The sequence below is a fragment of the Litorivivens lipolytica genome (assembly GCF_014191715.1).
In the GTDB taxonomy this organism is placed as follows: Bacteria; Pseudomonadota; Gammaproteobacteria; order Pseudomonadales; family Spongiibacteraceae; genus Litorivivens; species Litorivivens lipolytica.
This window is the reverse complement of sequence record NZ_JACHWY010000003.1, coordinates 514,535-572,205: the sequence shown is the minus strand read 5'-3', so window position 1 is coordinate 572,205 and position 57,671 is coordinate 514,535. Positions and strand designations below refer to the sequence as shown.

General features: G+C 54.6%; 51 protein-coding genes (2 of these 51 running past the window's edge). 13 read left to right on the top strand and 38 right to left on the bottom strand.

What is annotated here, in order from left to right; genetic code table 11:
* Positions 1-252 carry the 5' end (the start) of an LLM class flavin-dependent oxidoreductase gene (locus FHR99_RS14830; RefSeq protein WP_183411487.1) on the bottom strand. Its footprint begins 723 nt before the window's first position, so the window shows 252 of its 975 coding nt (coding positions 1-252); it begins with the start codon at positions 250-252; the stop codon falls past the left edge of the window.
* A gap of 138 nt (positions 253-390) precedes the next feature.
* Here FHR99_RS14830 and FHR99_RS14825 point away from each other — a divergent pair, with 138 nt between their 5' ends.
* Positions 391-2,673, top strand: coding sequence for a TonB-dependent receptor (locus tag FHR99_RS14825; protein ID WP_183411486.1), 2,283 nt, complete (start codon positions 391-393; stop codon positions 2,671-2,673).
* Positions 2,674-2,774: 101 nt separating this feature from the next.
* Here FHR99_RS14825 and FHR99_RS14820 read toward each other — a convergent pair whose 3' ends face one another.
* From FHR99_RS14820 to pilV, 4 genes are read right to left on the bottom strand one after another with little or no spacing between them, the layout of a single operon-like run.
* Positions 2,775-6,302, bottom strand: coding sequence for a pilus assembly protein (locus FHR99_RS14820; RefSeq protein WP_183411485.1), 3,528 nt, complete (start codon positions 6,300-6,302; stop codon positions 2,775-2,777).
* Between the two features lie 22 nt (positions 6,303-6,324).
* Positions 6,325-6,831, bottom strand: a complete 507-nt coding sequence (locus FHR99_RS14815; protein WP_183411484.1) for a pilus assembly PilX family protein — start codon at positions 6,829-6,831, stop codon at positions 6,325-6,327.
* A 10-nt stretch (positions 6,832-6,841) separates the two neighbouring features.
* Positions 6,842-7,855 (bottom strand): PilW family protein, encoded by a 1,014-nt coding sequence (locus FHR99_RS14810; protein WP_183411483.1) that lies wholly within the window; start codon positions 7,853-7,855, stop codon positions 6,842-6,844.
* Between the two features lie 3 nt (positions 7,856-7,858).
* Entirely contained in the window at positions 7,859-8,305 is a 447-nt protein-coding gene (gene pilV / locus FHR99_RS14805) for a type IV pilus modification protein PilV (protein ID WP_183411482.1), read from the bottom strand.
* Between the two features lie 144 nt (positions 8,306-8,449).
* Between pilV and FHR99_RS14800 the strand changes: the two genes are divergently transcribed.
* From FHR99_RS14800 to FHR99_RS14790, 3 genes are all read left to right on the top strand, one after another.
* The gene (locus tag FHR99_RS14800) at positions 8,450-8,962 is read left to right on the top strand and encodes a GspH/FimT family pseudopilin (RefSeq protein ID WP_183411648.1); all 513 of its coding nucleotides are present in this window, start codon (positions 8,450-8,452) and stop codon (positions 8,960-8,962) included.
* Positions 8,963-9,036: 74 nt separating this feature from the next.
* Positions 9,037-11,892 (top strand): RNA polymerase-associated protein RapA, encoded by a 2,856-nt coding sequence (rapA, locus tag FHR99_RS14795; protein WP_183411481.1) that lies wholly within the window; start codon positions 9,037-9,039, stop codon positions 11,890-11,892.
* Between the two features lie 10 nt (positions 11,893-11,902).
* Positions 11,903-12,172 (top strand): hypothetical protein, encoded by a 270-nt coding sequence (locus FHR99_RS14790; RefSeq protein WP_183411480.1) that lies wholly within the window; start codon positions 11,903-11,905, stop codon positions 12,170-12,172.
* Here FHR99_RS14790 and FHR99_RS14785 read toward each other — a convergent pair.
* Positions 12,166-12,495 (bottom strand): helix-turn-helix domain-containing protein, encoded by a 330-nt coding sequence (locus FHR99_RS14785; RefSeq protein WP_246386959.1) that lies wholly within the window; start codon positions 12,493-12,495, stop codon positions 12,166-12,168. The genes FHR99_RS14790 and FHR99_RS14785 overlap by 7 nt on opposite strands.
* 112 nt (positions 12,496-12,607) lie before the next feature.
* Between FHR99_RS14785 and FHR99_RS14780 the strand changes: the two genes are divergently transcribed.
* Positions 12,608-12,880: a hypothetical protein gene (locus FHR99_RS14780; protein ID WP_183411478.1), complete on the top strand. Its 273-nt coding sequence runs from the start codon at positions 12,608-12,610 to the stop codon at positions 12,878-12,880.
* Here FHR99_RS14780 and FHR99_RS14775 read toward each other — a convergent pair.
* From FHR99_RS14775 to FHR99_RS14695, 17 genes are all read right to left on the bottom strand, one after another.
* Entirely contained in the window at positions 12,877-14,073 is a 1,197-nt protein-coding gene (locus FHR99_RS14775; RefSeq protein ID WP_183411477.1) for an aminoacetone oxidase family FAD-binding enzyme, read from the bottom strand. The two genes, FHR99_RS14780 and FHR99_RS14775, sit on opposite strands and share 4 nt — an antisense overlap.
* A 51-nt stretch (positions 14,074-14,124) precedes the next feature.
* Complete coding sequence (locus FHR99_RS14770; RefSeq protein WP_183411476.1) at positions 14,125-15,051, bottom strand: GGDEF domain-containing response regulator; 927 nt, start codon at positions 15,049-15,051, stop codon at positions 14,125-14,127.
* 27 nt (positions 15,052-15,078) lie between these two features.
* The gene (locus tag FHR99_RS14765; RefSeq protein ID WP_183411475.1) at positions 15,079-18,216 is read right to left on the bottom strand and encodes a response regulator; all 3,138 of its coding nucleotides are present in this window, start codon (positions 18,214-18,216) and stop codon (positions 15,079-15,081) included.
* Positions 18,217-18,269: 53 nt separating this feature from the next.
* On the bottom strand, positions 18,270-19,352 hold the full coding sequence (locus FHR99_RS14760; protein WP_183411474.1) for an ABC transporter substrate-binding protein: 1,083 nt from the start codon (positions 19,350-19,352) through the stop codon (positions 18,270-18,272).
* A 180-nt stretch (positions 19,353-19,532) separates the two neighbouring features.
* On the bottom strand, positions 19,533-19,895 hold the full coding sequence (locus tag FHR99_RS14755; protein WP_183411473.1) for an Hpt domain-containing protein: 363 nt from the start codon (positions 19,893-19,895) through the stop codon (positions 19,533-19,535).
* Positions 19,896-19,913: 18 nt separating this feature from the next.
* On the bottom strand, positions 19,914-21,617 hold the full coding sequence (locus FHR99_RS14750) for an EAL domain-containing protein (RefSeq protein WP_183411472.1): 1,704 nt from the start codon (positions 21,615-21,617) through the stop codon (positions 19,914-19,916).
* 419 nt (positions 21,618-22,036) lie between these two features.
* Complete coding sequence (glmS, locus tag FHR99_RS14745; protein ID WP_183411471.1) at positions 22,037-23,863, bottom strand: glutamine--fructose-6-phosphate transaminase (isomerizing); 1,827 nt, start codon at positions 23,861-23,863, stop codon at positions 22,037-22,039.
* Positions 23,864-23,872: 9 nt separating this feature from the next.
* A complete protein-coding gene (glmU, locus tag FHR99_RS14740) occupies positions 23,873-25,228 on the bottom strand; it encodes a bifunctional UDP-N-acetylglucosamine diphosphorylase/glucosamine-1-phosphate N-acetyltransferase GlmU (protein ID WP_183411470.1) in 1,356 nt (451 codons plus the stop codon).
* Between the two features lie 121 nt (positions 25,229-25,349).
* Complete coding sequence (locus FHR99_RS14735) at positions 25,350-25,775, bottom strand: F0F1 ATP synthase subunit epsilon (RefSeq protein ID WP_183411469.1); 426 nt, start codon at positions 25,773-25,775, stop codon at positions 25,350-25,352.
* Between the two features lie 60 nt (positions 25,776-25,835).
* On the bottom strand, positions 25,836-27,233 hold the full coding sequence (gene atpD, locus FHR99_RS14730) for a F0F1 ATP synthase subunit beta (RefSeq protein WP_183411468.1): 1,398 nt from the start codon (positions 27,231-27,233) through the stop codon (positions 25,836-25,838).
* Positions 27,234-27,286: 53 nt separating this feature from the next.
* Positions 27,287-28,153, bottom strand: coding sequence for a F0F1 ATP synthase subunit gamma (gene atpG / locus FHR99_RS14725; RefSeq protein ID WP_183411467.1), 867 nt, complete (start codon positions 28,151-28,153; stop codon positions 27,287-27,289).
* Between the two features lie 49 nt (positions 28,154-28,202).
* Complete coding sequence (gene atpA / locus FHR99_RS14720; RefSeq protein ID WP_183411466.1) at positions 28,203-29,747, bottom strand: F0F1 ATP synthase subunit alpha; 1,545 nt, start codon at positions 29,745-29,747, stop codon at positions 28,203-28,205.
* 30 nt (positions 29,748-29,777) lie between these two features.
* On the bottom strand, positions 29,778-30,314 hold the full coding sequence (locus FHR99_RS14715) for a F0F1 ATP synthase subunit delta (protein ID WP_183411465.1): 537 nt from the start codon (positions 30,312-30,314) through the stop codon (positions 29,778-29,780).
* A gap of 12 nt (positions 30,315-30,326) precedes the next feature.
* On the bottom strand, positions 30,327-30,797 hold the full coding sequence (locus tag FHR99_RS14710) for a F0F1 ATP synthase subunit B (RefSeq protein ID WP_183411464.1): 471 nt from the start codon (positions 30,795-30,797) through the stop codon (positions 30,327-30,329).
* Between the two features lie 51 nt (positions 30,798-30,848).
* A complete protein-coding gene (atpE, locus tag FHR99_RS14705; RefSeq protein WP_183411463.1) occupies positions 30,849-31,085 on the bottom strand; it encodes a F0F1 ATP synthase subunit C in 237 nt (78 codons plus the stop codon).
* A 54-nt stretch (positions 31,086-31,139) separates the two neighbouring features.
* Positions 31,140-32,075: a F0F1 ATP synthase subunit A gene (atpB, locus tag FHR99_RS14700; protein ID WP_183411462.1), complete on the bottom strand. Its 936-nt coding sequence runs from the start codon at positions 32,073-32,075 to the stop codon at positions 31,140-31,142.
* 96 nt (positions 32,076-32,171) lie between these two features.
* Positions 32,172-32,588, bottom strand: a complete 417-nt coding sequence (locus tag FHR99_RS14695; RefSeq protein ID WP_183411461.1) for an ATP synthase subunit I — start codon at positions 32,586-32,588, stop codon at positions 32,172-32,174.
* A 417-nt stretch (positions 32,589-33,005) separates the two neighbouring features.
* Here FHR99_RS14695 and FHR99_RS14690 point away from each other — a divergent pair, with 417 nt between their 5' ends.
* Positions 33,006-34,424, top strand: coding sequence for a WS/DGAT/MGAT family O-acyltransferase (locus tag FHR99_RS14690; protein ID WP_183411460.1), 1,419 nt, complete (start codon positions 33,006-33,008; stop codon positions 34,422-34,424).
* Positions 34,425-34,481: 57 nt separating this feature from the next.
* Here the strand turns inward: FHR99_RS14690 and FHR99_RS14685 are convergent, their stop codons facing one another.
* From FHR99_RS14685 to mnmG, 8 genes are all read right to left on the bottom strand, one after another.
* A complete protein-coding gene (locus FHR99_RS14685; RefSeq protein WP_183411459.1) occupies positions 34,482-36,089 on the bottom strand; it encodes a diguanylate cyclase domain-containing protein in 1,608 nt (535 codons plus the stop codon).
* Entirely contained in the window at positions 36,086-36,676 is a 591-nt protein-coding gene (locus tag FHR99_RS14680) for a cytochrome P460 family protein (RefSeq protein ID WP_183411458.1), read from the bottom strand. Before FHR99_RS14680 ends, FHR99_RS14685 begins: the two co-directional genes overlap by 4 nt.
* Positions 36,677-36,679: 3 nt before the next feature.
* On the bottom strand, positions 36,680-37,309 hold the full coding sequence (locus FHR99_RS14675; RefSeq protein ID WP_183411457.1) for a cupredoxin domain-containing protein: 630 nt from the start codon (positions 37,307-37,309) through the stop codon (positions 36,680-36,682).
* A gap of 20 nt (positions 37,310-37,329) precedes the next feature.
* Entirely contained in the window at positions 37,330-38,322 is a 993-nt protein-coding gene (locus FHR99_RS14670) for a cytochrome-c peroxidase (RefSeq protein ID WP_183411456.1), read from the bottom strand.
* A gap of 128 nt (positions 38,323-38,450) precedes the next feature.
* On the bottom strand, positions 38,451-39,377 hold the full coding sequence (locus FHR99_RS14665; protein WP_183411455.1) for a ParB/RepB/Spo0J family partition protein: 927 nt from the start codon (positions 39,375-39,377) through the stop codon (positions 38,451-38,453).
* Positions 39,377-40,192, bottom strand: a complete 816-nt coding sequence (locus FHR99_RS14660; RefSeq protein WP_183411454.1) for a ParA family protein — start codon at positions 40,190-40,192, stop codon at positions 39,377-39,379. The genes FHR99_RS14665 and FHR99_RS14660 overlap by 1 nt, the downstream gene beginning before the upstream one ends.
* A 46-nt stretch (positions 40,193-40,238) precedes the next feature.
* Complete coding sequence (gene rsmG, locus FHR99_RS14655; protein WP_183411453.1) at positions 40,239-40,865, bottom strand: 16S rRNA (guanine(527)-N(7))-methyltransferase RsmG; 627 nt, start codon at positions 40,863-40,865, stop codon at positions 40,239-40,241.
* Positions 40,865-42,757 (bottom strand): tRNA uridine-5-carboxymethylaminomethyl(34) synthesis enzyme MnmG, encoded by a 1,893-nt coding sequence (gene mnmG / locus FHR99_RS14650; protein ID WP_183411452.1) that lies wholly within the window; start codon positions 42,755-42,757, stop codon positions 40,865-40,867. Before mnmG ends, rsmG begins: the two co-directional genes overlap by 1 nt.
* Positions 42,758-43,232: 475 nt before the next feature.
* Between mnmG and FHR99_RS14645 the strand changes: the two genes are divergently transcribed.
* A complete protein-coding gene (locus FHR99_RS14645; RefSeq protein ID WP_183411451.1) occupies positions 43,233-43,385 on the top strand; it encodes a hypothetical protein in 153 nt (50 codons plus the stop codon).
* Positions 43,386-43,387: 2 nt separating this feature from the next.
* Here FHR99_RS14645 and mnmE read toward each other — a convergent pair whose 3' ends face one another.
* From mnmE to rpmH, 5 genes are read right to left on the bottom strand one after another with little or no spacing between them, the layout of a single operon-like run.
* A complete protein-coding gene (gene mnmE / locus FHR99_RS14640) occupies positions 43,388-44,743 on the bottom strand; it encodes a tRNA uridine-5-carboxymethylaminomethyl(34) synthesis GTPase MnmE (RefSeq protein ID WP_183411450.1) in 1,356 nt (451 codons plus the stop codon).
* Positions 44,744-46,414: a membrane protein insertase YidC gene (gene yidC / locus FHR99_RS14635; RefSeq protein ID WP_183411449.1), complete on the bottom strand. Its 1,671-nt coding sequence runs from the start codon at positions 46,412-46,414 to the stop codon at positions 44,744-44,746.
* Positions 46,414-46,668: a membrane protein insertion efficiency factor YidD gene (gene yidD, locus FHR99_RS14630; protein ID WP_183411448.1), complete on the bottom strand. Its 255-nt coding sequence runs from the start codon at positions 46,666-46,668 to the stop codon at positions 46,414-46,416. Before yidD ends, yidC begins: the two co-directional genes overlap by 1 nt.
* Positions 46,659-47,060 carry a ribonuclease P protein component gene (gene rnpA / locus FHR99_RS14625; RefSeq protein ID WP_183411447.1) on the bottom strand — a complete coding sequence of 134 codons (402 nt, stop codon included), beginning with the start codon at positions 47,058-47,060 and terminating at the stop codon, positions 46,659-46,661. The genes yidD and rnpA overlap by 10 nt, the downstream gene beginning before the upstream one ends.
* A 29-nt stretch (positions 47,061-47,089) precedes the next feature.
* Entirely contained in the window at positions 47,090-47,224 is a 135-nt protein-coding gene (rpmH, locus tag FHR99_RS14620) for a 50S ribosomal protein L34 (RefSeq protein WP_183411446.1), read from the bottom strand.
* Between the two features lie 525 nt (positions 47,225-47,749).
* On the opposite strand from rpmH, the gene dnaA reads away from it, so the two are divergent.
* From dnaA to gyrB, 4 genes are all read left to right on the top strand, one after another.
* Positions 47,750-49,210 carry a chromosomal replication initiator protein DnaA gene (dnaA, locus tag FHR99_RS14615; protein WP_183411445.1) on the top strand — a complete coding sequence of 487 codons (1,461 nt, stop codon included), beginning with the start codon at positions 47,750-47,752 and terminating at the stop codon, positions 49,208-49,210.
* A gap of 123 nt (positions 49,211-49,333) precedes the next feature.
* Positions 49,334-50,440, top strand: a complete 1,107-nt coding sequence (dnaN, locus tag FHR99_RS14610) for a DNA polymerase III subunit beta (RefSeq protein WP_183411444.1) — start codon at positions 49,334-49,336, stop codon at positions 50,438-50,440.
* A gap of 78 nt (positions 50,441-50,518) precedes the next feature.
* The gene (gene recF, locus FHR99_RS14605; RefSeq protein ID WP_183411443.1) at positions 50,519-51,622 is read left to right on the top strand and encodes a DNA replication/repair protein RecF; all 1,104 of its coding nucleotides are present in this window, start codon (positions 50,519-50,521) and stop codon (positions 51,620-51,622) included.
* Between the two features lie 32 nt (positions 51,623-51,654).
* Complete coding sequence (gene gyrB, locus FHR99_RS14600; RefSeq protein WP_183411442.1) at positions 51,655-54,072, top strand: DNA topoisomerase (ATP-hydrolyzing) subunit B; 2,418 nt, start codon at positions 51,655-51,657, stop codon at positions 54,070-54,072.
* A 48-nt stretch (positions 54,073-54,120) separates the two neighbouring features.
* Here the strand turns inward: gyrB and ahpF are convergent, their stop codons facing one another.
* Both ahpF and ahpC read right to left on the bottom strand, forming a co-directional pair.
* Positions 54,121-55,689, bottom strand: a complete 1,569-nt coding sequence (gene ahpF, locus FHR99_RS14595; RefSeq protein WP_183411441.1) for an alkyl hydroperoxide reductase subunit F — start codon at positions 55,687-55,689, stop codon at positions 54,121-54,123.
* Between the two features lie 66 nt (positions 55,690-55,755).
* Positions 55,756-56,319, bottom strand: a complete 564-nt coding sequence (gene ahpC, locus FHR99_RS14590; RefSeq protein ID WP_183411440.1) for an alkyl hydroperoxide reductase subunit C — start codon at positions 56,317-56,319, stop codon at positions 55,756-55,758.
* 148 nt (positions 56,320-56,467) lie between these two features.
* On the opposite strand from ahpC, the gene FHR99_RS14585 reads away from it, so the two are divergent.
* A complete protein-coding gene (locus tag FHR99_RS14585; protein ID WP_183411439.1) occupies positions 56,468-57,388 on the top strand; it encodes a LysR substrate-binding domain-containing protein in 921 nt (306 codons plus the stop codon).
* Between the two features lie 90 nt (positions 57,389-57,478).
* Positions 57,479-57,671, top strand: partial view of an acetyltransferase gene (locus tag FHR99_RS14580; protein WP_183411438.1) — the 5' end (the start) only. It continues 704 nt past the right edge of the window; 193 of the gene's 897 nt are visible here — the first part of the coding sequence; the start codon lies at positions 57,479-57,481; its stop codon lies off the right edge, out of view.

The following is a 57,671-nucleotide window of genomic DNA, read 5'->3' as shown; positions in this document are numbered from 1 at the left end:
GTCGTAGAGTGAGACCAGCAAGGCCATGATGCCGATGCCAGCGTTTTGGGTACGAGCGGCAATGGCAGAGGCCATGGTCAGTGGTGAGGGTAGCCAACCGTTCTGGGCGCAGTGGTGCTCTTCCACATTGATGTAGTTAAAACCGTGTTTGTCGGCGTATTCGGCCATCTCGATGGCGGCCTGATAGCGGGCAGAGCGTTGGGTGGGATCGGTCTCGGCACCGGTCATATTGAGTCGTAAAGAGCTGGGCATCGCGTTTTCCTTAGCTGTGTCTTTTCACTTTACGCACTAACAGCGGCGCTATGCGTGGACAATCTGTAAGAATCAGGGTAAAAATTAACCAAAGGCTCAGGATGAGCAAGCCCAATAATAACAATGTAAGGATTGATCATGCGTAAGCGTACCCTTCGCTGGCCACAGCTGATGGCCTATTCCCTTGCCGGTTCCACCCTCGCGGGCGTCGCCACGGCCAAACCCGTGCTGGAGGAAGTGGTGGTGACCGCCCAGAAGCGGGCCGAATCCCTCAGTGATGTTCCCGTGTCGGTGTCGGCGGTCAGCGGCGACAAGCTGAACAAGGCCGGCATCAGCAATATGGCGGATCTGTCGGAGTACACCCCCAACTTCAAGTTGGTACCGGGCGGCTTGATCCCCAACGTGTATATGCGCGGCGTGGGTTCGGGCTCGAATCAGGGCTTTGAGCTGTCGGTGGGCATCTTCGCGGATGGTATTCACCTCGGCCGCCCCCACCAAACCCGGGCGGCGTTTATGGATATTGAACGGGTGGAAGTACTTCGTGGGCCGCAGTCGATTCTGTTTGGCAAGAACGCCATTGCCGGGGCGCTGAATATTGTGTCCGGGCGACCGGGGCAGGAATTTGAAGGCATGGTCAGTGGTTTGGTGGGCGTGCCCAGTGGCCGCGACAACGACCGCGATGAAGTGTCGGCCATGGTCTCGGTGCCGGTAACCGACAACTTCGGCTTTCGCTTGGCTGGCCGGATGCGTAACGAGGAAGGCTACCTCGAAAATGAAAACCTGAAACGCGATGAGCCTGCCGTAGATGAAAAGGCCATGCGCCTGACCCTCGGCTGGTATCCGCTGGACTGGGCCGAAGCCTACCTGAAGCTGGAGCACTCCAATCGCGAGCAGCGCGGGCGTACCTTTGAATTTACCCACGCCAGCGCCCTGACCGGCTGTAGCGGCGAAGATATTGAATTGAACCGGGTGAAGAACACCGATGCGAAGGAATTCGCAGAGATCGATACCTATAACTACACCCTTAACGTGGATATGAACTTCGAGCCGGGCACCTTAACCTCGACCAGCGGCTGGTCCGGCTTTGAATCGGAAGATCTGTTCGACGCTGACTCGAGCAGTTTTGATACAGTGCCGCTGCTGGGCCTCGAGGAATACGACCAGTTCAGCCAGGAGTTCCGCTTTGCGTCTGCGACCGGCGGTTTTCTGGATTACATCGTCGGCGCCTATTACCAGACCAGCGAGCTACAGTTTGATGAATCCTCGCCGCTGAATATCCGCAACGGTGCAGTACAGGATTTTGGCAATTGCGCCATCAACACCGCCGAGAACGTAAAAGCGGATCTGGCGCGTGATTTTAGCATCGACAGTGACGCCTGGTCGGCCTTTGTGCAGGTAACGCTTAACTGGACGTCTTCCCTGCGCACTACCCTCGGTGTTCGCCACGTAGTGGAAGAAAAAACCGGTTATCGCAAGTTTGATGTTTACGAGCCCGGTACCCAGAACGATGCCAATCCGGTGACCGCGACCGTGCTGAATGCCCTGCTCATTAACAAGCACACCTTGAGCGGTGAGCGTGACGTTTCTGTGACCCTGCCCTCGGTGAATCTGCAGTGGGATGTGACCGAAGACATCATGACCTACGTGGGCTTTACCCGTGGCGCGAAGTCGGGCAGTTACGATGCGCGGAACAACAACGATAGCACTGGCCCCAATGGCGGCGCCACCAACTTTGAATTTGAAGACGAGTTGGCCGATGCCTGGGAAGTCGGCGCAAAAATGCGTTTGGCCGATGGCGCGGCCGAGTTGAATGTGGCTGTATATCGGGTTGAATACGAAGACATGCAGGTGAGCGTGTTCGACGGCGTGGCGGGCTTTACCGTAACCAACGCCGGTAGCGCCTTGACGCAGGGCATTGAGTTGGATGGCCGCTGGCTGCTCACCGAGAAGTTTATGCTTAGCGGTTCACTGGCCTATCTCGACTTTGAGTGGCTGGATTATAAGGATGGCCCCTGCTATACCGGCGCGCCCAACGAAGATCCCAACACCGGCACCTGTGATCTCACCGGCCGCGAAAACCAGCACACGCCCGAATGGACGGCGACCCTCTCCGGGACTTACACCCAACCCATCGGCGACAGCCTGGCGCTGGAGCTCGGCGTGGATGTCAGCCACAAGGGCGAGCATTTTACTTCAGGCGATCTTGACCCGCGCGGTTTGCAGGAAGACGTTGAGAAAGTGAATGCCCGAATTGCGCTGGGTGATGTGGCCGAGAATTGGAACGTGGCTTTGGTGGGTCGCAACCTCACCGATGAGACCACCATTGGTATCGGCTCACCGTCCGCCCTCGATGCGGGCGGTTACCGGGCGACGATTGAACCGACCAAGGTGATTTATGTTGAGGGGCGGTATCGGTTTTGATATCCCTCGTCGTTGCAAGCGTAGCGAAGCAATCTTCATGCACGCCGTGCTGAACTCGACGAGATTGCCGCGTCGCTTCGCTCCTCGCAATGACGGATAATTTAGCGTAACTGCCACCACGACTGACGACCGAGTTCGGTGCCCGCACCGCGCTCGGTGGTCATCCCCAGACTCCCCCGCGACCCCGACGTATATTTATATTCCTTCTCCCCTGCACCAATAATCCCCGGCCGGGAAATCATTTCATCGAAGTGTTTGCCACTTGGTGCGATCAGGGTGTTGTTCGACGAAATCATATCCGCTGAATTAATCACCCCATCGTCGTTGGCATCAAATACGGCTTCATCCAATCGCCCGCCGGTCATCGCATTCAACTCCATCAGCCAACTGGTACCCCCAAAATTACAGGGGTCAGCCGAGGGCGCCATGGTGGCGAAGATAATTCGGTCGTAGCGCAGAATGGCCTGATCAATCACTCGCTCGCCGCTGCCGTGGCTGGCACTGCTGAGTTTTAGATCGAGGTACCAGCCCTTTTTGCTGCTGTAATCCACATTGCTGCTGGAGACCACGCGAAGATCTGCATTGGCGCGGTTGTTGGTGCCGTTCAAAGCGCGACTGCCCTGTGCGCTTATGGTTTGTTCCTGCAGATCGCTGCGACTATCGATGACTGCGCCTTTATCCTGCAGGCCGTAGAAGGTTTGCACCTGCGGCGAATCGCCCACGGTGGAATCACTGCTCTCCAGATATTTGCCGGTGCCGACGTAGACCATCACACCCTCTTCGGGATGGCGACCCACGGCAATGCGCGAGGTAATGGGCTGGGCAACATTACTGGTATCGCGCGCGACAAATAAGGGGGCCGGGGTAGTGTTCGTACCGTAAGCCACGCCCCAACCATTGCGGTTACTGCTGGTGAGATCAAATTTCCAGATATTGCCTGCCAAGTCACCCGCGTACACCGTATCCGTGATGCGGTCACCGTCCTCATCCACCGGCACCACGCTGCTCAGACCGTTATCAGTGCCACTGACTTTAGTGTCGATGGCTTTCAGCAGGCTGCCATCTGAAAGATTCACAATAAACAGTTTTACTGTGTCGCCGCTGTTGTAGCCATTTCCGAATATTGCCACCCAGTCACCGCTTTCTAATCGCGCTATGACCGGTTCGCTCATGGCGACGCCGAGTTTGTCTGTACTGCTTGTCGTGGTTGAGAATTCCCAGAGCACATCGTCTGCATCAAAATTCTCGGGGTCGGACACATCCAGGGCGAAGATACTGCGCCCGCCTGCGCCAGTGGCGCCAATCAGTATCGAGCGCCAGGCATTGTTGATATAGGCGTCGAGCACGCGGGGTGAGCCATCGACAAAATAGCGATGGCTGTAGTCGGGTTTGGTGAGTGTATATAAGGCGTTGAATACACCGGCCGGCACATAGCCAAACTGTTCTTCACCGGTATTTGCTTTAAAGGCATGCAGCATACCGTCGTTGGCGCCCACGTAAATCATTGCGGATTTACTTGCCTTGCTCTCCAGCCACCCGGAATAACTTGGGCCTTCGGTACCGCCTAATTTCGAAAATCCGTAATCCTGCTTCCAGTGAAAATAGGGATTGGAATTGATCACATCCCCCAGCACTTTGCTGCGAATTCTAAAAGCGGTATTCGAGCCTTCCTGACGGCGATCTCCACGCAACCATTGCAGACGCTGTGGACCGAGCACAGAGGCTACCGCGGTATCTGTTATATCAGCGGTCAGCACAGATTGCTGGCTACTGTCCAGCGTGTTCCAGGTAAACGCGGCGCCATCGCTATTGGCGGGTGACCATGTAAAAAGTTTGCGGACATCATAGGCCGGGATTTTACCACTGCTGTCGGTTGACCATTCCAGTGAATCCAGCTTGCCGTCGCTAGCAACTTTGTAGGCCAGAATCTGACCCGACCAGTCCCGGCTATCGTAGCGCGCCTGAAACACCAGGGTGTCGGTGTCGAGGCGCGTGGAGTTTGTTGCAACCGCCGAGGCCGAGCCCACCGATTGCAGAATTCGGGTCACCGCTGCTTTGAGTTTAGTGGCAATCTCAACGGGCTTGCTCGCATTCAACAGCTGACCGCGACCATTAATCGTGGCGTGCCAGAGATCATCCACCGCCGTGGGGCTGCGCACGGGAAAGTCCGTTGGCCAGGCCGGCGGATTAGCATAGGGGTCGATGGGATTGTCCGGATCAAACAAAAAGCCGCGCGAACCCAAGGTGACTGCGTAGGTCAGCATATGCAGGTTGCTGTTACAGTCCAGTGCCGGACTGCGATCGTTGCGACTGCAGGCTTCTGGTAGAGGCACCTTGCCGGTGTCAAGGTCATCGCGCAAATGATTGGCGTAATACTTCATCGCGATATCCGCCATGGTGCCTGACTCACTGTCGGCGTAGGGCGCGCCTTTATCGCCATCTTCATTGCCGATACCGACATCGTCCGGATTACTGTAGCCATCGGTAAACAGAATAGCGGCGTTGGATTGGCAGGCGTGGGTAATGGGTGCGCTGCTGCCGGTGCGCTTTAGTTGATCCCCTGCGTGTTTCAGAGCAGGTCTATTTGGCGTTCCGCCACTGTTGCCGCCACGGCTATACACCGTATTGAAAAAACTATTGCGCTCGCTGCTATCCGACAGCGCATGCATGGTCACGTCACTACGATTATTAATCGTAAACTCACCGACCCGCGCATTGCGCACATCAAAAAAGGAGTGGGCAACACCAGCCCGCGTTGCCAAGTGGCGCTTGCGATAATAGGAAAACCAGTTTGCGAAATTGCGGATCATTGCGTTGTAGTGATCGGTGGTTTGAAAGTTTGCGGATTTAATTTCATAACCGATCAAGTTACTGCCATCTGGCGCCTTGCCGGTGAGCGTCGCACCGGTATAACCAAGATCTGGGTGGAGTGCTTCTTTCAGATAAAAGGTGGCCGGGTAGTAACTCACTTCCATGTTGGTTTTTTCATCGACGGTTGAGCCATCTGGTAGTTTCATGCCACGGAAAAACGTAAAAACGTTGTTGGTTGAATCGGATGAAATGCTTTGCGTTAGATTAAAGCTAGCATCGCCACGCGCCGGGTCGCTGGGTGCCGATGTGGGGTCTATTCTGACCCATGCGGTGTCACCTGCACTTGGCCAGGGCGCGTAGATATCGGCAGGGTTAAAGTAGGCGCGATTGAAATCAGGGGAGCGCGCGAAGGCGAATTCTGCGGTTGGCGGGACGGCAAAGTGATCGTTGTCAGAATCACCGTATATGCGTTTTCCCGTCCCCGTACCATTCGGAAAAAGGTAAACATATTTTTTCCAGGTACCGTTGGCGCTACCGGCGGCGTTGACATTCAGTACGCCGCTTTCTTCTTCGTCATTCGCGTTTAAGCCCACAAAACCTTGAGTATCGGTATTCCACCACAGTGCGCCGTCATTGGTCGGCAGTAGGACTTCGGAATCCATGCTGCCGGAATCATCTATCGCCAACAAAATATTGGGCGGTGCACCGGTAGCCTGCGAAAGCGGTGTTTGTGCTATATCCACCGCCGAATTGGCACTGGCGGTTATCAGGCCGAAGATCATTGTCAGTATCGTTTTATCGTGTGTTGCTGTTTTCATCCCTGAACCTTTTTATATTTACTTACTGGCGCCGATAAATACTGCGCAAAACCACCATCGCGTTGCTGCTAACACCAAAGCCCCGTGCGGTAATGCGATAAACCTTGTAGGGCATAACCGCCGTATCAGCGTCCAGTGACACAGCGGGGCTTCCCTGCACAGTAAGCTCTTCAATAATGTATTGCGGGTCGCGATTTACGCCGCCGCCAAACTGGTTAACGCTGGCCCAGGTAGTGGAGTTGCGATCAGACCAATCCGGAGCGGCGCAGGCTGCAGCGGTACCACTGCAATCCTGATACAAGCCATTGCTACCGTTAAAGGCAGCGAGAGACGCGCTGGATAACACCGCTTCTGCTTCACGCAAGGCGGCTTCGGCGGCCTGAAAGGCGGAATTAGTATCGCGGGTATTGCCGGCCATACGCTCCTGTAGCGTTGTAGACTGCAGCGCGCTGGCGCTGATCACGGTCATGATCAATAAAAAGATCAGACAGACAATCAGTACCGCACCCCGCTGTTTGTGAATAAACATAGCTGCTACCTCAAGGTAAGCGATTGCGCACAGCAACGGTGGTTGTATAGACCTTGCGCAGGCGGCCGTCCTGCGCCACAGCGGCGCCGTTATAGGTCAGCAACTGGCCACCACTGACGACATTGTCTTCAAGACTGTGCAACAGAAGCTCGATTCGGACACTCAACACCTTCGACCAATCACTAATCGCGCTCGCAGTTTTGTAGCTGTCGACGGCGCGATCACCATTGCCGTCTTCGCCATAGGTAAGCTGCATATCCTGAACGCCTTCTACCAATTCCTGAGCCACCCGTGGTGTCGCGCTGTCGAACTGGCGCTCGCGCACATAGAGGGAATGAATCGGGCGCCCACCTGCGGTGGTTCTGCCAGTGTTGCGCACAAAATATTCCACCGATTGAAAGCCCAGCAAAAAGGCGTCCTCGCCGTAAGTCTTGCTGAGCTTGTTATTGTCGTTGGCGTTATTGGCGTGGGTGACCGTGAAGCGCTGATTGCCCGCGTTCTGATTGTTCGAGACGGTCGTGGCCTCGAAAAGATCGGCATGGGTGCAGTCGGTGATCAATACAAAATCCCCGGGACCTAAACCCGCGTCGTTATTGTCGATCTGGATATTGGCGTTATTGGGATCGAGATTGCCGGTGAGTCCTGCCATCCTCGGGTCCGCTCGCTGTATTACCACGACATCGCTACCCGTAACGGCGGAATACGCATTGCCCGACGCAACATTGTCATAGCCTTTCAACACGCCTCCGGGGGTAAAATTGAGATCGTCCGGCGGTTCCTTGGCAATCACATTCAACGGCACGCGAGCGAGATTCGGGCAACCCATAAACCCGGCGGTTCGCAAATCCTTGCTGAGGTAGCCCAGTGCAAAGCGGCCGTTTTCCTGAATCCGCGCCGCTGCATCCAGCAGTTGCCGACTCTGCACACTGGCCAAGGTGACTTGCATGATCGCGGTGCTCAGCGCGAGACCGAGGGCCAGCGCGATCAGCAGTTCAACCAGCGTAAAGCCCTTATTAGCGCCCATGATTCAAAGCTCCGTCACAAAGACAAAGCGCTCGAGATAATCGCCACCGGCATTGGCCGCTCGCGATTCTGAAATGCGCGCCTCATCCCACTGCACCGTCACGGTAAAGCTGCGGCCATTGCGAGCAATGCTGCCATCGCCGCTGGTCAACTGATTGCTCAGGGCGTTAAGCCAGTCGCGTACATCGCTCTGATGGATGGCGTTGCCGGTGGGCGCGGGAGCCGTCAGCGCGATATCGTAATGGCCCGCCAGCGCGGCTTCCCGGTTGGCGCGCATGCGATCGACAATGTCGTAGGCCAGCAGGGTGGCATGGGAGCGCACATCGGCGGTCTGGTTAAATTTGAGGGCATTGAGGTTGGCGGCGCTCAGGCCGAGGATGCCGAGCGCGGTGATCAGCAGGGCAACCAATACCTCGATCAGGCTGAAACCTGAGGCGGTGTGTTTCCACATAACGCAGTCCTTTGCATGTACAGCCGTTGAACATCCTGTTCGGCCATGACTTTTAGATTATGGTTTTTGTCGAAAGAGGTCTAGCTTGACAGACCGCCCCGCGGATTGTCTACAATCTGATCAATCTCAAGGAGGAGAAACGTGATGCGCGCCAAAGGATTTACCCTCGTCGAACTCATGGTCACCCTGACCATTGCCGCCATTTTGCTGGGCGTCGCCGCCCCCGCCTTTTCTGCCTGGACTGCCAATCAGCGCCTACGCTCGGCTGGATATGATCTGTTGAATGACCTGCAACTGGCTCGCAGCGAGGCGGTAAAACGCGGCGGCCGGGTCACCGTCAATAATGGCGATGGCAAATGGCACACCGGCTGGGAGGTTTTTGTCGACAGCAATGAGGACGGCGATCGGGACACCGGCGAGGAAGCGCTGTTTTCCCGCAGCGCCTACGGCGATTTGCTGACCATCGCCGGCAACAGCAGCGTCAGCCAGTATGTGTCCTATATCCCCAGCGGCGACAGCCGACGGGCCAACGGCGCCTTGATGATGGGCACGATTACCCTGTGCAGCGACCAGTCAGACAAGGCCTTGGCGCTGGTGGTAAGCCGCGGCGGGCGCGCCCGATTGGATAAAACCACGCGCACCGCGGCGGGCTGCTGAGGCCGGCAGGTCTTTCGCTCGGGCGCCAAGCCGAGTACCATGCACGCCCGCTTTACCAGACCGACCCCAGCCCCATGTCATTACAGTTTGCCAACGGCCAGCGCTGGATCAGCATGACCGAGCCCGACCTGGGTCTCGGCCTGATTACCGAGGCTGAAAACCGCCGCATTACCATTCAATTTCCCGCCGCTGAAGAAGAGCGCACCTACGCCGCCGATAACGCGCCCCTGTCGCGGGTACGCTTCGAGTCCGGCGAGCGCATTCAGCTGGATGAAGGCCCCCAGCTGCTGGTGCGGGATATTGAAGAGCACAACCAATGCCTGATTTATCTGGCCGAAGACAGCGAGGGCACGCTGCACCCGGTGCCGGAACAGCTGCTCAGCGCGCAGGTGCAGTTGCACAGTGCCCGCGATCGCTTGTTGGGCGGCCAGCTCGATGATCCGCGCCTGTATATGCTGCGCGCCCGCACGCTGGCTTTTCGCAACCGCGCCCGCGCCGCTCAAAGTCGAGGCCTGCTCGGTGCCCGGGTTGATCTGATTCCCCACCAGTTTTATATCGCCTCACAGGCCGCCAAGCGCCAACATCCGCGCCTGTTGCTGGCCGACGAGGTGGGCTTGGGTAAAACCATTGAAGCCGGCCTGATTCTCCACCAATTGCTGCTCAACGAGCGCGTGGGCCGGGTGCTGATTCTGGTGCCGGACAGTCTGATCCACCAATGGCTGGTGGAGATGCGTCGCCGCTTTAATCTGGCCTTCAGTATTTTCGATGAAGACCGCTGTGCCGATCTCGACCCCTCACGCAGCGAAGACAGCAGCGTATTTTTTGACGAGGAAGTCGAGCGCGAGCGCGAAGAAAATCCCTTTGAAACCGAACAGTTAGTGCTGGCCAGCGTGGATTGGCTGAGCGCCGATGAAAAGCGCCAGCGCCAGGCACTGGAAGCCGGCTGGGACATGCTGATTCTGGATGAAGCCCATCACCTGCACTGGCAGGAAAACGGCGACTGTTCCGACTCCTACCGTTTTGCCGAAGCCCTGTGTGCCCAGATTCCCTCGGTACTGCTGCTGACCGCAACGCCCGAGAGCGCTGGTGTTGAAGGCCACTTTGCCCGCCTGCGCCTGCTGGATCCGGCCCGCTATGCCACCCTTGAGGCCTTTCGCGATGAACAGAAGGCCTATGAAGCCATCAGCACGCTGGCGGAACAACTGACCTCTGAGCCAGCCGCCGCAGCCGGCAATACCGAACTGTTAGACCTGCTCGATGACGGCCTGCGCCAGCGCTTTGTGGATAATCCGGAACAGGAAATGGACGCCGCGCTTGAAGCCCTGCTCGACCGCTTTGGCACCGGCCGCAGCCTGTTCCGCAACAGTCGCAGCGCGGTGGGTGGCTTCCCGGTGCGCGAACTGCACGAACACCCTCTGCCCTGCCCTGATACCTTAGTCGATGCGGCTAGCAACCCCCTTGCTTCAATGGCCGACGCCAGTGAAGACTGGCCAACCCTCGACCCTCGCGTGGCCTGGCTGGAACAATTTCTGCTCAAGCGCCCGGACGAGCGCGCCCTGTTGATCTGCAACAGCGCGGAGACTGCACGCACGCTGGAACATTTCCTGAGATTGCGCCGTGGCATTGCCTCGACCGTCTTTCACGAAGACATGAGCCTGTTCGAGCGCGACCGGGCCGCCGCTTATTTTGCTGATCACGACAGCGGCGCTCAGCTGCTGGTATGTTCGGAAATCGGTAGCGAAGGCCGCAACTTCCAGTTTGCCGAGCATTTGGTGCTGTTTGATCTGCCGCTGAACCCCGATCTCCTCGAGCAGCGCATTGGCCGTCTGGATCGCATCGGCCGCCAGCAGAATGTGCGCGTGCACGTGCCGTATTTTGAAGGCACCGCGCAGGCGCGCTTGCTTGAATGGTATCGCGATGCGATTGGTATATTCCGCGAGCCCTGCACCATCGGCGCGCCTATGGTGGAGCGTTATAGCGAGCAACTGAGCGCTGCGCTGGCGGATTCCGCGCAAATGAACGCGCTGATCGAAGAAGCTCGCGACTATGCCGCCGAGCTCTATCGCGAGCTGCACTCCGGGCGCAATCGTTTGCTTGAGTACAACTCCTGTCGCGCCGGTGTAGCCGATGCGCTGGTGCAAACCGCTGCCGAGGAGCAACACAGCGAGGAACTGGCAGATTACTTACTGCAAGTCGCCGATCAGTTTGGGCTGGAACACGAAGACCACAGCCAGCAGGCGATTATTCTGCGTCCGGGCGATCACATGCTCAGCGAGCATTTTCCGCATTTGTCCGAAGAAGGGCTGACCGGCACCTTTGATCGCCAGCGCGCCCTGTCACGCGAAGATATGGCGTTTCTTTCCTGGGAACACCCGCTGGTGCGCGATGCCATGGAGCTGATCGTCAATGGCGAACTGGGCAGTGCCAGCATCAGTACCTTGTCGGTGAAAGGTCTGCCTGCGGGTAGTCTGTTGCTTGAAGTGTTTTTGAATCCCGTGATTCCGGCACCCGCTGCCCTGCAACTGGATCGCTACCTGCCGGGCATGAGCGAGCGCCTGTTGATGGATGGTCAGGGCCGACAATTGGGCAACAAGGTCTCCCACGATCAGCTCAACACTCTGTGTCAGACCATCAAACGCAAGCTGATCCCGCCGCTGATGCGCCAGATTCGTGAGCCCTTGGTAAGCCTGCTGGAGCGCGCCGAAGGGCGAAGTTCCGATCTGCAGGATGACTGGCGTCGTCAGGCCAGCGAGGTTTATGCGCAGGAACGCCAGCGCGAACGCGAGCGTCTGGTAGCGCTGGCCGCACGCAACCCGGATGTGGGCGAAGGCGAGCTCGCCGACTTTGATGCCCATACCGAAACCGGGCTCGCGGCCCTGAACCAGCTGCAGCTGCAAATGAATGCGCTGCGCCTGGCCATTGTCAGCTGAGGAAGGTTTTATGTACCTGTTTTCGATCAATGCCACATCGAGCAAGGACCAAGGCGAATTCAAGGCAGGCGAGGAATGCCCCTTTATCGTCTATATCAACTTTCTGGATTTATTCGGTGCGGAGCAACTGGCCAAACTGTATCTGATGAAGGAAGGCTTTCGCGACGCCACCATCGTCAAGCGCCGCTTTATTAAACTGGACGGTAAGCCCCATCAGGATCCACAGATTCAGGAAGCCCAGAAAAAAGGGTATTGTTTACAAGTTTTCAGTGCTCACTGAGCGTCGGCGGTCATTGTTCTCAAAAACGCCAGCAACGCCTTGCGCTGGCGCGGGCCCAGCGTTTTAAATCTGCGCAGCAATTCCTGCTGCTCGGCGTTTAAATAGAGTGGTGGCTCGTCGCGCACCTCATCACGCCCGGTCGCCAACCATTCATAACTCACCCCCAGCAGGTCAGCCAGGTGCTCCAGACGATCCCGGCGCGGGCCAGTTCCCTGATCGGCTTCCCATTGGCTACAGGCGCTACGGGTAATCCCCAGCGTTTCTGCCAACTCAGCCTGAGACAACCCCTGCGCCTGCCTGGCTTGTTTAATTCGTGACCCCATGCTCATGTCGCGAGTTTAGAAATACTTGACGCGAGAGGAAAGGAAAGAATAAATTACATTGGATGTAAAGCATATCTGTACAGCGTCGCATTTACCGAGGGAAAGGAAGTCGATGAATAGTAGAGAGGAACAGCTGTCTGCCGCCCGCAGGCTGCTGGTGGAATTCGGCATTTCGCTGGAAGAGATCGCCAACCACGCTCAGGTCAGCCACGACATTGCTGACCACGCCTTACAGGTGGATTGTATGCCACGCTGTCCGGTGGTGTCGTTGATACGGGTGCAAACTGCCGCTGAAATTCTGCTGCGACAGAAGGGCTGGGACGGCGATGCGGATGTGCTGTGGCAGGATTTTTACGCGATGCTGTCTGCCCAAGCAGAGAGCTAGACGTTTAGCCCCGCACTGTAGCCCGAAGACCAGGCCCACTGAAAATTAAAGCCGCCCAGCCAACCGGTTACATCAACCACTTCGCCAATAAAGTACAGACCGGCCTGGGTATTGGCTTCCAGTGTTTTAGAACTCAGTCCGTCTGTATCCACACCGCCACGCGTCACCTCCGCCGTTCGATAGCCCTCGGTGGCAGAGGGCTTGACGGTAATGTTATTCAGGCTTACACCAATGCGCCGTAATTCACGATCGCTGAATTCGGCCATCACCGTCTGGGCACGATCCTGCCACAGGAGCGCCTGCAGCTCCGCCACCAAGCCTTTCGAAAGCTGCTGGTGCAGCACACTTCGCAATAGGCTTTTGGCGCTGCGCTGTTTTTCATTGAGCAGCCATTCAGTCGCTTCGGTTTCCGGCAGAAAATCGATGCTTAGCGCGTCGCCGGGATTCCAGTAATTTGATATCTGCAACATCGCCGGCCCGCTCATGCCGCGATGGGTAAACAGCATATCCGCGTGAAAGGACTGGCCATTGCAACTGACCGAAACCGGCAGCGCCAAACCCGAAAGTCGCTCGCATACACCCTTCATCGCGTCGCTGAACATAAAGGGCACCAGACCCGCTTGCCGTGGTTTCAAGGTCAGACCAAATTGTTCTGCCAACTGATAACCATCCCCACTGCCGCCCAGTGTGGGAATCGACAGCCCACCGGTTGCCACCACCAGTGACTCACAGCGCAGGGTCTTACCGTTGGACTGCAACTCAAAACGTGCGGAGTCCGATGCCGCAATTGCTTTGACACCACTGACCTCGCAGTCGGTACGGATATCGACCCCGGACTGCTCACACTCGGTAAGCAGCATATTGAGAATGTCTTTGGCGGAGTTCAGACAAAACAGCTGACCGTACTGGCGCTCTTCATAGGCAATGTCGTAACGACTCACCAGCGCCAGAAAATCCCATTGGCTGTAGCGCTTTAACGACGCTTTACAGAAGTGGGGGTTACCACAGATGAAATTTGTCGACTCAACAGAATAGTTGGTGAAATTGCAGCGGCCGCCGCCCGACATCAGAATTTTTTTACCGACCTTGTTGGCACGCTCCAGAACCAACACCCGACGCCCACGCTGGGCAGCGGTAAAAGCGCAAAAGAGGCCGGAGGCTCCGGCGCCAAGAATGATAACGTCGTAATACACAGATAATAGGCTTCAGCGGGTATACGCTGCCCATTATCGCATAGTACGCTCCTAGGCACTCGCTTGCGCCGTCCACTCCTTGTCCGAAAGGATGCGATTCTTGCCACTGCGTTTCGCCTGATACAGGAGGCTATCTGCTGCATTGATAATGTTGTCCGCTGATCGGGATCGCGCGGTGGGGGGTACCAGCGTAACGCCGCCACTCACTGTAACACGACGCGAGCGACGCTCATCACCATCGGCAATCTGACGGCAAATGCGCCTGAATAAAAGCGAGGCGTCATCATGGCTCTCTACTTCGGCGATGACCAGGAATTCTTCACCGCCATAACGCCCCATATGATCATAGGGGCGTATACACTCGCTGATGGTTGACGATACATACCTGATCACCTGATCGCCGGCGGTATGACCGTGGGTGTCATTAATCCCTTTGAAGTCATCGATATCAATCATGGCTACCGCAAGATGACGATTATTTCGCTCCGCGCGCGAAATATCTTCGTCCAATGCTGCCATGATGGCACGTCGGTTAAGCGCGCCTGTTAGCGAGTCGTGGGTGGCTTGATGCTTGAGTTGTTCCTTCGTGACTTCCAGCTTGTCGTGGAGCTCCATATGGCGGCGAGCGACGTTTAGCCTCGCGATAAGCTCCGCCGGGTTATAGGGCTTGTAGACAAAATCAGAGGCGCCGGCGTCCAACGCCTCGATCAGAATACCCGGTTTATCTTGAGCCGTGACGACAATACTGTACATGCCACGGTCCGGTGATTCTTGTCGCATTGTCGCACACAGCTCAATGCCTGAGAAAAACGGCATATTCAAATCGGTGACCACAATACTGATCGATCTGTCCTGTCGCCAAGCTTTCAGAGCCGATGCGCCGTCCGTAACTGAAATCGGCGTAAAGCCGCTGCGAGAAATAATGTTTTCCAACATGATCCGCGAGGTCAAATCATCTTCAGCAATCAGTACTTTCATTCGTTATTGAGCCTGTCGTCACTTTGCTCAGTGCGCTGAGCCAAGGGTTAGGGGTTTAATCTCTGAGTGGAGGTGCTGCAATTGCGCTTCCAACTCAGACAGCAAGTTCAATAAGTTATCGTAGTCGTGCTCTTGAACGGCTTTTTCTGCAGGCTTGATAACACCCTCCAGCTTCACCCCTCCCATATTGATCACGGCGCCCTTGAGACGGTGGAGTACCTTCGCCGACTCATCGAAATCGTGTTGATCCACCGCAACGTTCAGTTCGGAAAGGAGGGCTTTGCTGTCCTGTAAAAAAGCGCTAGCTACCTCTTGAATTAACGCTCTATCACCCATCATACGTTGTTTAAACAATTCCAGATCTATGATCGTATCGTCTTGATAAACGTGCGCGTTGGTCGCTGCAGAAATCGCCATAGGATGCTCCGGTAGTGCGCTGGCCGGTAACCAATGGTCCAAGACGCGCATGATCGTTCGCACGTCAACCGGCTTGGAAATATGATCGTTCATACCTGAGGCCAATGAACGCTCTCTATCATCGACCATGGCATTGGCTGTCATCGCAATAATGGGCAGTTGACGAGACAGGGCCACGTCTGGAGAACTGCGAATTTTGCGTGTCGCCTGGTAGCCATCCATAATCGGCATTTGGCAATCCATAAACACTAGGTCGAATGTCGATTGTTGCAACAAAGCGAGCGCCTCGGCACCATTTTCAGCAATGTGAACTTCCAGGCCGAGTTTTCCCAACAGGCCATTGGCTACCTGTTGATTAGTCGGGTTATCTTCCACAAGGAGAACACGCGCGTCGTATTGGCGCACAACAGCGCGTCGCTCGATAGCAGCATTCGCTGACGGATGCTGACGCAGCGCTTCCTGCACGCAGTTAAACAACTCTGACTGATCTATCGGTTTGCCGGCATAGGACGCATATCCAGCCTTAATCGCGTCGGAGATATCGCCAAGGCGATACTGCGAACTCAGCATGATCATCGGCAAATCGATAAATTCCGGCATTGCACGGATAGCCTCCGCAAGCTGTATGCCATCAATTCGCGGCATTTGCATATCAATGACCGCGAGATCAAAGGTTACACCCTCGTCGTAGCAGTTGCGCAGAACTTCGAGCGCTTTCTTACCGCTCTCAACCACACTCGCCTCGGCTCCCCAGCGTTGAAAAATACTACTTATCAGCTGGCGATTGGTATCGTTGTCGTCGACAATCAGTACATTGATGCCGCGGATGGTTGATGTGGCCGTTGAGACTATATCGTGCGGCCTACCCGCTAAGGCCGTTACAGGAATGCGTACCCAGAATGTTGAGCCCTGATGCTCTTCACTCTTTACACCAATTTCGCCGCCCATTAGTTCCACAAGCTGCTTGCAGATTGCCAGACCCAAGCCGGTACCGCCGTATCGTCGAGTCGTCGTGCTATCAGCTTGCTGAAAGCGCTCAAACAGCAAGGCCTTTTTATCTTGAGGAATACCTACCCCCGTATCCTTGACACTGATCTCCAGCTGGCTGTCGCTTTTTGCCGGGCTTTTCTGCACCTGAATACTGACGGCGACCTCACCTCGATCGGTGAATTTGATTGCGTTGCCCACAAGGTTGGTCATGATCTGGCGTAAACGATCTTTGTCGCACCGGTACCAACCTGGCTCGACAATCGTAGCCGGACATAAAAACTCCAATCCTTTCTCGTGAGCGCGGAAACTGAGAGTTTTGGCAAACTCGCTGAAAAAGTTGGATAGCTCAAAATCCTGCTCAATAATCGGCATCTCACCGGCTTCGATTTTTGAAAAATCGAGCACATCGTTGATGATGCTAAGGAGCGACTCGCCACTGGATTTAATCGACTGGGCAAACCGCAGCTGCGCCTTGTCGAGGGGTGTATCCAGCATAAGATCCACCATACCAATGACCCCATTCATGGGGGTGCGTATTTCGTGGCTCATATTGGCCAGAAATTCGCTTTTTGCTCGGTTGGCTTTCTCCGCTAGCTCCCTCGCTTCTTCAATTTCACGTTCATAGCGAATACGTGAATCCACCATATGATTGAAATTATCGACCAGCTGACACACTTCCAAGCTTTGCGTACGGTCAGGTACCTCGACATGCTTCAAATCACCCGCGGTAATGCCCGCAGAGGCGCAGGCGAGTTCCGCGAGCGGCTGGGATAGCCGGCGCGCCAACAAGACTGAAAGACACAGACCAACTGCCGCGCTGACAAGTAGACAAACGATCACCGAAAAACGTAAAACATTGGCAGCGGCCAGCGCCGACGCTTGATGTTTCTCACTGACCAACAGCCAGTCCACGCCGGGCAGTTGTATCACCCGATAGCTGCCAATTACTGGTTCACCATCGACACCCTGATAATCGAGAACCGCATTGGACAGCTGATTTGACTGCCAGTAATTAAGAATGTCTGAAGAAACTTTGGGGTAATCTTCGTTCGTTCCAGCACCAAGGGATAATCGCGTTCTGGAATAACCGTCGGTGCCAACAAGATAGTTCTTTTTACCCTCAACATGACTTAGCGAACGATTGAAAATATTTTCAATACGATCCAGTACGATAGCGACCGCCATAACACCAATGCGGTCGCCCTCAAAGTTAAGCACCGGCGCTGTCATAAAACCAAGACGACGGCCTTCACTATCCTCGTAGATATCCGTGTCGGAAAACCGAATTTCACCGCTATACATCGTATGACGATAGGCCGATGCCAATAACCCTTCGGAGAGTTTTCCGCGATTAAGATTTGCGCCAAGATCCTCGTTGCGCTCAACGCTGAACAAGATATTCCCGGCATCATCGATCAGCAGGTAATCGTAAGGATAGTCGTAGCTGTAAATGAGGCTTTTGAAGAAGAAGTCCCGGGCGTCGACAATATACTCCCAGTCATAACTGCGGGTATATTCCTCCGCGGTTAGCCTACTTTCGGCAAAGCCCTCAGCCAAACTAACCATCAATGATGTGATATTGGGGTTTTTTGCAATAACCGCGGCATCCATCGCCCGATAGTCGAACCAGTTTTCGACAAAGGCCGCGAGCTCTCCAGCCTCGGTTTGCACCGCATCCCGCGCGGCCTCGGTCAGGCTGGAATGTGCCTGCAGAAAGCCCAATGCCCCCACCAAACTCATCGGCACAAGGACCAACATCAACCCCCACCCGACCAATAAGCGTCTTAACGATTTGGGGCTAGCGGCGCTTTTCATGGAGCGTACTCGCCGACCGCAAAACGACTATCGGCAAAGGTTTCAATGTCGATGGCCTGCTTCAAGATCCCCGCTTCCACCGCGACATCCATAATCTGTTTGAGGCCCGGTTTGTCGATGTTCAGATTGCGGTAATTGATAACCTCAAGTCCCGTATCCAGGCTGGCGACAATCGCATCCTCCGTGTGTTCCGGGATATGACGCCGGATAACCGGCAGCAGCGTTGAAAAATTTCCCTCGCGCCGAAATTGCTCGATATCAGCGGCGGCCTGATGGATATAGCTAACCACTTCCTGCACGGCCTCGAGTTTGGTGTTCAGCGCCTCAGCTGACACGAGGATAATGCATTCGACATGCCCATCCTTGGAGGGGATCACGTCCCGGGAATACCAGGCCAGCTTGCCGAATCCCTGTGCTTCGACCACCTCGGCCCAGGGCAATGATTGCGCAAATGCGGCGGGGTTGCCGAGGGCACTGGTCGATTTGATAAAGAGCGGGGCATCCGCTGGCGGCACCTCCATGGGAAACGCCTCACCGGCGTCTCGCGGATGCAGTCCGAACGCAACCCCATGGTTTTTCAGGTATTGATACAGAACCACGCTGTGAGTGGACTGAAGGTGAGGTACCGCAACGGGCAGCGACCTCCCACTTGTTACGTAAAACTGCTTAAAGGCTTCAGCCACATCTGCTGTGGGTTCGCGCGCTCGGCGCTCTTCCGGCAAATCCAGCTGGCGATAGATTTTCTCATTGACGGCCAGCGCATTGCCGTCTCGATGCATCAAGCCCGCCCAGCGAATCGACGGATCGTCGATGTACATCTGCATCGCCAGTGGCGCCATCACAAAAGCCATATCGGCATCGCCACCTAGAAAAGCGCGCTTCAAGAGATCCCAGCTTTTCATTCGTCGAAGCGAATAATCTGCCAGGGTCATTTCGTTGGCGTAGCGATCATGCGCAACCAGCGCAGCGTAGTGGTCAGCAAGAGGGATATAGAGCGCCTTCACCGCCGTTTTCGCGGCGAAAGCGGTGTTTGCACTGAGCAATAAAGCGATCATCAGTGAAAAGCGTAGTCCGCGCATCCACTGCCTCCCCAGCTTTGATACGGTAGGGAGCAGAAATTACACGACTAAAAGTTGGTTGACGCTTCGTAGTTACACCTACTTAAGGTGTTGTTTATACAGCTTTTTTCACAAAACCAGTTATCTGTGAAACTAGCGTTTAAACTGGATTGCGACGCAGCAGAAGGCGTCCAGGAAGAGCTAGCTTTTCAGGTAAGTAGCGATTTCGTCTAGCAATATTCGGCAACGTGAAATAATTAGCTGAATATCCTTTGTGGCGTCGTTTCCCGCTACCGATAGCAATTGCCTTTCCAACAGATCACAACAGTTAGGCAGGTCGCTGTCGCAGATATAGGAGGTATTTGATTTCAACTTGTGCAAGGTCGCCGCCGCCTTGGCCGCATTATCTTCTTCGCAGGCTTGTTCTAGTGCTGCAACCGTCTTGGGCATAACGTCCAGATAAACTTCTAACAGGGCGCGATAATCCGCCGTGCTGAATTCATCCAAAGCCGAGTTACTTAGCTCGCGATAACCATCACTGTGCTCAACCCCCCTGGATAACATCGCCTTCGCCTCCAGACCTTAACCTAACTGCCCATTAATTTTGCCAACGAACTGCTCTGCCAGGAGGTCCACATCACGATAAAGCCAACCTTGCGCCATATCGCAACCGATGTCTTTTAAAACCTGTTCCTGCTCTGGCGTTTCAACACCTTCGGCAATCGTCGAATAGTTAAACTGTTTGGCAAGAAACACAAAGCTCTCGACCAAACAACGCGAATGTTTGTCGTCGCAAACCCGCGAGACATATTTCATATCGAGCTTCAAACAGTCGATATTCATCTCTGACAGTTTTGTAATACTGCTGTAGCCGGTGCCAAAGTCATCAATCGCAATGGTTACACCCAGCTTGGAAAGGCGAATCAGTTCTTCGTTGACGAACTCTGATTCGGTTAACATCGCGTGCTCGGATATCTCGACCTGAAGGCACTCGCCTTTCAGGTCGAGTTTGTAGAGTTCCTCAACCACCAAATCCACAAAGTCCTTGGTGAGCAATTGCTTTGGCGATACATTGACGGCAATTCGAAAATTCTCGGGTATCGCTTTTGTCGTTAACCATTGGTGATAGGTTTTAAGTGCGCGGCTAACAACCCAGCGGCCGATGGGAACGATCAAGCCGCTGGATTCTGCAACCGGCAAAAATTCTGAAGGGCTCACGACACCATTCAGGGGATGCTGCCAACGAATCAGTGCTTCGGCACCCACCATCTTCTGTTCCGCAATATTAAGCTGGGGCTCAAACACCAGAAAGAATTCGTCGTTTTGCAGCGCACTGCGCAATTGCTGAACGGTCTGGGCTTTCAATCGCCCAGCCATATTCATAGATTCATCGAATATCAGGTAGTTGTCACGCCCGCGACCTTTGGCTCGGTACATTGCCTGGTCGGCCATGATCATTAAATCTTCTTGGCAATTTCCGCCTTGGGAGAACCGGACGATACCGCAGGACACCGACACCCGGATGATGCTTTCACCAATCTTAAGTGGCTCGCGCAATGCGTTCATCAACTTTTCTGCCAAACGCGGAAGCGATTCGCGATTCACCCCTTGAACAACCGCAACAAATTCATCACCACCCAAACGCGCGACGATGTCGGTATTTCTCAAGTTTTGTTTCAGTGCATCCGAGATAAACACCAATACCTGATCACCGACATTGTGACCGTAGGTGTCATTGATCGCTTTAAAGTTGTCGGCATCGAGATATAACAGATAGGTCTGATCTGCATCGACGAATTTATCGTCAAGTAATCGCTGAAAGCGCTCAAAAAAGGTGTGCCTATTTAGCAGGTTGGTTAGCTGATCATGGTGGGCCATTGCGGCGATTCGCCGCAGATCCTGATGTCGGGCACGGCAATAGGTAATCGCGCGACGAAGCAGAGATTCGGTAATTTCTGACTTATTCAGAAATTCAAACACTCCGTAGTTTACGCCTTCGGACTCTATCTCGACGGGATCTTCGCCAGTGATCAGAATAACCGGCCCCGGAAGGTCTTCCGGAGAGAGACGCTTAAGGAGTTCAAATGCCGTCATGAAATCCAACTGATAGTCCATAAGACAAACATCAAAGGGATCGCGAAGGCGAGAGGAAGCATCGAGGTAGTTGGAGGCGACTTGTATACGGGCTCGATCGCCGTAAATATGTTTAAGGCGGGTTTTAATAATGCTCAGGTCTATCGGGTCATCTTCGATAACCAGAATGTTTAATGCTTCCAGAGCGTCCACGGGCGGCTGTTATTTCCCTTCGAGTAAGCGGGCTGTTCACACCAATGCCTTTGTAATCCTGCCCTTGAGTATGCCTTACCATTATCGCTGCATTGCGGTGTTTGTGATTTGATTATGACACAGAAACCTAACAATACCACTTAGTGGCGATATAGAAACCAAGGCCTAAAAAGATTGTCATTATTCCACCCACACCACTAGATCTTGTTAAATGCACCTAGGCACCCACATTTTATAGGGTTTAGCTGGGCTTATACCCACAATATCAAGTGATAAAGCAATTCTCAGGCCATTTTCGAGGGCCGGCCCTATTTCTGCATTTGTGAGAAATTACCGATCGATGCAGATGCTTCTTGACGGGAAATGCCCACAAAAAAAGCGGCTATAGCTGCCGCCTTTGTACGACATATCCTACACGCTTATTCCACGGTAACAGACTTCGCGAGATTGCGCGGCTGATCAACATCGGTGCCTTTGAAGACGGCAACGTGATACGACAACAATTGCAGCGGCAGGGTGTAGAGAATCGGCGCAACGATTTCCTCGCTGTGCGGAACTGGAATCACAGTCAAGCCGGATTCGTTTTTGAAACCGGCTTGCTTGTCCGCAAACACGTAGAGTTGACCGCCTCGCGCCTGCACCTCTTCCAGATTGGATTTCAGTTTTTCCAACAACTCGTCATTGGGCGCAACGGCAACCACCGGCATGTCGTCATCGACGAGTGCCAATGGGCCGTGCTTCAACTCGCCGGCCGGATAACTTTCCGCATGGATGTAGGAAATTTCCTTGAGCTTTAGTGCGCCTTCCATCGCGATGGGCCATTGTATACCGCGACCAAGAAACAGAGCGTGGTGTTTGTCCGCAAAGGTTTCCGCAATACCGCAAATTTCGTCATCCAATTCCAGTGCGGTTGCGAGGGTACCCGGCAAACTGTGAAGCGCCGACACAATGGCGGCTTCTTTTACCTTGTCGATGGCATAGCGACGACCGAGGGCGACAGTAAGAATCAGGAGTGCCGTTAACTGAGTGGTAAAAGCCTTGGTGGAGGCCACGCCAATTTCCGGGCCCGCTTCAGTCATCAAGGCCAAATCAGACTCACGGACCAGTGAACTTTGCGCCACATTGCAAACGGTTAGCGTTGCGCAGTAATCCAGCTCTTTGGCCAGTCGCAGGGCAGCCAGGGTATCGGCGGTTTCACCGGATTGGGAAATGGTGACCAGCAAGGTACCGGGGCTGACGACAAATTTGCGATAGCGGAATTCGCTGGCCACTTCGACACGACAGGGAATCCCCGCGATACCTTCAATCCAGTATTTGGCAACCATGCCGGCGTGATAACTGGTGCCGCAGGCTACGATCTGGACACTCTGAACTTTGTCGAGAATGTCAGAAGCCCCATTACCGAAACTCTGCTCAAGAATATGATCCGAGCCCAAGCGCCCTTGCAGGGTATTTTTGACGACGGCCGGTTGCTCGAAAATTTCCTTGAGCATGAAATGGCGGTACCCGCCCTTGTCGGCGGAGTCTGCTTTGCCCTGAATACGCTCGACCGGACGCTCTACCTGTTGGCCATCTACATTCCAGATGGTGTGACTGGTTCGGGTGATTTCGGCGATGTCGCCTTCATCCAGATACACAAAGCGATCGGTGACCTGGCGCAGGGCCAACTGGTCTGACGCCAGAAAGTTTTCACCAAAGCCCAAGCCCAACACCAGCGGGCTACCACTGCGGGCGCAGACGATGCGCTCAGGATCATCTGCATGAACCACAGCCAAGCCGTAAGCCCCTTCAAGTCGAGGAATCGCGGCTTTGACAGCTTCTAACAGAGACTTGCCTTCTTCCATCAAGAGGTGGATCAGGTGGGCGATGGTTTCGGTATCGGTTTCGGAAGCAAACACATAGCCTTTGCTGCTGAGTTCTTCGCGCAGGCTTTCATGATTTTCAATAATACCGTTGTGCACCACGGCAAGTTTGTCGCCGGAAAAATGCGGGTGCGCATTGGCTTCGGTGGGTTTGCCGTGGGTTGCCCAGCGGGTGTGGGCAATACCCGTGTGGCCGGCGTGTTCCGCGGAAAGTACCTTTTCCAGTGCGGCGACCTTGCCCACTTCCTTGCGGATGTTGAGCTTGCCCTGATCGATCAGAGCAACGCCGGCGGAATCGTAGCCGCGATATTCCAGTCGTTTCAGGCCCTCTATCAGAATATCGCTGATATCACGATCGGCAACCGCGCCGACAATTCCGCACATAGTCTTTCCTTAATTTTTTTTGCTTGGCCGTTTCCAGCCGGAGATATTGCGTTGCTTTCCGCGGGCAACGGCCAATTCTTCATCGCCGACGTTGCCGGTAATGGTTGAACCGGCACCAACCGTCGCGTTTTTACCCACAGTGACTGGCGCAACCAGCGAGGTGTTAGAGCCGATAAAGGCGCCGTCACCAATCACGGTTTTCGATTTGTTAACACCGTCGTAGTTACAGGTAATGGTGCCCGCCCCTACGTTGACCTGTTCACCGATTTCACTGTCACCGATATAGCTCAGGTGATTTACCTTGCTGCCTTCACCGAGCACCGCTTTCTTGGTTTCGACGAAATTGCCAATCTTGGCTTTGGCCGCCAGCACCGTGCCGGGACGCAGCCGGGCAAAGGGGCCGATATCGCACTGTTCGCCGACCACTGCGTCTTCCAGTACCGAGTTGGCTTTAATTGTACTGCCATTGGCGACCTTACTGTTAGTCAGGACGCAATTGGGGCCAATTTCGACGCCATCACCGATTTCACACTCGCCTTCGAAGACGCAATTCACATCGATATAACAGTCCTGTCCAACTTTCAGCGAGCCGCGAATGTCGATGCGGCTGGCATCAGCCAGTGTCGCGCCATCGGCCATCACCTCGTCAGCGCGACAGCGCTGGTAGTAGCGTTCCAGCTCATTGAGTTGCATGCGGTTGTTAACGCCTTGTACTTCCCAAGGGGTTTTGGGCTGGCTCACCTCGATGGTAATGTTATCGGCCACCGCCATTTCAATAATATCGGTCAGGTAGTATTCGCCCTGGGCATTGTCGCTACTGAGCTTGGGCAGCCATTGCTTTAGGTGAGAAGAATGTACCGCCATGATGCCGGTGTTCACTTCCTGAATGGCGAGCTGCTCGGGGCTGGCATCTTTCTGCTCGACGATGGCGACCACCTTATCGTGTTCGCGGATGATGCGACCGTAGCCGGTTGGATCGTTAAGATTGGTGGTTAGCAGCCCCATGCTGGTTTTCGAACATTGGGCCACCAGTTGTTGCAGAGTTTCCGGAGCGATCAGTGGCACATCGCCGTAGAGAATCAGGGCGCAGCTGTCGTCGTCCAGTTTCGGCAGGGCTTGGGCAACCGCGTGACCCGTGCCTTTTTGTTCAAGCTGCTCGACAAAGGAGTGGCCATCAAACGCTGCCTTTACGGTTTCCGCACCATGACCCACAACCACGTGAATGTTATCGGCGCCGATGCCCTCGGCGGCAGCAACCACATGCCCGAGCATGGATTTACCGGCAATGGGATGCATGACCTTGGGTAGGCTGGAACGCATTCGGGTGCCTTTACCGGCAGCGAGAATAACGACGTCTGTTTTCACGGGGCAGTCCTTTAGCAGTATCGCGTTGAATTGTAACGGTTAATCAAACAAAAAAGGGCGGCCATTGGCCACCCTTTATTGGTTCTTTCACCGACACAGAAGTTTCTGCGCAGGGAAATAATTACTTTTTCAAGTTCTTGCGAATCTGCTGCAGCGTGCGCAGCTGAGCCGAGGCGGCTGCCAGCTGGGCGGCGGCACGTGAGTAGTCGATTTCACCACTCTGGTTGGTCATCGCGTGGGCGGCAGACTTCTGGGCTTCAGAAGCGGCAGCTTCGTCCAGATCGTCGGCGCGTACGGCCGTGTCTGCAAGAATGCTGATGGTGCCTTTCTGCACTTCCAGATAGCCACCGGAGACGTAGAAGATTTCCTCTTCGCCGCCATCCTTGATGACGCGAACCGGGCCCGCTTCCAACGCAGTCAGCAGAGGTGCGTGACCGTAGCTAACACCCAGATCACCGAGTGTGCCGTGCGCCACAACCATTTTGGCCAGCCCGGAGAAGATCGCTTCTTCCGCACTTACGATGTCGCAATGTATGGTCATAGCCATTTTCTAACCTCAGTTGATGCGGGCGCTCATGAGAGCACCCGTTTCTACGCTAAAAGAGCCTTACAGCGTCTTCGCTTTCTCGATGGCTTCGTCGATGGTGCCGACCATGTAGAAAGCCTGCTCGGGCAGATCATCGTGCTGACCGTTCAGGATTTCCTGGAAGCCACGGATAGTTTCTTTCAGAGAAACGTATTTACCGGGGCTACCGGTGAAGACTTCTGCCACGTGGAAGGGCTGAGACAGGAAGCGTTCGATTTTACGCGCACGCTCTACGACCAGCTTGTCTTCTTCAGACAGTTCGTCCATACCCAGAATCGCGATGATGTCTTTCAGCTCTTTGTAGCGCTGCAGAACAGTCTGTACACCGCGGGCTACTTCATAGTGCTCGGCGCCGATGATCAGCGGGTCAAGCTGGCGAGAAGTAGAATCCAGCGGGTCAACCGCAGGGTAAATACCTTTCGCAGCGATATCACGGCTCAGTACAACGGTTGAGTCGAGGTGAGCAAAGGTGGTTGCAGGCGACGGATCAGTCAAGTCATCCGCCGGTACGTATACCGCCTGGATAGAGGTGATAGAGCCTGTCTTGGTTGAGGTGATACGCTCCTGCAGAACGCCCATCTCTTCCGCCAGAGTCGGCTGGTAACCTACCGCTGAAGGCATACGGCCCAGCAGTGCTGATACTTCGGTACCGGCCAGTGTGTAACGGTAGATGTTGTCGACGAACAGCAGTACGTCACGACCTTCGTCACGGAACTTCTCGGCCATGGTCAGACCGGTCAGAGCAACACGCAGACGGTTACCCGGCGGCTCGTTCATCTGGCCGTATACCATCGCTACCTTGGATTTTTTGAAGTCCTGTACGTTTACAACGCCGGCTTCCTGCATCTCGTGGTAGAAGTCGTTACCTTCACGAGTACGCTCACCAACACCCGCGAATACCGACAGACCGCTGTGCTCGGTTGCGATGTTGTTGATCAGTTCCATCATGTTTACGGTTTTACCAACACCGGCACCACCGAACAGACCAACTTTACCACCCTTGGCGAACGGGCAAACCAGGTCGATAACCTTGATGCCGGTTTCCAGCAGTTCGTTGGACGCTGCAAGCTCTTCATACTTGGGCGCGTCGCGGTGAATCTGCATGCGCTCCTGCTCGCCGATCGGACCACACTCGTCGATCGGGTTGCCCAGTACGTCCATGATGCGACCCAGAGTCTCAGTACCTACCGGTACCTTGATAGGCTCTTTGGTGTTAGATGCTTCCAGGCCGCGACGCAGACCTTCGGAAGAACCCAGTGCGATAGTGCGCACTACGCCGTCGCCCAGCTGTTGTTGCACTTCCAGCACCAGGCCACTTTCATTGACGGTCAATGCGTCATACACCTGAGGCACTGCATCGCGCGGGAATTCCACGTCGATAACGGCGCCGATGATTTGTACGATACGTCCGCTACTCATTTCCGGTTCCTCTCAAACCTGAAGATTTAAATTTCGTTTCCTGTCGCGCAGTCTTAACCGCTGACTGCGGCGGCACCGCCGACGATTTCCGACAGCTCCTGGGTGATCGCAGACTGACGGGCCTTGTTGTAGACCAGTTGCAGGTTGTCGATCAGGTCGCCGGCGTTGTCGGTTGCGTTCTTCATCGCAATCATTCGCGCGGCTTGCTCACAAGCGCCGTTTTCCACCACAGCTTGATAGACCTGAGACTCAATGTAGCGAGTCAGCAGACCGTCCAGCAGCTCTTCGGCGTTGGGCTCGTAAATGTAATCCCAGTGGTGCTTCAGTTCTTCGTCGTCATCCGCCGGCAGCGGCAGCAACTGATCGACCTGAGGTGTCTGGGTCATGGTGTTCACAAACTCGTTGCGAACCAGGAACAGACGGTCGATGGTGCCTTCGCTGTAGCCGTCGAGCATGACTTTCACGCTGCCGATCAGGCTTTTGACCTCGGGGTCTTCGCCCAGATCGCGCACGGTAGCAACTACGTTGCCGCCGTAGCTCTGGAAGAACGCGCTCGCTTTGGCGCCTACCAGACAGAGATCCACTTCAACGCCCTGGTCAGCCCAGCTTTTCATGCTGCGAATAGCGGCTTTGAACAGGTTGATATTCAGACCACCGCACAAGCCGCGGTCGGTCGATACCAGAATATAGCCCACGCGCTTGACGTCACGTTCTTCCATAAACGTGTGTGTATATTCCGGGTTGGCGTTGGCGATGTGGCCAACCACTGCCCGGATGCGCTGCGCGTACGGCTTACCCAACTCCATGCGATCCTGAGCTTTACGCATTTTACTGGCGGCGACCATTTCCATCGCGCTGGTAATTTTCTGCGTGCTCTTGATGCTGGAGATCTGGGTGCGTATTTCTTTTGCGCCTGCCATATAAATTGGCCCTCAAGCTTCCTTCAGGCGCGCTTGCGCGCGCCATCGATTACCAGGTCTGGGTGGACTTGAACTTCTCTACCAGTTCTTTGAACTTGGCTTCGAGTTCGTCGTTCCAGTTACCGGTGTCGTTGATCTGCTTCATCGTGTCAGCATATTCGCTGTTCGCGTATGACAGCAGCGACGCTTCGAAGTCCAGTACCTTGTTGACTTCGATGTCTTTCAGGTGGCCTTCGTTGGCGCAGTACAGAACCAGACCCATCTCGGCGATGCTCATCGGCGAGTACTGCTTCTGCTTCATCAGCTCGGTAACGCGCTCACCGTGGTCCAGCTGGGCCTTGGTAGCGTCGTCCAGGTCAGAAGCAAACTGGGAGAATGCCGCCAGTTCGCGGTACTGAGCCAGTGCGGTACGGATACCACCGGACAGCTTCTTGATAACCTTGGTCTGTGCAGAACCACCAACGCGCGATACCGAGATACCGGCGTTCATCGCCGGACGGATACCGGAGTTGAACATGTCGGTTTCAAGGAAGATCTGACCGTCGGTGATAGAAATAACGTTGGTCGGTACGAAGGCCGATACGTCACCTGCCTGAGTTTCGATAACGGGCAGTGCAGTCAGTGAACCGGTCTTGCCTTTCACTTTACCGTCGGTGAACTTCTCAACGTACTCTTCAGAAACCCGTGCGGCGCGCTCCAGCAGACGGCTGTGGAGGTAGAAAACGTCACCGGGGTAAGCTTCACGACCCGGCGGACGACGCAGCAGCAGAGAGATCTGGCGGTAAGCCCACGCCTGCTTGGTCAGGTCATCGTAAATAACCAGAGCATCTTCGCCGCGATCGCGGTAGTACTCACCGATGGTACAGCCGGTGAAGGGTGCGATGAACTGCATGGACGCAGGATCAGAAGCGGTCGCCGCAACCACGATGGTGTGGTCCATGGCGCCGTGCTCTTCCAGTTTGCGCACAACAGCGGCAACAGAAGAAGCTTTCTGACCAACGGCAACGTAGATACATTTGATGCCGGAATCTTTCTGGTTGATGATCGCGTCAACCGCAACGGCGGTTTTACCGATCTGACGGTCACCGATGATCAACTCGCGCTGGCCGCGACCGATCGGCACCATGGCGTCGATGGCTTTCAGACCGATCTGTACGGGCTGGTCAACCGACTTACGCCAGATTACACCGGGAGCAACTTTTTCGATTGCGTCGGTTTCTTTGGCGTCGATGGGGCCTTTACCGTCGATGGGGTTACCCAGCGAGTCGATAACGCGACCTTCCAGTTCCGGACCTACCGGTACTTCAAGGATGCGGCCGGTACATTTACATTTCTGGCCTTCCGCAACGCCCAGGTAGTCACCCAGGACAACAGCACCCACGGAGTCGCGCTCCAGGTTCAGTGCCATACCGAAACGGTTGCCTTCAAATTCAATCATTTCACCGTACATGACGTCGGTCAGGCCGTGGATACGGACGATACCGTCAGATACGGAAACTACGGTTCCTTCATTGCGAGCTTCTGAAGACACATCGACGTTTTCGATGCGCTGCTTGATGATCTCGCTAATTTCGGATGGATTCAGTTGCTGCATGCTCTGTTCCTCAATCCTGTGTCTAATCGCTTAGGAATTCATTGCTTCGGCGAGTTTCGCTAAGCGACCGCGCACCGAACCGTCAATAACCAGATCACCCGCGCGGACTAACACACCGCCGAGCAGTTCTTTATTGACGACTGCCGTTACTTTGACTTCGCGCTGGAGTTTGCCACTCAATGCGTCAGCCAGCTTTTGCTGGGTGCCAGCATCCAGTTCAAAGGCCGTTGACAGTTCAACGTCAACGCTCTTCTCCTGAGCGGCCTTGTGTGCCTCGTAAATCGCGGCAATCTGCGGCAGCAGTTTCAGACGCTTGTTTTCGGCCAGAACACGAACAAAATTCTGGGCCTTGTCGCTGAGTGCGTCGCCGCACACATCGATAAAGGTCTGGGCCTGCTGTGCTGTGGTCATCGCCGGGGTAGCCAGCACTTTGGAAATCACTTCCTGCTGGGCTACCGCCGCCGCTGTCGCAAGCTGCTCTGACCAGCCGGCCAGATCGCCAGCGGCCAGCGCATACTCAAACGCCGCCTTCGCGTAAGGCCTTGCCAACGTGCTCAGTTCAGCCATGGTTTACCTCGCTTACAGTTGGGCGGCCAGTTTGTCGAGCAGCTCTTTGTGCTTGGCTTCGTCGACAGACGCTTCCAGCACTTTCTCTGCGCCGGCCAGGGCCAGAGTGGCTACCTGGGCACGCAGTTGCTCGCGGGCACGGTTCACTTCCTGCTCAACTTCCGCCTGTGCAGCGGTTTTGATGCGATCAGCTTCTGTGCGAGCCTGCTCTTTGGCTTCATCAACAATCTGGTTGGCGCGTTTATTCGCCGACTCGATGATGCCTGCCGCTTCAGCTTTGGCTTCCTTCAGATGCTTGGTCGCCTTTTCCTGAGCCAGTTCCAGATCGCGACCGGCGCGATCGGCGGCTTCAAGGCCGTCAGCAATCTGCTTCTCGCGCTCATCCATGGCGGCCCGGATCGCCTTCCACACGAAGGCGTAACTGAACCAGATGAAAAACAAGAAGGCGATGGACTGGCCAATTAGGGTGAGATTAATGTTCACGCCGACACCTCTGTTTGACGGTTAAATGTAAGTACTGTCAAAAAGGTGTGCTTACGCCATTCCCGGAACCAGTACGAACAGAACGTACATGGCGATACCAACACCGATCATGGGTACCGCATCAAGCAGACCGGCGATCAGGAACATTTTGGTTTGCAGCATGGGAGCCAGTTCGGGCTGACGCGCAGAACCTTCCAGCAGTTTACCGCCCAGCAGAGCGAAACCGATGGCGGTACCCAGAGCACCAAAACCGATCATCAAAGAAACAGCAATCAAAGCCAAGCCCATGGTATTTCTCCTAAGTAGTGAAAGTTTTAAAGCAAAAGTTAAACGTTAATAAAATCAGTGAAACTGGTCTTCTTCTTCAACCTGGTGGGCCATCGCCATGTAGACGATAGTCAGTACCATGAAGACGAAGGCCTGCAGCACGATAACCAGAATGTGGAACACAGCCCACGCCCACTGCAATACACCCGCGAACAGACCGAGTACCAGACCGGCGCTGAACATGGTTGCAATCAGGATAAAGATCATCTCGCCTGCATACAGGTTTCCGAACAGTCGCAGACCAAGAGAGATCGGCTTGGAGATCCAGGAAATGGACTCCAGCGCAAAGTTGATCGGGACCAGAATAACGTTGATGTACCACTTCTCGGCATGGAAGGGGTGCAGAGTCAGTTCTTTGACAAAGCCCATAAACCCTTTCTTGGCGATGGTGAAGTAAATCATCAGGCCGAAAACAGTGAAGGCCATACCAAGGGTGACGTTGGGATCTGTGGTGGGGACCACTTTAAAGAAGAAGTGGGGGTCGCCGCTGACAATCGTCGCTAGATGGGGCAGCCAGTCGACCGGCACCAAGTCCATCGTGTTCATCAACAGAATCCACACGAAGATGGTCAGGGCCATCGGTGCGATCATCGCATTCTTGTGGTGGAAGCTGTCTTTAACTTGCTTGTCGATAAAGTCGATCGCCATTTCGACAAAGTTCTGCAAGCCACGCGGTACACCGGAGTGAATGCGGCTGGCAACACGGGCAAAAACCAGAACAAATACGAAGCCGAGGAAGACAGACCAGAACATGGAGTCCAAGTGAATGGCCATAAAGCCCATATCACTGGCTTCCTGGGAGGTGTGGGCCAGTGTCCAAGTGTCCTGACTCAGCACTTCAACAGATCCATCCGCATTCTGACGCTCATAACCTTCCGGCAGCTTGCCGTAAGTCAGGTTGGTCAAATGGTGCTGGATGTAACTGGTAGCGGTTAAGGTTTCCCCTGCCATCTCTCGCTCTCAATCTCAAAAGGTATCTTGGAAAGCCCGCCTGCGTATCGGCAGCTTTGCAAGGCACCCTGTTTCAGGTTGCGGTCTTGCGTGGAATTACGTTTTGGCGATCCGTCGATTGCCGATCTGCCAGGCGAAGGCCAGATTGACCAGCATCATGCTGATAAAGGCGCCGAACAAAACGCCCGCTTGAAGCTGGGGCATTGTGCTGAACACCATGGCGAACAGGGAAATCGTCAAAACAAACTTTCCCGCTTCACCGCGCTTAAAAGACTGTGATACCGCCCCGGCTGCACGTGCGCCCCGATGACGAAACGCCATCCGGGCAAACCAGGCATTGGGTACGACAGATATCAGACCGCCGGTCAGGGCAGACAGCGCCGTAACCTCGCCAAACAGCAACAAAGCGGCTGAGGCCAGAACCAGAAGCGCGGTCTGGGTCCCGTATATCTTGAGCAAAGGGGGGCGTGAAATGACCGCAGCCGTCGGCGAATTAGCCCCGTGCTGTGCCATAAGTCTCCCCAAAAGCGCACTCAGATCCGGATTTCCGGTGAGCTGTCACTCGTCCAAAAAGCGGGGCGAAGTATAGAGGCTACGTGGTCAACTATCAACCGATCTGCGGTTCGGTGGGTGGACAAATTGTCTCACCCCCCGCGTAGGCGGCTCACGATAATATCATTAAAATCAGTTGGTTACATTTATAACCACTATATCGTGTGTTTATAAAAAGTCACAACACAAGATAAAGCATCTAATTCAACAGCTGTGTTTATTAATACTTCGTGCGCTTTTGTCCCATTCTCCCTCCTCCCAGCCTTTGGCCCGAAGTGCCACGAATGGATGAGATTGCTTGCAAGTACCGCCCCGCTATCTGGTGGTTGTCATGAATAGCCAGTACTGTAAGGGCTAACAACAAAACAAGGGGGTTCCATGGAGCAACTCAGCGGTCAGGATGTCATGTTTCTCAGTGCGGAGATGAAAGGATTGCCGCAGCATATTGGGGGCCTGAGCATCTACGATCAGTCCACCGCCGAAGGGGGCATGGTCCGCTTCAAACAGATTTTGTCGATGCTGGAGAGTCGCATGCACCTCTCCCCCATCTTCACCCGCAAGCTGGCCACCGTGCCCATGAAGCTCGACCGCCCCTACTGGGTGGAGGACGAACATTTCGATCTGGAATACCACGTGCGCCATATCGCCCTGCCCGAACCGGGTGACTGGCGTCAGCTCTGCATACTGGTGTCGCGTATCCACGCCCGCCCGCTGGATATGAACAAACCGCTGTGGGAGATGTACATTATCGAGGGCCTCGACAATATCGAGGGTCTGCCGAAAAACTGCTTCGCCATGCTGCTCAAGGTCCACCACGCCGCCATGGACGGTGCGACCGGCGCCATGCTCTTCCCCATCATGCACGATCTGTCGCCAGAGATTCAGAATCCAGGCAATATCCCTAACCGGGTCATCACCAAGGCCACGGACTGGCAACTGCTGAGCAAGGCCTATGTGAATAATCTGAAGCGGCCCAAGCGCTTTATAAAACTCCTGGGCAATGCCCTGCCCGCCTATCGGCGCATCCGCAGTGGCCGACAGCAGGGCGACTTCCGCTCCCTCGAGGACAAACAGAAAACCCGCTTTCAGGGAAAAATCTCCCCCTACCGAGTGGTGGATTCGGTCAAGTTCGATTTTGAAGAGGTGCGCGCCATCAAGAATACCGTCAAAGGCGCAACGGTTAACGACGCCATGCTGACCATTGTCTCGGGCGCACTGCGCAAGTATCTGCAATCGAAAGAGGAGCTGCCGGAGAAGACCCTGGTCACCGGTTGCCCCATTGATGTACGCAGCGATGCGGAGCGCGCTGCCGGTGGCAATATGGTCGGCTTTATGACGGTCTCCCTATGCTCGGATATCGAAGACCCTAAAAAACGGCTGGAAGAAATCAGCTCCGAATCCAAACAGAGTAAGTCCTATGCCGAGGCTCTCGGCCCACGTATTGCCATGGATGTCACCGATGTGATGCCCGGCGGTATGATGGCATTGGCTATGCGTGCTGCGGTGGGAACGGGACTGGCGGAACGCGCAGTCATCTTTAATACCGTGGTGACAAATGTTCCGGGGCCGCCGGTGCAGCTTTATTTCTGCGGTGCTGAGCTGGTCGATGGTTTGAGCCTGGGGCCACTATTGCCCGGGGTAGGCCTCTTTCATGTGGTCTACAGCAGCGTGCAGAACAAGAAGGGATCCATCGCGATTTCCTTCAATGCCTGTCGTGAGCAAATGCCAGACCCCGCATTTTATGCACAGTGTATTCGCGAATCCTTTGACGAACTAAAAGCGTCTACCCTGAGTTAGGTCAAACCGCCATTGGAAAGAGGCCCTTCGCCTCTTTCCGCTTTTTTCTTTTCTAATCTAAGCACTTTTCAGCAGCGGCTCACCGTAAACACAATAGCGGTTCTTGCCACCACGCTTGGCTTGATACATCGCTTCATCTGCCCGCTTGAGCAGCTGACTGAAATGATCATCCAGCGACACATGTCGATTTTTGATATCTCGCGTCGTAAGGTTCAGTACGCCAATACTGCAGCCAATCTGTAAGTTCCGTCCCTGGAAGGGAAAGGGTTTTCTCAGTTCTTCACAGATTGAACCCGCCAATTTCTCGACCTGCGCTAACGTCTCTTGTTTATTTATCAAGACAACAAATTCATCTCCGCCCAATCTCGCGACCATATCATTTCGCGATACCAACTTTTGCAATCGCCGCGCTGTGCCTCTCAGCACGTGATCACCGGCGTCATGACCCACGTCATCGTTTACCGCCTTGAAGCCGTCCAGATCGATAAACAACAACGAAAGCCCTTCGTTGTATTTTTCATTCTCCAGGCGGCCGCGAAAGTTTTCTTCAAAGAATCCCCGGTTCGGCAAGCGGGTGAGTGCGTCATGACGCGCCTTGTGTTCCGCTTCCGCTTTTTCCGTTTTGTGCAATTTGACTTCGGATATCAGTCCTCGCGTTCTCAGCGTTAGGAGAATAACGACAGCACTGACCAGCATCGCGATCTGAATGGAATACCTGATACTTTTCTCAGCCGAAGCAATCTGCGCAGCAAGTTCCTGGTTGCTGGCATCAATCCGCGCTTTTTGTGTGTCGACCAAGCTCTCAAGTTCCAGCGTCAGGCTTTTAAGGGTTGGGGTAATACTGCTTCGCATTAATTTACTGTCTGCGCGCCAGTCAGGGCCAGAATGAATACTTATCACCGTATTCAAATGTTCTCGGTATTCCTGAAGCCCCTGACTAAATTCATCCAGAAAATCCAAGAGAAACGGTTGGCTCTTTTCCAACTCAGCGCGAAGGGCCTGCTGATGCTGGTTGACTCCGGCTAAATATAAATTGACGTCGGCAATCGCATTGTCATTGCGAAATGCCAGAAAATTTCGCAATGAACTGACCACCATCGCCCAATTGTATTTCAGACTATCTGACATCTCGCTGATGCGACCGCTGGCATCAGATGATGTCAATTCAAGCGACAGTTCACTCAGCAAGAGATTCATTTCAATACCGAGCGGCTCCATCCAATCTGCCGCAATACCTACCGCCGGCATATTTCGTTTTACATTAGATGCTAAATCGAGCATCTGCCGATTGTGGTTTTTAATTTCATCCACCATCGAGCGAATGCGATGTAACTGATTCGCATCTTCAGGATTGTCATTTCCCTTTGTCAGAGTAATCAGCTGGTCCAGCGTTTGATCAATGTCACTCACCTTGGCACTATAAAGCTCGATATTCGCTTCGTCCTGCTCAACCATATAATTTCCGAGCACAGTCAAGCTTTGATAGAAGTGCGTGGTCAGTTGCATGGCGCTGAGCATTTTCGGCTGGTACTGCTGGGTAACCTGCGCCAGTTTTTGCTGTGTATTGGAGAAATTAATCAATGAAACCACAGCAATTGAAAATAGCATGACAGCCAGCAGCCCTCCGGCTGCCCACAATTTTTCTTTGGTGCCAAATCGACTCACGGCGCTCTCCGGTTGGGTGCGCTGAATACTTGAGCAAAGATGTAATCGCGTTCAGCCACATGCTTGTGGCAACTCGCGCACTGCTCATCGATATTGGGATCGCTGCCTTTGCCTCGCAACAGCACTTTGCCGGCGGCATCAAATTGCAAATACTCCCAATCCCCATTTTCGGCATCGTAACCGGGCTCACGCTTGATCATGGCTGTCACCGTGAGAGATTTTTCCGGCTTGCCATCAACGATCGAAAAATTTTCCTTTAATATCGTTGTGCCGCGCGGATACGTCACGTAATCCGGCATACCATCGAATTCATCCGGATCTTCATACCACGCAATATACTGTGTGTAGTTTGTTTGGTAGGCCTGCGCACCCAAGTCGGAATAGACCACCACAAACTGATTCCAATGCAATCCGGAATACTCAAACCCGGTTAATCGGGTCCAGGTTTGACGGTAGTCTTCCAGCTTTTCACGATCACTTTCCGGGATATCAAAAAGTTTTACCTTGTGCGGGTCTTCACCTGACAGCGCTACCGCTACCGAAACAAGCCCCACCGCTACGACACTCAACACCACTCGCTTCCACATAAATTAGCGCTCCAGAACAAAGGAGCCGCGAGTTTTCCCTTTTTTCGTCAGGGTAGCGGTCCAGGTAGAGGGATCGTTTAAATCAATAACAACCGGGTCGTATTTGGGAATTCGAAGGAGTAATTGTGCAGCGGCATCGGGCACACCTTCGAGAGAAATACTGTAGTCTGAAGTTGCGGAGGAGAATTCCATGACTTTCGAGTAGGCGGCATCAACCGCTGCGATATAGGTCCGCATTTTCGGGTGTATCTTGCAGCCGATGCGAACCAGTGAATCCGCCTTCCAGTCGACGGGGATATTTTTTTCGCCACCGGGCGGCATCAATCCCACATCAAACCGTGCACCAGATTTCATGTCATTGGCAAAGATATTGTGATCAACCTCGTCTGAATTTTTAAACACCACCGCTTGGCCCGGCGCGGCAACGACCAGCGATTCGGTAAACGATTTGTCGACCTGATCTACCACCGCCTGGCTTTGTTCACCTAGATCACCCGGCACATACAGCAAAGCCGTTTTGGGTGGGCGCTTTTCGAATTGCAACCGGACTGTGTAGTCAGCCGCGAGTACCGACGGGCTAAGACCCAGAAGGCTCAGCAATAAACCGCCATACACTGTGTTAAAACGATACATAAAAATTTTACTCCAGAACCTCAGCGGGGTATTTCAGGGCGTTTGATTAAGATGGGGCTTTCCAGCGCGCCCATAAACGCCAACAAATCATTGATGTCACGCTGGGTCAGGTTCAGGGGCTGAATCAAATCACTTCGATTGTGTCCTTCACCGCCTCCGCGATTATAAAATTCGAGAACGCTCAACAGATTGGGGAGAGAACCGTCGTGCATATACGGCGCACTTAAGGTTACGTTGCGTAAGCCTGGCGTTTTGAAGGCGCCACGCAAATGAGGCGCATCGACCACCTCGGCTCTTCCGGGGTCGTCTCCACCCAAACCCAAGTTGTGAAAACTGTCATCCGTCAGGTTGGCACCGCTATGGCATTCAATGCAGCGTCCTTTACCAACAAACAGTGCGAGCCCGCGTTTGGCTTCGGGGCCCAAGGCATTTTTATCACCGGCTAGGTGGCGATCGAATGGCGAGTTATCGGAAACAATGGCCCGCATAAACGATGCCAGTGCCCGACCAATGGTTTCCTCGGTCAGACCCTCTTCATACACGGCGTTAAATTCATTTCGATAGTGCGCGACCGCTGTCAGCCGCTCTTGCAGAACCGCCATCGGCAGGTTCATTTCCGCTTCCGCGACAATCGGCATAAGGGCCTGCTCTTCAAGCGTTGCCGCTCGGCCGTCCCAGAAGAAAACACTACCCCACGCCAGGTTATAAATAGACGGCGTGTGACGCCCGAGTGGCTGGCCATCGGAACCCGGGCTCAGGGGTAGACCATCACCAAAGCCCAGTTCCGGGTTGTGGCAACTCGCGCAGGATCGGGAATGGTCATGAGATAAGCGCGGATCAAAGAACAGCGTTTTGCCTAATTGAATTTCTCGCCAACTCGGCGGCTCATCTTCCGGATACTCGATCAACAGAGGATCAGGTCGACTCAACGGCGTATTGGCCAGACTTTCGCTTGTTAGCGCTATCGCTATAAAGGCAAAAAAAATTCCGCAGCGAGACAGTAAGGTACGCATCTTCTACTCCAAAGTGCCGGCTGGCATGTGCAGGGCACAATGTCAGAAGGAAACTCTCAATTGTGGAGTATAGAAAGAGGCCCAGCGGCCCCTCTATAGCGAATTACCCTTAGGCAAGTAGTTAGTGATCAGGAGTTGATCTTGCTGATGATGCCGTCGAGCTGATCGAGGTTGGCGTATTTGATCACCAGTTTGCCCGCGCCCTTGGCGCTGTGCTGCACTTGTACCGGTGAGCCGAGCTGCTCGGACAGATCGTCCTGCAGTTTTTTGATATCGGGGTCGAGTTTTTTCGGGGCAGTTTGGGCGGGATTCTTCTGCTCTTCACCCAGGCGGCGCACCAGCGCTTCGGTCTGACGCACGGACAGGCCGCGACCGACAATTTGCGATGCTGCAGAGGCCTGCATATCGCTAGGCAGGGCCAACAGTGCCCGGGCATGTCCCATTTCCAGATCACCGTGCTCTAGCATGCGCTGAACTTCGTCGCGTAGATTGGTCAGGCGCAGCAGGTTGGTAATCGTGGTGCGGGATTTACCTACCGCCTCAGCTACCTGAGCGTGGGTGAGTTCGAATTCGCGCTGCAGGCGTTGCAGGGCCAGCGCCTCTTCCATGGGGTTGAGGTCTTCGCGCTGAATGTTTTCGATCAGCGCCATCGCCACCGCGGCCTCGTCGGGCACCTCGCGGATCAGGGCCGGAATGGTGTCGAGGCCGGCCAACTGAGTAGCGCGCCAGCGGCGTTCACCCGCAATGATTTCAAAGCGCTTGTCGCTGATCGGGCGCACCACGATTGGCTGCATCACGCCCTGGGATTTGATCGACTCGGCCAGTTCTTCCAGCGCTTCCGGCTGCATGTCCCGGCGCGGTTGGTATTTGCCGCGCTGAATCAGGTCGACCGGCAGATCGCGCAGTTCACCGTCTGCGGGTTTGCCGGGCTTTGTCTGACCCGGTTGGGTGTCGCCAGCGCCTTGCAGAGGAACGGTTTCCGGGGGAGTTGTGGCAGCCGCCTGACTGCCGAGCAGGGCGTCAAGTCCACGCCCCAAACCACGTTTTTTTGCCATTATCCTTCAGACCGAATCAGTTGCAGATCGGGCGTTTCGCGCGTCTGCGGTTTATCTCCGCGTCGGAGCATTTCACCGGCCAGGGCGATATAGGCCATTGCTCCTTTCGAATCCTTGTCGTAGTGAATCACCGGCATGCCGTGACTCGGGGCCTCCGCCAGCCGCACATTGCGCGGAATCACCGTACGGTAGACCTTGTCGCCAAAGTGATTGTAGAGCTGGGTGGAGACATCGTTGGTGAGACTGTTGCGCGGATCGTACATGGTGCGCAGCAAGCCTTCAATTTCCAGTTCCGGGTTGATCAGCTGTTTTACCCGATTCACCGTGTTGATCAGCGCCGTCAAACCTTCCAGCGCGTAGTACTCACACTGCATGGGAATAATCACCCCATGTGAAGCAGCCAGCGCATTAACGGTAAGCATGTTCAGCGAGGGCGGGCAGTCGATAAGGATAAAATCGTAGTCATCGAGCACTGGCACCAAACCTTCGCGCAAGCGAAATTCACGACCAATCTCGTTGATCAGCTCCACTTCCGCCGCGGTCAGATCCTGGTTGGCTCCGAGCAGATCATAACCGGCGTCGAGCTTGGTCAGGATGGCCTCGCGGGCCGTGCTGCTGCCGACCAGAACATCGTAGATGCTGTTGTCGAGGTCGTTTTTATCCACCCCGCTGCCCATGCTGGCATTGCCCTGGGGATCGAGGTCGATCAACAGCACCCGACGCCGGGTCGCGACCAGCGACGCAGCCAGGTTGACGCTGGTGGTGGTTTTACCGACCCCGCCTTTCTGATTGGTGATTGCAAATATTTTTGCCATGCTGTCCCCGTTCAGGGCATTGGTTGTTCGCTTAGTGCGGCCTGCCTCACTCGGGGAGGCCGATTTTTATCAGGTGTCTATCGCCCGTCAGGCCCGGTACTGCCAGCGCGTGGGAACTCTTGACGATATAGGGTTTTGGTAACTGACTCAACTCCTCGGTCGGATAGACGCCCTTCATGGCGAGCAGTTCGCCGCCCTGAATCAGCAGCGGCCCACAGTCGCGGGTCATATCCGCCAGCGAGGCAAAGGCCCGTGACAGAATCCCCTCGTACACCGGTTCCAGCTGGCCCGATTCAATGCGCAGGTTATGCACTCTGACATTGGGCAGGCCCAACTCGGCGACCACCTGAGTCAAAAAGCGGGTTTTTTTGCCATTACTGTCGAGCAGCTCGAACTGTTTATCCGGGTAGACGATGGCTAGCGGAATGCCCGGCAGGCCGGCGCCGGTCCCCACGTCCAGCAGGCGCTGGCGGGTGATATAGGGCACCACCGTCAGCGAATCCAGCAGGTGCTTGATAACCATTTCCTGCGGATCGCGAATGGCCGTGAGGTTGTAGGCCCGGTTCCACTTCACAAGAAGGGCCAGATAGCGCAACAAAAGATCGGTCTGGGTTTCAGACAGGTCGAGGTCGAGCGCCTTCAGCCCCCGCTCAAGCAGGTCGCGTTCGGCCATCAGGCCGTTTTGCTGCTACGGTCGAGCAGGCCCCGTTTTTTCAGATAAATCAGCAAGAGCGATACCGCCGCCGGAGTCACACCGGGAATGCGCGAGGCCTGCGCCAGGGTTTCCGGGCGGGCATTGCCGAGCTTTTGCTTGATCTCGTTGGAGAGACCTTCCACGGTCTGATAATCAAAATCCAGCGGCAGCGCGGTGTGCTCAAAGCGCCGCAGGCGCTCGATTTCCTCGGTCTGACGGTCGATATAACCGGCGTACTTAACCCCGATTTCGATCTGTTCGGCTACCTGTAAGTTAGTACTTGCTTCGCCTTTTAATCCAGCAACATCGAAGTAATTCAGCTCCGGGCGCTTAAGCAGATCCAGCAGATTGTGCTCGCGGCTGATCGGCGTCGGAATTTTCTCGTTAAGCTGAGCTGCCTCCGGGGTATTGGGCTGAATCCAAGTGCTCGCCATGCGCTGTCGCTCGCGCTCAACCGTTTCGCGCTTGTCGCAGAAGGCCGCCCAGCGCACATCATCCACCAGGCCCAGTTCGCGTCCCTTTTCGGTCAGGCGGGCATCGGCATTGTCTTCGCGCAGCAGCAAGCGGTATTCGGCGCGGGAAGTGAACATGCGGTAGGGCTCGAGGGTGCCCATGGTGATCAGGTCGTCCACCAGCACACCGATGTAGGCTTCGTCGCGCTTGGGACACCAGGCCTCTTTGTCCGCCGCTTTCAAGGCCGCATTCAAACCGGCCAGCAGACCTTGAGCGCCGGCCTCTTCGTAACCGGTGGTGCCGTTTATCTGCCCCGCGAAGAACAGGTTTTCGATGACCTTGGTTTCCAGCGAGGTTTTCAGATCCCGCGGGTCGAAGTAATCGTATTCGATGGCGTAACCGGGCCGGGTGATATGGGCCTGTTCAAACCCCTTAATCGAGCGCACCAGATTCATCTGCACGTCAAAGGGCAGGCTGGTGGATATCCCGTTCGGATAGAGCTCATGGGTATTCAGCCCTTCGGGTTCGATAAACACCTGATGGCTGTTTTTGTCCGCAAAGCGGTGCACCTTGTCTTCAATCGACGGGCAATAGCGCGGGCCCACCCCTTCGATCACACCGGTGTACATGGGTGAGCGATCAAGCCCCCCCTGAATAATCTCGTGGGTGCGCTCGTTGGTGTGGGTAATCCAGCAGCAGGTCTGTTGCGGGTGCATGTCGAGACTGCCGATGTAGGACATCACCGGTTCCGGCTGGTCGCCCCACTGCTCCTGCAAACCCTCGAAGTTAACGGATTTAGCGTCGATGCGCGGTGGGGTGCCCGTTTTCAGTCGATCCACCCGCAGCGGCAACTCGCGCAGACGGCTAGCCAGCGCAATCGCCGGGGGATCACCGGCCCGGCCACCGCTGTGATTATCGAGGCCAATATGAATCTTGCCACCGAGGAAGGTGCCAGTGGTCAATACCACGGTTTTGGCGCGAAAACGGATGCCCGTATTGGTGATGGCACCACAGACGCGCTCGCCTTCGACGATCAGATCGTCCACAGCCTGTTGAAAAATAGACAGATTCTGCTGGTTTTCCAGCATTTCGCGGATGGCGGCCTTGTACAGCACGCGGTCCGCTTGGGCGCGGGTTGCTCGTACCGCCGGGCCTTTGCGGGCATTCAGTACCCGGAACTGGATGCCACCGCGATCAGTGGCCAAGGCCATAGCACCGCCGAGGGCGTCGATTTCCTTGACCAGGTGGCTTTTGCCGATCCCGCCGATGGCCGGATTACAAGACATCTGGCCCAAGGTTTCGATGTTATGGGTCAGTAGCAGGGTTTTGGCGCCCATGCGCGCAGCCGCCAGACACGCTTCGGTGCCAGCGTGGCCGCCGCCGATGACGATGACGTCAAATTGCTCGGGGTAATCCACCGCAAAAACCTGCTCAGAGCTGAAAGGGAGTGTGATTATACGGGCCGGATTTCGCACTGCAATAAGCTGGTGAAAATTTAATCAGTGCGTGTTTTTAAAAAAGTTATTAAATAAAAAAGGTTATTTAGGTAAGTAAGAAAGGAATATTGTTGTTGTAGTTACTATTAGTCGGCGGATAAATGTGGATAAACCTATTAAGTTATTGAAAGTAAATAAATAAATCGCCATAACAAGTACGCGTACAACCACCCTTCAAAGCTGTTGGCTCGGTGGTGACCAACGCTGAAGGGATTGGGGATAAGTATTTATACCGATTTTCCGTCCACAGGTTTAAAACTTATCCCCCAAGTTATACACAGATTGTCCCCCTGCTGTGCCCGCTCAATTAACAGAAAATATTTTCAAAAATTAAGGGCTTGTGGCGACTATTTGATCAATTTTCCTCGCTCTGAACAGGAGGTAGAGAAGCGGACCGATGGATCTGAAGTGGGGAGATTTGTCGATTCGCTTGTTCTCGATGATTTCGACCTTTGGCACGGCACAGGACGTCACCGCAGAGGAGTTGCGGGTGGAGAGTTTTTTCCCTATGGATGAGGATACGACCCGACAACTACAGGCTCTGACCTGAGATTATTTGCCGATACAGAAACTGGAGAAGATTTTGCCGAGCAAATCGTCAGGCGTAAATTCGCCAGTGATGGTACTCAACGCATTCTGACTCAGGCGCAGTTCTTCGGCGAGTAGCTCTCCGGCCCGATAAACCACCAACTGTTCCCTACCCTGTTCGAAATGCGTCTTCGCTTCAAGCAGTGCATCAATATGCCGCTGGCGGGCAGTAAACTGACTGTCGCTGCCACCGTGGTAGCCCATGCAGTCTTTCAAATGCTCGCGCAGTTTATCGATACCCTGTTGGGCTTTAGCGGAAAGATTCAGCGCGTGATGGTCACTGCTTTCGCCAATCGCTAAACCCGAGAGGTCCGCTTTGTTGTAGATGGCGGTAAGTTTGTCGCGATGAGGCTCGAACTGTTTTAAAAGATCATCGGCGCTGCTTGGATCGGTGGAATCAATCACCAGCAGAATACGGTCGGCGTCATCAATTACTTGCCAGGCGCGGCGAATGCCTTCCTGCTCAACTAGATCACTGCTGTCGCGCAATCCGGCAGTGTCGATCACATGCAGGGGCATACCATCGATCAAAATGGTTTCGCGCAGTACATCGCGGGTGGTACCGGCAATGTCGGTAACGATGGCAGATTCGCGCCCGGCCAGTGCATTGAGCAAACTGGATTTACCGGCATTGGGTTTGCCGGCAATAGCGACCGTCATGCCTTCGCGCAACAAGGCGCCTTGTTTGGCATTGGCTAACAGATTATTTAAATCGCGGTCGAGATTTTCCAGTCCGCGCTGCACTGTTTCGTCGCTGAGAAAATCCACTTCTTCTTCGGGAAAATCGATGGCGGCTTCTACGTACATGCGCAGATGAATTAGCGCCTCAACCAAGGCGTTAACCTGGCGACTGAATTCTCCTTCCAGTGAACGCACGGCATTTTTCGCGGCCTGTTCTGAAGCACTGTCAATCAGGTCGGCGATGGCTTCGGCCTGTGCCAAATCAATTTTGTCATTGAGAAAGGCGCGCTCGGAAAACTCACCCGGCTTTGCCGGTCGCGCGCCCAAGCGACAGATCTCTCTCAATAATAATTGAAGTACCACCGGCCCACCGTGGCCTTGCAGTTCGAGAACGTCTTCACCGGTAAAAGAATTCGGTCCGGGAAAAAACAGAGCGAGTCCGCTGTCTAGCGCCTCAATTTCATTGTTAGATGATGAGTAAAAGTTGGAGAAGTGAGCGTATCGCGGCTTAAGGGATTTGTTATTCAGAATGGCGCAGGCAATGTCGAGGCTCTTGGGCCCGGAGATACGAATAACGCCGACACCACCGCGCCCGGCCGGGGTGGCGATGGCGGCAATGGTGTCGGTCTGATAGGTCATTTAGCTTTTGGCAGCATTCTTCTCAATACTGCGGGTAATAATATATTGCTGAGCAATCGACAGCAGGTTGTTCACCACCCAGTACAGTACCAGACCGGCCGGGAAGAACAGGAAGAAGAAGGTGAAGATCACCGGCAGCCACTGCATGATCTTGGCCTGCATCGGATCCGGCGGCGGCGGATTCAGTTTCTGCTGAATAAACATGGAGGCACCCATGATGATCGGCAGAATAAAGTAGGGGTCCATCGCCGACAGGTCATTGATCCAGCCAAAGAAAGGCGCATGTCGCAGTTCGACGCTTTCCATTAACACCCAGTACAGAGCGATAAAGACAGGCATCTGAACCAGAATCGGCAGACAGCCACCGAGCGGGTTGATCTTCTCTTTCTTGTAGAGCTCCATCATCGCCTGCGACTGCTTTGCGCGGTCGTCAGAGTGACGTTCGCGAATTTCCAGCAGCTTGGGTTGCACGCGGCGCATATTGGCCATGGAGCGGAAGGCGGTGGCGTTGAGCTGGAAGAAAATAATTTTCACCAGCAGGGTGACGCCGATAATCGCCAGACCCCAGTTGCCCACCAGTTTGTGGATCTGGGTCAGCAGCCAGAACAGGGGTTGGGCAATCCACCACAGCCAGCCGTAGTCCACGCTCAGTTCCAGACCTTCGGAAATCTCTTCTAGGGCGTACTGATCTTTCGGGCCCACATAGAGTTGTGCCGTCAGATGGCCACTGGATTTCGGTGCCACGGTCTGGGCGGCTGAGGTGTAGCGGGCAATATTGTCACCGCTGCGGGTCACCGAGGTAGAGAAGTAATTTTGCTGATCTGCCGGCGGAATCCAGGCACTCAAAAAATAGTGCTGAAGCATGGCAATCCAGCCGCCCTGCATTTCCAGCTTCAGCGGCTTGTCGCGCATCTTGTCGAAGGCCAGCTTTTCAAAGCGTTCCTCGGTGGTGCGGTAGGCCACACCCAGGAAGGGTTGCATACCCATCATGCCGTTGTTCTGGCTGGAAGGGTCCTGACTGTTGTCGCGCTTGAGCTGGGTAAACAGCACGCCCTGCCAGTCGGTGTCGCTGCGGTTGTCGATTTCGTAATCCAGTTCAACCACGTAGGAACCACGGTTGAAGCGGTAATGTTTGTAAATGGTGACCTCACGGCTCTGACCGTAAGCGAGGGTCACGGTCAGCTCGTCCTGACCTTCGCTCAGTGTGTAACTGGCGTGATCGGTAACAAAGGTTGGGCGACCGTCGCGAGTGTCAGTGCCGTTTTTGCCGATCAAACCGCTCTGGGCAATGTATTCGCGCTGGCGATTCTGCTCGAGAATCACAAAGGGCTCGTCTGGAGTGTCGATCTCGGCATAGTGCTCGGGCAGGGCCGCATAGACGATGTCGCCGCCGGCAAGATCAATGGTGAGCTGCAGCACGTCAGTGCTCACGGAGACGGTATCGCTGCTGTGGCCAGAACTCAGCTCGGCCTCTTCCGTGGCAGGCGAAACCTCCGGGATATCTTCCAGCGATGTGGCGTTTCCGTTAGTCGCATTGATCGGTGCGGTCGTTTGTTCGGCCTGGGCGCTAACGGCGGCGGGTTCCTGCTGGCGGAATGCGGCCCATTCCACAACCAGCATAAACGACAGTACCGCGATCGCGGCGATCAGCAAGGTGCGTTGTATATCCATTATGACTGAGGTGCCTGCGTTGAAGTTTTGATTTTGGGTTTCCCGCTGGGTACGGGGTCGTAGCCGCCGGGGTTAAAGGGGTGGCAGCGGCAGAGTCGGCGCGTGGCAAGCCAGCTGCCACGCAGACTGCCGTGCTGTTCCACCGCTTCTAGCGCGTATTCGGAACAGCTGGGGTAAAAGCGGCAGTGGCTGGCCATCAGTGGGCTGATGGCGTAGCGGTACAGACGAATCAGGGCTGTCAGTATCACTCGCATGACTTGGCTTCTTGTTCCTGCTGCTGCCGCCGTGCCTGCTTTTCGACCCGACGTTGAAGTTGCTTCCACAGCTGATTACAGCTGTCGTGAAGCTGAGGGTTGTCTAGTGTATCCAATCCTCTGCGCGCAAGCACTACGATATCCAGACCGGTGACGACCTGTTGCTGGCGGAAGCTTTCTCGAATAATGCGTTTGACCCGATTGCGCTGAACCGCAAGTCGGACGTTCTTCTTTGCAATGACCAAGCCGAGACGGGCGTGAGGAAGGTGATTGGGTACAGCGAGGAACAGCAGTTCCGGGGAGGAGACTTTCAGGCGGGCGTGATCAAAGACGTTTTTGAAATCCCGCGCGTTCAGCAACCGTGACGCCTTTCCAAACTCTGCGTTCGTCACGGTGCTGGATAACCATCGCGAATGCCCGATCAGGCAGCGAGACGCTTACGACCTTTGGCACGACGACGGGCCAGGACTTTGCGGCCGTTCTTGGTTGCCATGCGGGCACGGAAACCGTGGGTGCGCTTGCGTTTCAGAACGCTGGGTTGAAAAGTTCTTTTCATGAGTCTGCTCCAAAGCCGCCGGTTGGGCTTTCCTGCTTCCTATATATAAGAAGGAAGACTTTGCTGTCGTTCTGCCAGTGAAGTTACAAAGCACCGGCGCTAAAATTCAGGATCGCGAATTCTAGAGAATATTGGCGGTAAAGGCAATGAATTTTTCAGGGGGTGCAAGATGCTGTGCGTTGGCGCCAAGGAAAGCCTGGTGGGGTTTGTAAGCGCTCACGTGGCCCTTGCCGAACAGGTTATGCACAGTTAAATACCAGGGTTATACACAATTGTTTCCTGTTAGATAAATATAAAATTATTATAATTTATAAAATATACTAAGTTATTGAAAAATAAAAGATAAAAATAAAGTCAACAGGAAAAATTTTTAAATTTCCCTGTGGATAAAGCCCGAAAACACGCGTTAGAATAGCCCCTCTTTCGCGGGAACCTACCCGTTTTGGGGATAAACTGATCGCACATAGCGAACAGGTTTTTTGTAGTCCATACAATAACAATGATAACAAGGCAGGAGATTTTGCAGTGCCGGAAGCCGCTTGGGAACAATGTTTAAATCACTTACAGAGCGAGCTGCCATCACAGCAGTTTAACACGTGGATTCGACCGCTGCGGGCGGTCGCCAACGGCAGCCAGCTACAATTACTCGCCCCTAACCGTTTTATCAAGGATTGGGTAGTCGACCGCTATCTGGACAGAATTTCTCAGATCGTTGGGGAGGTCAGTACTACGCCCGGTTGTGATGTGGTGGTTGATATTGGTGCCCGAGCGCCCATTCGCCCGATCGGGAGTCCGCCTGAGCGACCTGCGGCGATGCAGTCCTTCGCCGATGCTCGAACGATGCCTGCCTCCGAGCCTGCAAGCGCCGATCCGCGTCAGTCAGCTCCGGTCCAAGCTAGCCGGGTTGCCCCGCAGCCCGCCAAGGCGGCACCGCGTCGGGTAGAAGTTGAAGGCGGTATTCGGCATCAAAGCTCGCTGATTGAAAACCACACCTTTGAGACCTTTGTCGAAGGTAAATCGAATCAGCTTGCCCGTGCGGCGGCCATGCAGGTAGCGGAAAATCCCGGTCAGGCCTATAACCCGGTGTTCCTCTATGGCGGCGTCGGTTTGGGTAAAACCCACCTGATGCATGCGGTGGGCAACGCCATGCTCAAACAGAAGCCTGATGCCAAAATTGTGTATCTGCATTCCGAGCGCTTCGTGGCCGATATGGTCAAGGCCCTGTCGCTGAACGCGATTAACGAATTCAAGCGCTACTACCGCAGCGTTGATGCCCTGTTGATTGACGATATCCAGTTTTTCGCCAACAAGGATCGCTCCCAGGAAGAGTTCTTCCACACCTTTAATGCCCTGTTGGAAGGCGGGCAGCAGATGATTCTGACCTGTGACCGCTACCCTAAAGAAATCAATGGGTTGGAAGAGCGACTGAAATCCCGTTTTGGATGGGGTCTGACGGTTGCCGTCGAACCGCCCGAGCTGGAAACCCGGGTAGCGATTTTGATGAAAAAGGCGGAGCAGGAGAAAATCGACCTACCCCAGGATGCCGCCTTTTTTATAGGTCAGCGGGTACGCTCCAATGTTCGCGAACTGGAAGGCGCGCTTAAGCGCGTGATCGCCAGCGCCCGCTTTATGGCTCGCTCGATCGATATACCGCTGATTCGCGAATCGCTGAAAGATTTGCTGGCCCTGCAAGATAAGCAAGTCAGTGTGGATAATATTCAGCGCACGGTTGCCGAGTACTATAAGATCAAGGTGGCTGATTTGACCTCCAAGCGTCGTAGCCGCTCGGTTGCCCGCCCTCGTCAACTTGCCATGGCGCTGGCCAAGGAATTGACCAACCAGAGTTTGCCGGAGATTGGGGATAGTTTTGGCGGGCGCGACCACACCACGGTCTTACATGCCTGTCGTAAAATCAAGGAGTTGCGCGAAACCAGCGCTGACATCCGCGAAGACTATCAGAATCTGCTCCGCTCACTCACGACCTGACCCTTGCAGGGTACTGCTTTTATTGCATTTTTTGGCCCGGCGGCATAGGACTTTGCCGCCGGGTGCCGTATGATTACTGCTGAAAAATGAATCAATAATTCCAATTGGGATCGCCTGCCGACTATGAAATTTACCATTGCCCGCGAGGCCTTGCTGAAACCCCTTAATCTGGTTGCCGGTGTTGTTGAGCGCCGCCAGACTCTGGCCATTCTGGCCAACGTCCAGCTGGTGCTGGAAGGACAGGAACTATCCCTTACCGGGACAGACCTGGAAGTGGAATTGATTGGTCGGGTGGAATTGCCCTCCCCGCCAGCCTCCGAGGGCGAGATTACGGTGCCGGCACGCAAGCTGGTAGATATCTGTAAATCTCTGCCCGATGGTTCCGAAATCGAGTTTTCGCTGGACGAAAACCGCCTGATTCTTAAATCCGGTCGTAGTCGCTTTACCCTCTCTACCCTGCCCGCGTCAGATTTCCCCAGCGTTGATCAGACCGAATCGGGTCAAAGCTTTACCGTTAAGCAGGGTGATATTAAGCGCTTGATCGAGAAAACCTCCTTCGCGATGGCTCAGCAAGATGTTCGCTACTACCTCAACGGTATGTTGTGGGAGCTGGCAACTGGGCATTTGCGTACGGTCGCAACCGACGGTCACCGCCTCGCCATGTGTACCCTCACCGCCGAGCTTGGTATCAGCCAAAATGCGCAAGTGATAGTGCCGCGCAAAGGCGTCAACGAGCTGGTCCGGCTGCTGATGGATGATGATCACGATGCGGATATCCTGCTCAGCAATAACCATCTGCGCGTGGTAACGCCCGGCTTTACCTTCACTTCTAAGCTGATTGACGGCAAGTTCCCGGATTACGAGCGGGTTCTTCCGCGCAGCAGTACCAAAGAGGTGTTGGGCGATCGCGGCGTGTTGCGTCAAGCCTTTGGTCGTACGGCGATTCTATCCAACGAAAAATACCGCGGCATACGCCTGCTGCTGACCAGTGGCGAGCTGAAAATCCAGGCCAATAACCCGGAGCAAGAAGAAGCAGAAGAGATTATTGCTGTGGATTACGAAGGTGCGGATCTCGAGATTGGTTTTAACGTCAGTTATCTGATGGATGTGCTGTCGGTGATGACCAGCGATAGCGTTAAGATTCTGCTGTCTGATTCCAATAGCAGTGCCCTGCTGGAAGAGCCCGAAGCTAGCGAATGTAGCTATGTTGTTATGCCCATGCGGCTGTAAGCGCCGCGTGTTGTCGGGTGTACGCAGAGAGAGGTGGCCTAGGCCACCTTTTTTTTCGCTGAATGCCGGTCTAGCAAGATGATACTGACAGACATAGAGCTTAAGAATTTCCGCATTATCGAGTCAGCCCAGTTAAGCGGCCTGGAGTCGGTAAACCTGATTACCGGTAGCAATGGCTCCGGTAAAACTTCCTTGCTGGAAGCGATCCACGTTCTCGGCCACGGTCGTTCCTTTAGAACGCGAAAATGGCAAAGGTTGGTGCGGTATGAGACCTCGGCCTTTCGGGTTATTGGTAAGGGCAGCTCGACTCGGGGAGAAATCAGGCTGGGTGTCGAGCGCAAGCTTATGGAGTCTTCGCCCTTAGTTAGGCTGAATGGGGAAACCCTGAAGGCTACTAGTGAGCTCGCTTCTGTGCTGCCAATCCAGATTTTGGATAGTGCTGGGTTCTCACTATTGGCGGGCCCACCGGAATTTCGACGACAACTATTAGATTGGGCAGTGTTTCACGTGGAACCTTCCCGGTTTCTCACCGCCTGGCGTCGTTACCAGAAGGCATTGAAGCATCGAAACGCCCTGCTACGGTCGTCGGGTGTCAACGCTCGCGCCCTCGCGCCTTGGACCGAGGAGCTGGCAACACAGGGTGAGCTTATCCATTCCCTCCGGATGAACCAGTTAGACAAGCTCTTGCCACTGCTACTGGAAATGCATTCAGCGCTGAACAGCGACGTGGCCGTGCCGGTGGACGTAAAGCTTGCGTACTATCCCGGCTGGAATCGGGATGAATCGGATCTTCAAACGAAACTGAATAAAGAGATCGATCGCGATATTGAGCTCGGCTATACCCGGGATGGGCCTCATCGCGCAGATTTACGTGTTAAGAGCGCAGGTCAGCCCGTAGCTGAGGTGTTCTCCCGGGGACAGTTAAAGTCGCTTGTGGCTGCTTTTAGGCTCTCGCAGGCGAAGTTATTGCGTCAATATGGTATAAAGAGTGTCTTTCTGATCGATGATTTAGCGGCGGAGTTAGATGCCGAAAGGCGCGGCCGATTCATCGGTGAGTTATTGAAATTGGACTGTCAGAGCTTTTTTACCGCGATCAATGAGGCGGACCTGAGCAGCTGCTTTGGGTCGGCAACAATAAAAAGGTTTCACGTGGAACATGGTCGCGTTACCCCCCTACCCTGACCTGCCCCCTGGCTGGTGTTAAGAGGAATAGTATGAGCGAAGGTAAACAATACGATTCATCGAGTATCAAGGTGCTGAAAGGCCTGGACGCCGTTCGCAAGCGCCCGGGCATGTATATCGGCGATACCGACGACGGTACCGGCCTGCACCATATGGTGTTTGAGGTTGTCGATAACTCGATTGATGAGGCTCTGGCGGGTTACTGCAGCAAGATTGAGGTGATTATTCACCCCGATGAATCCATTAGCGTTCGCGACAATGGCCGCGGTATCCCTACCGAAATCCATGAAGAAGGGGTTTCTGCCGCCGAAGTTATCATGACCGTGCTTCACGCTGGCGGTAAATTCGATGACAACACCTATAAGGTTTCCGGCGGCCTGCACGGTGTGGGGGTATCGGTTGTTAATGCCTTGTCGAAGAAGCTGGTCCTGACCATTCGCCGCGGTGGCAAGGTGCATGAGCAGATCTACACCCACGGTGTACCGGATGCGCCCTTAAGTGTGGTGGGCGACGCCGACACCAGCGGTACGGAAATTCGCTTTCACCCTTCGGAAGAAACCTTTACCAATATCGAATTCCACTTCGACCTGCTCGCCAAACGCCTGCGGGAACTGGCCTTCCTGAATTCCGGGGTCAATATCGACCTGATTGACGAGCGCAGCGGCGAAAAGGAAAACTTCTGCTACGAGGGCGGTCTCAAGGCCTTTGTAGAGTTTCTGAACCAGAACAAGAGCCCGATTAACAACGTCTTCCATTTCACCACCGAAGGTGAAGACGGTATTGCGGTGGAAGTTGCCCTGCAATGGAACGATGGCTTCCAGGAAAACATCTACTGCTATACCAACAACATTCCCCAGCGCGATGGTGGTACTCACCTCGCCGGTTTCCGCGCCGGCCTGACGCGCAACCTGAATACCTATATCGAAAACGAAGGTCTGGCCAAGAAAGCTAAAATCAGCACGACTGGCGACGACGCTAGGGAAGGTTTGACCGCGATTATTTCGGTGAAGGTGCCGGATCCCAAATTCTCGTCCCAGACCAAGGACAAGCTGGTCTCCAGCGAAGTCAAAACCGTGGTTGAGCAGGCCATGAGTGACAAATTCGGTGATTTCCTCTTGGAAAACCCGAATGAAGCCAAGGTGGTTGTGCAGAAAATGCTGGACGCCGCCCGCGCCCGGGAAGCGGCCCGCAAGGCTCGCGAGATGACCCGCCGCAAAGGCGCACTGGATATCGCCGGTCTGCCCGGCAAGCTGGCAGACTGCCAGGAAAAAGACCCTGCCCTGTCAGAACTCTACCTAGTGGAGGGTGACTCCGCGGGTGGTAGCGCCAAACAGGGGCGTGACCGTCGCACTCAGGCGATTCTGCCCCTTAAAGGTAAAATCCTGAACGTTGAAAAGGCCCGCTTCGACAAGATGCTCTCGTCGGCAGAGGTCGGTACGATCGTGACTGCACTGGGATGCGGTATCGGCAAGTCGGAATTCAACGTTGAGAAACTGCGCTACCACAGCATCATTATCATGACGGATGCTGACGTCGACGGCTCTCACATCCGAACCCTGCTGCTGACTTTCTTCTTCCGTCAGATGCCGGAGCTGATTGAGCAGGGCCATGTCTTTATTGCTCAGCCTCCCCTCTACAAGATTGGTCGTGGTAAATCCCACACCTACCTGAAAGATGACGAGGCGCTGAACGAATACCTGACCAATTCAGCTCTCGAAGATGCGGCCCTGCATGTGCATCCGGATGCGCCGGGCATTGGCGGCGAAGCCCTGGAGCAACTGGTTCGCGACTACCGAGGGGTAGAAAAAGTCATCGACCGCCTGAGCCGCGTCTATCCCGATATTGCCCTGTGGCAGATGCTGGATGCCCCTACCCTGACGCAGGATGGTATGCAGGATCGTGCGACTGTCGAGCAGTGGTGTGCCGATCTGCAGGCCCGCTTGGGTGAGACAGTGGAAGCCAAGCACAACCGCTATGTGGTCTCGGTGCGTGAGGACAATGAACGCCACGACTTCTGTCCCAAGATTACAGTAACCGCCCACGGAGTGAGTACTGACTATCTAATAACGCGAGAGTTTGTGGGGTCTTCCGAGTACGCTAGGATAAAATCCTTGGGTGAAAAGTTGTCCGGCTTGCTCGAGGACGGCGCCTACGTTAAGCGCGGTGAACGCACCGAGGCGGTGGATACCTTTGGCGCTGCGCTGACTTGGCTGATGAAGCAGGCCGAGCGCGGTTACAACATTCAACGCTATAAAGGTCTGGGTGAAATGAACCCAGAGCAGCTGTGGGAAACCACCATGGATCCGCAGGGACGCCGGATGTTGCGTGTCACCATCGAAGATGCCATTGCTGCGGATCAGATCTTTACCACGCTGATGGGCGATGTGGTTGAACCTCGAAGGGAGTTTATCGAGACCAACGCCCTGAATGTCGCCAACCTCGACGTTTAACGATCAGACCGAGTCCCACCTCAGGTGGGACTCGCTTTTCTCCCTGTCTTAGGCCGCTTCGGCTGAGGCATCAGCTTCGGTTAGCAGATATTCGAAGGCTGCCAGTGAAGCCTTTGCGCCCTCTCCCAAGGCCACCACGATCTGCTTGAAGGGCACGGTGGTTACATCACCACAGGCGAAGATGCCCGGCTCGCTGGTTTCCCCGCGACTGTTTACCACCACTTCTCCCCGCTCAGTGAGCTCAACGACGTCTTTGAGAAAGCCGCTGTTGGGCAGCAGTCCAATCTGCACAAAGATGCCGTCCAGTCGCTGCTGTTTGCTATCGCCGCTGGCGCGATCCTGATAAGCGATGCCGCTTACGCGCCCTTCTTCTGCGAGTACCTCCTCGGTTGCCACATTCGTCAGCAAGGTGATATTGCTGCGGCTTTTTGCCTGACGGATCAGGACCTCGTCGGCTTTCAGGTTTGGCGCAAACTCGAACACCGTTACCGATTTTACGATGCCGGACAGATCCAGCGCCGCCTCGATACCGGAATTACCGCCACCAATTACCGCAACGTCTTTTCCTTTAAAGAAGGGACCGTCGCAGTGTGGGCAGTAGGCTACACCCTTGCCGATATTTTCCTTTTCGCCGGGCACGCCGAGTTCTCGCCATTGGGCGCCGGTGGCGACAATCAGCGTCTTGCTGTCGATGCGTTCGCCACTGGAGAGCAAAATGCTTTTTACCTCTGCTTTTACGATCCTGTCCACGCGCACATGCTCACGCATGGTGATGTCGTAGCTTTGCAGATGCTCGCGCAGATTACCGGTTAATTGGGTGCCGGTAGTTTGCGGAACCGAAATCAGGTTTTCGATACCTCGTGTATCTTTCACCTGCCCACCCAGCCTATCGGCGATCAAGGTAACTTTCAGGCCCTTGCGCGCCGCATAAATTGCTGCCGATACGCCGGCCGGTCCGCCGCCGATGACAGTCACATCCTGGGTGGGCAGATCTTCGGCAGGCGCTATCGCTGTTTCGGGAAAGGCTGCTCGCAATTTATCGAACAAGGCTGCAACGCCTACTTTACCGTTGGCGAAGGGTTTGCCATTCAGAAACACCGCCGGCACACCCTGCAGCTTGCGCTCCTCGACCAGTGCTGGAAACACGCCGCCGTCGATCATTTCTGCGCGGCTATTCGGGTTGCTCAAGGCAAACTGATTCAAGGCTTGAACTACCTCGGGGCAGTTGTGGCAGCTGAGACTAACAAATACCTCGAAGTTCAATGGTTTCTGAATTGCGCTGACAAAGCCTTTGACGGTGTCATCCAATCGATTGGCCACACCACCGGACTGCAAAATGGCAAGTACCAGCGAGTTAAATTCATGGCCGCCAGGGATACCGGAAAAACGGATGCCGGTATCGCCCGCTGAATTTTCGATGAGGAAGCTTACGGGGCTGCGCAGAGCAGCATCCCTTTCCTCTAATGTCAGATGGTCAGAGACCGAGACAACACTTTGCAAAAAGGTTCGCAGCTCGTCCCGCTTCTCGTGCTCACCGGTTTGCAGAACCAGCGTCACGTCGGTGGTGAGTTTTTCAGTGTAGCCTTTAAGGGCTTCAAGCAAGTCGTTACTTAACATGGTCTGATTCCTGTATCCGATGAGGCTTATTGATTAGCCCTCCCCTTGCGGGGAGGGATGCCGCGATTAGATCTTTCCGACCAGATCAAGGCTCGGTGTCAGAGTTTCCTGGCCAGCTTCCCAGGCAGCGGGGCAAACTTCGCCGTCGTTGTCGCGCACGTATTGCGCCGCTTTAACTTTGCGCAGCATATCCTTGGCAGAACGGCCGATACCCAGATCGTGCAGTTCAGCGACTTTGATAACGCCGTCTGGATCGGCCAGAAAGGTGCCTCGCAGCGCAACGCCCTCTTCTTCGATCATCACATCAAAGCCGCGTGCAATGCGTCCGGTGGGATCGCCCAGCATCGGGTATTGAATCTTGCCGATGGCCTCGCTGGTGTCGTGCCAGGCTTTGTGAACAAAATGGGTATCGGTTGACACGGAATAGACTTCGACGCCTAGTGATTGCAGTTCCTCATAATGCTTGGCCATATCTTCGAGTTCTGTCGGGCAGACAAAGGTAAAGTCTGCGGGGTAGAACAGGAAAATTGCCCACTTTCCTTTAACGTCTTCCGAGGTAATGGTTTTGAATTCGCCTTTGTGAAAGGCCTCGGCCTTAAACTCGGGAATGGTTTGATTGATCTTTGACATGACTACTCTCCTCGATTGAATGGTGCGATGTCGTGTAGGCATCGCCTGACTTCGGAGAACAGATTAGTGAAATTAATTGTTCAGTAAAATTGAATTAAATGGATATTTATGTTCAATTAAATAGAACATTTAAAAGACAGGGCCTCCAGTGATTTCGCTACGACAACTTCAGTATGCGCTGGCCGTCGACAAAACCCGGCATTTCAAGCGCGCCTCGGAAGATTGCGCCATTTCCCAATCCGCGCTGAGCACAGCCATCGCCGAACTCGAAACTCAGTTGGGGATTCAGATTTTTGAGCGCAACAACAAGCAGGTTTTGGTAACGCCTCAGGGCGAGCAATTACTGCTTAAGGCGCGGGATATTATTGCGCGTGTGCAAGAGTTGTATCATCTGGCAGAGAGTGATCGAAAGCCGCTTAGCGTGCCACTGAGTATCGGGGTCATTCCCACCATCGGTCCCTATTTGCTACCGCGCGTGCTTCCCCGGGTTAGAAAACGCCATCCGGACAGCCAGTTGTCCATTGTCGAAGATCAATCCGCCGTTCTGGTGGAAAAGGTCCGCAGCGGTGAGTTGGACACCGCCATACTGGCCCTGCCCTATGCCATTGAGGGCCTGCACGCGTTTGAGTTCTGGGCTGAAGATTTTTACCTGTTAACGCATCGCCAGGACGCGCTTGCCAAACGTGCGAGTGTGGCGGGTAAACAATTGCGGGATTCTCGATTGTTACTACTAAAGGAAGGCCACTGCCTGAAAGATCACGCGCTGTCCGCATGCCGCTTACCGGCCACGGAAACCGATCAGGCGCTGGCCGGCACGAGTCTTTACACGCTGGTACAGATGGTGGCGGGAAAAATGGGCACCACGCTGGTCCCGGCCATCGCACTGGATCAGCTGTTGCACAACAACCGTGAATTGGCTGCGATTCCCTTAAAAGATCCGGGCCCACACCGACGGCTCGCCTTTATCACCCGCTTGAACTTTTCAGGGGTGAACAGCGTGGATTACCTGCGCACCCTGTTCCGTGAGGAACTACAGCGCAAGCCGTCCAAGTACGAGGCAAGCCACTAGCGCGTCACAGAGTCTACCCACCCAAGCCAATGCAAAGGGCGATAAATCCCTCTACAATGTTGTCACTAACAACACCGACGGAATAGAACCGTGCTTGCTTTTCTTCCTCACTGGCTGCGGGGTAGCCTGAGTTTTCTTTTTATTATCCTCTCTACCCTGTTCTGGTTTGTGCCCTTGATCCTACTGGCCTTCGTCAAGTTGCTGATTCCCATTCAGGCCGTCAGGACAGTTTGCACCCGGGTTTTGATCGAGATCGCGACCCTCTGGATAGGGTTTAATAATT

Coding starts and splice junctions, on each gene's coding strand:
- FHR99_RS14755 (WP_183411473.1), bottom strand. CDS start 19,895: ATGTTATCCAGGGGGGTTGAGCACAGTGATGGTTATCGCGAGCTAAGT.
- FHR99_RS14645 (WP_183411451.1), top strand. CDS start 43,233: ATGGATCTGAAGTGGGGAGATTTGTCGATTCGCTTGTTCTCGATGATT.
- ahpC (WP_183411440.1), bottom strand. CDS start 56,319: ATGTCAAAGATCAATCAAACCATTCCCGAGTTTAAGGCCGAGGCCTTT.
- rsmG (WP_183411453.1), bottom strand. CDS start 40,865: ATGGCCGAACGCGACCTGCTTGAGCGGGGGCTGAAGGCGCTCGACCTC.
- atpE (WP_183411463.1), bottom strand. CDS start 31,085: ATGGGCTTGGCTTTGATTGCTGTTTCTTTGATGATCGGTTTTGGTGCT.
- FHR99_RS14670 (WP_183411456.1), bottom strand. CDS start 38,322: ATGCGTACCTTACTGTCTCGCTGCGGAATTTTTTTTGCCTTTATAGCG.
- FHR99_RS14680 (WP_183411458.1), bottom strand. CDS start 36,676: ATGTGGAAGCGAGTGGTGTTGAGTGTCGTAGCGGTGGGGCTTGTTTCG.
- rapA (WP_183411481.1), top strand. CDS start 9,037: ATGTCATTACAGTTTGCCAACGGCCAGCGCTGGATCAGCATGACCGAG.
- FHR99_RS14820 (WP_183411485.1), bottom strand. CDS start 6,302: ATGAAAACAGCAACACACGATAAAACGATACTGACAATGATCTTCGGC.
- FHR99_RS14790 (WP_183411480.1), top strand. CDS start 11,903: ATGTACCTGTTTTCGATCAATGCCACATCGAGCAAGGACCAAGGCGAA.
- FHR99_RS14810 (WP_183411483.1), bottom strand. CDS start 7,855: ATGGGCGCTAATAAGGGCTTTACGCTGGTTGAACTGCTGATCGCGCTG.
- glmS (WP_183411471.1), bottom strand. CDS start 23,863: ATGTGCGGAATTGTCGGCGCGGTTGCCGATCGTGATATCAGCGATATT.
- mnmE (WP_183411450.1), bottom strand. CDS start 44,743: ATGACCTATCAGACCGACACCATTGCCGCCATCGCCACCCCGGCCGGG.
- FHR99_RS14735 (WP_183411469.1), bottom strand. CDS start 25,775: ATGGCTATGACCATACATTGCGACATCGTAAGTGCGGAAGAAGCGATC.
- FHR99_RS14800 (WP_183411648.1), top strand. CDS start 8,450: ATGCGCGCCAAAGGATTTACCCTCGTCGAACTCATGGTCACCCTGACC.
- atpD (WP_183411468.1), bottom strand. CDS start 27,233: ATGAGTAGCGGACGTATCGTACAAATCATCGGCGCCGTTATCGACGTG.
- FHR99_RS14695 (WP_183411461.1), bottom strand. CDS start 32,588: ATGGCACAGCACGGGGCTAATTCGCCGACGGCTGCGGTCATTTCACGC.
- FHR99_RS14690 (WP_183411460.1), top strand. CDS start 33,006: ATGGAGCAACTCAGCGGTCAGGATGTCATGTTTCTCAGTGCGGAGATG.
- FHR99_RS14770 (WP_183411476.1), bottom strand. CDS start 15,051: ATGAAAGTACTGATTGCTGAAGATGATTTGACCTCGCGGATCATGTTG.
- FHR99_RS14665 (WP_183411455.1), bottom strand. CDS start 39,377: ATGGCAAAAAAACGTGGTTTGGGGCGTGGACTTGACGCCCTGCTCGGC.
- ahpF (WP_183411441.1), bottom strand. CDS start 55,689: ATGTTAAGTAACGACTTGCTTGAAGCCCTTAAAGGCTACACTGAAAAA.
- FHR99_RS14760 (WP_183411474.1), bottom strand. CDS start 19,352: ATGCGCGGACTACGCTTTTCACTGATGATCGCTTTATTGCTCAGTGCA.
- atpG (WP_183411467.1), bottom strand. CDS start 28,153: ATGGCAGGCGCAAAAGAAATACGCACCCAGATCTCCAGCATCAAGAGC.
- FHR99_RS14715 (WP_183411465.1), bottom strand. CDS start 30,314: ATGGCTGAACTGAGCACGTTGGCAAGGCCTTACGCGAAGGCGGCGTTT.
- FHR99_RS14675 (WP_183411457.1), bottom strand. CDS start 37,309: ATGTATCGTTTTAACACAGTGTATGGCGGTTTATTGCTGAGCCTTCTG.
- atpB (WP_183411462.1), bottom strand. CDS start 32,075: ATGGCAGGGGAAACCTTAACCGCTACCAGTTACATCCAGCACCATTTG.
- atpA (WP_183411466.1), bottom strand. CDS start 29,747: ATGCAGCAACTGAATCCATCCGAAATTAGCGAGATCATCAAGCAGCGC.
- FHR99_RS14785 (WP_246386959.1), bottom strand. CDS start 12,495: ATGGGGTCACGAATTAAACAAGCCAGGCAGGCGCAGGGGTTGTCTCAG.
- yidD (WP_183411448.1), bottom strand. CDS start 46,668: ATGCGAGTGATACTGACAGCCCTGATTCGTCTGTACCGCTACGCCATC.
- FHR99_RS14765 (WP_183411475.1), bottom strand. CDS start 18,216: ATGTTGGTCCTTGTGCCGATGAGTTTGGTGGGGGCATTGGGCTTTCTG.
- dnaN (WP_183411444.1), top strand. CDS start 49,334: ATGAAATTTACCATTGCCCGCGAGGCCTTGCTGAAACCCCTTAATCTG.
- pilV (WP_183411482.1), bottom strand. CDS start 8,305: ATGTGGAAACACACCGCCTCAGGTTTCAGCCTGATCGAGGTATTGGTT.
- yidC (WP_183411449.1), bottom strand. CDS start 46,414: ATGGATATACAACGCACCTTGCTGATCGCCGCGATCGCGGTACTGTCG.
- recF (WP_183411443.1), top strand. CDS start 50,519: ATGATACTGACAGACATAGAGCTTAAGAATTTCCGCATTATCGAGTCA.
- FHR99_RS14815 (WP_183411484.1), bottom strand. CDS start 6,831: ATGTTTATTCACAAACAGCGGGGTGCGGTACTGATTGTCTGTCTGATC.
- FHR99_RS14780 (WP_183411478.1), top strand. CDS start 12,608: ATGAATAGTAGAGAGGAACAGCTGTCTGCCGCCCGCAGGCTGCTGGTG.
- FHR99_RS14825 (WP_183411486.1), top strand. CDS start 391: ATGCGTAAGCGTACCCTTCGCTGGCCACAGCTGATGGCCTATTCCCTT.
- gyrB (WP_183411442.1), top strand. CDS start 51,655: ATGAGCGAAGGTAAACAATACGATTCATCGAGTATCAAGGTGCTGAAA.
- FHR99_RS14660 (WP_183411454.1), bottom strand. CDS start 40,192: ATGGCAAAAATATTTGCAATCACCAATCAGAAAGGCGGGGTCGGTAAA.
- rpmH (WP_183411446.1), bottom strand. CDS start 47,224: ATGAAAAGAACTTTTCAACCCAGCGTTCTGAAACGCAAGCGCACCCAC.